Genomic DNA, 57,671 nt, shown 5'->3' with positions numbered 1-57,671 from the left:
CCAATCGGCCGCGGCCAGCGTGAGCTGATCATCGGTGACCGTCAGGTCGGTAAAACAGCGGTTGCTATTGACGCCATTATCAACCAGAAAGGTAAAGGCGTTAAGTGTATCTACGTCGCAATCGGACAGAAGCAGTCCTCTATTGCTAACGTCGTAAGCAAGCTGGAAGAGCACGGCGCGATGGAATACACCATTGTTGTTGCGGCATCTGCATCAGACCCCGCCTCAATGCAGTACCTGGCGCCTTACTCAGGCTGCTCCATGGGTGAGTACTACCGTGACCGCGGTGAAGACGCCCTGATTATTTACGATGACCTGACCAAGCAGGCTTGGGCCTATCGTCAAATCTCCCTGTTGCTGCGTCGTCCGCCGGGTCGTGAAGCATATCCTGGTGACGTATTCTACTTGCACTCACGTCTGCTGGAGCGCGCATCTCGCGTCAATGCAGAGTACGTTGAGCAGATGACCAACGGCGAAGTAAAAGGCCAAACCGGTTCATTGACCGCATTGCCAATCATTGAGACGCAGGCTGGCGACGTATCGGCGTTCGTACCAACTAACGTAATCTCTATTACAGACGGTCAGATCTTCCTGGAAACCGACCTGTTCAACGCCGGTATCCGTCCTGCGATCAACGCCGGTCTGTCGGTGTCGCGTGTAGGTGGTTCAGCCCAAACCAAGATCATCAAAAAGCTCGGCGGTGGTATCCGTATCGCTCTGGCACAGTATCGTGAGCTGGCGGCCTTTGCCCAGTTTGCATCAGATCTGGACGAAGCAACACGTGCCCAGTTGGAGCATGGTCAGCGCGTTACCGAGCTGATGAAGCAGAGCCAGTACGCGCCGCAGTCTGTTGCCGAAATGGGTCTGGTTCTGTTTGCAGCTAACGAAGGCTACCTGAAAGACGTTGAACTGCAGAAAGTAGTGGCATTCGAAAAGTCTCTGCTCTCTTATGCCAACAGCCAGCACGCTGATCTGCTTAAGAGCATCAACGACAACCCTGACTACAATGACGAGATTGCTGCTAAATTGAAATCTTTGATTGAGCAGTTCAAATCAACTCAGACCTGGTAATCAAAGGTAGGCGGTGAATTATGGCTGGTGGTAAAGAGATTCGGGGCAAGATCTCCAGCATCAACAACACGCAGAAAATTACCAGTGCCATGGAAATGGTAGCTGCATCTAAAATGCGTAAGGCACAGGATCGCATGGCATTGGGCAAGCCCTATGCCACGCATATCCGCAAGGTGATCGGACATATTGCCAACGCTAATCCAGAGTACCGTCACGTCTATTTCACCGAGCGTGAAGTTAAACGTGTCGCTTACATTGTGATATCGACAGACCGTGGACTGTGTGGTGGCCTCAACATCAACGCGTTTAAGGCAACAGTGAAAGAAGTTGCTGAATGGCGAAAGCAGGATGTTGAGGTTGAGTTCTGCGCAGTGGGTGCCAAGGCGGCGGCGTTTTTTAACAGCTATGGCGGCAAAGTAGTAGCGTCAATCCGTGGTTTGGGCGATGCGCCGGAACTTAATCAGGTGATTGGTGCGGTCAAGGTCATGCTGGACAAGTTTGAGAACGGTGAGATCGATCGCCTGTATCTGGTCAGCAACCAGTTCGTCAACACAATGACACAGAAGCCCGAAGTTGCGCAGTTACTGCCACTGCAGGCCTCTGAAGACAAAGAGCTGAAGCATCACTGGGACTATATCTATGAGCCTCAGGCGGAGGCACTGTTGAACGGCCTGCTGACACGTTACATGGAGACTCAGGTCTACCAGGCGGTCGTGGAAAACATTGCTTGCGAGCAGGCAGCCCGCATGATTGCAATGAAAAATGCCACAGACAACGCCGGAGATCTGATCGAGCAACTGGGTCTTATCTATAACAAGGCCCGTCAGGCATCGATTACACAAGAGTTGTCGGAAATCGTTGGCGGAGCTGCAGCGGTCTAAAAGCTCACGACAGATTCAGACATTAACAGAATTGAAGATCAGGAAATTTTAAGAGGAACCGGACATGAGTAGCGGTCGTATCGTACAAATTATCGGTGCAGTTATCGACGTACAATTCCCGCGGGAAGATGTACCTCGTATCTATGATGCACTGTCCGTCGAAGGCGGCAAAATTACACTGGAAGTGCAGCAGCAACTGGGCGACGGCATTGTGCGTACCATCGCAATGGGTAGTACTGAAGGTCTGCGTCGTGGACTGGAAGTCACCAACACAAACGCCCCAGTGTCTGTTCCGGTTGGTAAAGAAACCCTGGGTCGCATCATGGATGTACTGGGTAACCCGATTGATGAGCGCGGCGACATTGGTGAGCAGGAGCGCATGCCCATTCACCGCAAAGCCCCGGCTTACGATGAGCTGTCAGCCTCCAATGAGCTCCTGGAAACCGGCATCAAAGTTATCGACCTGATCTGTCCGTTTGCCAAAGGTGGTAAGGTTGGTCTGTTCGGTGGTGCCGGTGTTGGTAAGACCGTTAACATGATGGAGCTGATCAACAACATCGCCAAGGCTCACTCTGGTCTGTCAGTATTTGCTGGTGTGGGTGAGCGGACTCGTGAAGGTAACGACTTCTATCACGAAATGCAGGAATCCAAGGTTATCGACATGGATGACCTGACCAATTCCAAAGTGGCGATGGTTTACGGCCAGATGAATGAGCCGCCCGGTAACCGTCTGCGCGTGGCCCTGACGGGTCTGACCATGGCCGAAAAATTCCGTGATGAAGGGCGTGACGTACTGTTCTTCGTCGACAACATCTACCGTTACACACTGGCCGGTACCGAGGTATCTGCACTGTTGGGCCGTATGCCTTCAGCGGTAGGTTATCAGCCGACTCTGGCTGAAGAAATGGGTGTACTGCAGGAGCGTATTACCTCCACCAAGACTGGCTCCATCACATCCATCCAGGCGGTATACGTACCGGCGGACGACTTGACTGACCCGTCACCGGCAACAACCTTCGCTCACTTGGACGCGACCGTTGTACTGTCACGATCCATCGCCGAGCTGGGTATTTACCCGGCGATCGACCCGCTGGATTCCACCTCACGTCAGCTGGATCCACTGGTAATTGGTAACGAGCACTATGAAGTAGCTCGCGGCGTTCAGTCAGTACTGCAGCGCTACAAGGAACTGAAAGACATTATTGCCATTCTGGGTATGGATGAACTGTCAGAAGAAGACAAGCAGATCGTGGCTCGTGCGCGTAAGATCCAGCGCTTCCTGTCACAGCCCTTCTTCGTGGCAGAAGTATTTACCAACACACCCGGAAAATATGTCCCGCTGAAAGACACTATTGCGGGCTTTAAAGGCATTCTGGCCGGTGACTACGATCACATTCCGGAGCAGGCCTTTAACATGGTTGGTACCATCGAAGAAGCGGTAGAAAAAGCTGCCAAGCTGAAAGGCTGAACAGTCTGAAAGTCAGGCGGCCCGTCCGGTTGCCTGACCGTTCTGCCCCGATAGTGAAGCGACTTAAAGAGATAAAAGATTATGGCGATGACAATACATTGTGACATCGTAAGCGCAGAAAAGCAGATCTTCTCTGGTCTGGTAGAGATGGTGGTTGCCACCGGCACTCTGGGCGATTTGGGTGTTGCGCCGGGCCACGCGCCGCTTTTGACCGAGTTGATCCCTGGCCCGATCCGTTGCGTAACACGTGATGGTGGCGAGGAGATCTATTACGTTTCCGGTGGTTATCTGGAAGTGTCCAACAATATCGTCACGGTGCTTGCAGACACGGCCATTCGCGCCGCTGATGTTGATGAAGCCGCCGCGCAGCAGGCTATTGAGGACGTTCAGAAAGCCATCGCTAACAAGGAAGCTGAGTTCGAATATTCGCGCGCAGCAACGCAATTGGCTGAAGCCGTTGCTCAGTTGCGTGCATTGAAGCAGCTTCGTAAGTAAAGTACAGCTTTCCCACCTTGTAAGCAGGGTTTGAAAGCGGTAAAAAGGGTAGCCATAGAGCTACCCTTTTTTATGGATCAATAATATGGATATAGACGTTATCGTGTTGGCGGCGGGTAAGGGCACCCGCATGTACTCCGACCTGCCCAAGGTGCTTCATCCACTGGCAGGTGTCCCAATGTTGACGCACGTGCTGCGTGCGGCCAATCAATTGGAGCCACGCAATATCTATGTTGTCACCGGCTATCAGGCCGAGCAGGTGGGTGCACACTATCAGGATACCGTGGAATTCGGGTCTCTTAAGTGGGTCAAGCAGAGCGAGCAGCTTGGCACGGGCCATGCCGTAATGCAGGCCATGCCGCAAATAGACGACCACGGCCTGGTATTGGTCCTCTATGGTGATGTCCCTTTGATAAAACCGACAACACTGCAGCTATTGACGAGACTTGCCAGCGGACAGGGAATCGCAGTTCTGACACTTGATACACCGCAACCGCATGGTCTGGGACGTATCATCCGCGACGAACAAGGACATGTGTCTGCCATCGTTGAAGAAAAAGATGCCAGCACTGAACAACGTCACATCACCGAGATAAATTCCGGCATCATGGCTTTTCAGGCTTCAGCACTCCGCAACTGGCTCAGTCGGCTAACCACGCAAAACGCCCAGGGCGAGTATTATCTGACGGATACGGTTGAGCTCGCCAATCAGGATGGCTTTCAGGTGGCGGCGCTAACCACAGAAGACTCATCAGAAGTGCAGGGTGTGAATAATCGGCTGCAACTGGCAGAGCTGGAGCGAAACGTCCAGCTCGCGCAGGCCAGAGAAATCGCAATGCGTGGAACCACGGTAATGGATCCAGCCAGACTGGATATCAGAGGCACTCTCGCACTTGGGCGCGACGTGTCTATTGATATCAATACGGTGTTTGATGGTCACAACGAGATTGGCCATGGTGTCTCGATTGGCCCCAATGTCTATATCAAAAACTGCATTATAGGTGAGCACACTCAGATTCAGGCCAACAGTCACCTGGAAGGTGTAGTGATCGCTGACAATTGTCAGATAGGGCCATTCGCAAGACTGCGACCGGGCACCGAGTTACGCTCGGAAAGTAAAATAGGTAATTTTGTCGAGACCAAAAAATCCGTTATCGGAACTGGCAGCAAGGTGAATCATCTTAGCTATATCGGTGATGCTGAACTGGGCGACAACGTAAATGTGGGAGCTGGCACTATTACCTGTAACTATGATGGCGTCAATAAATTCCGGACCATCATTAAAGACGGCGTTTTTGTTGGATCCAATACCTCACTGGTAGCACCGGTAACTGTGGGCAAAAATGCAACTATTGGCGCCGGATCGGTTATCACTACCCAAGTGCCGGACGAACAACTGGCTGTAGCGCGTGGCCGACAAAAGAATATCAGCGGATGGAAACGGCCCATCAAAAAATAAAGGACTGGTTAGCGGAGTATTTTATGTGTGGAATCGTAGGCGCTATTGCACAACGGGATGTGATCGGCATATTGCTGGAAGGCCTGAAACGGCTTGAATATAGAGGTTACGACTCAGCGGGTCTGGCAGTCATTGATTCAGAATCCGGTGATCTGCAAACCCTTAAGGCCGTTGGCAAAGTCAAAAAACTGGTCGATAAAGTTGCGGCTCATCCGGTCAAAGGTCAACTCGGCATTGCCCATACGCGATGGGCGACCCATGGCGTTCCGAGCGAATCAAACGCCCACCCACATTTGTCGGACACCGAGTTTGCGCTGGTTCACAATGGCATTATCGAAAACCACAATGAGCTGCGCAATGAACTGATCGGTAAAGGGTATCGCTTTGCGTCAGAAACCGATACTGAAGTCGTCGTTCATTTGTTACATGAGGTCTGCAAACAGCAAGACATCGATTTGCTGCAGGCCGTTCAATTGGCCATCCCTCGCTTACATGGAGCTTACGGCCTGTGTGTTATTCGCGCCAATGAACCTGATCGCATGGTTGTCGCCCGCAGTGGCAGCCCGCTGGTGATCGGTGTAGGCATCGGTGAAAATTTTGTGGCATCTGACCCGCTTGCTCTTGGACAAGTCACCGACCGCTTTATTTATCTGGAAGAGGGTGATATCGCTGAAGTCACCCGTGACAGCATTCGAATCTTTGCCGGTACTGAGGAAATCAAACGCCCTATTACCCGCATCAAAAGTGAAATCGACGAAATAGAAAAAGGCGAATTCGGCCACTTTATGCTCAAGGAAATTTACGAGCAGCCACGCGTCATCAAGAACACCCTGAGCGGCCGTATCAGCGACCGGCATGTGCTGGAAGAAGCCTTCGGCGTTAAATCAAAAGCCATTTTTGATCAGGTCGACAATGTTCAGATTGTTGCCTGTGGCACCAGCTTTCACGCGGGATTGATTACCAAATACTGGTTGGAAAATATCGCCAAAATGCCGTGCCAGGTGGATATCGCCAGTGATTATCGCTATCGAAATATTATCGTCAGACCCGGCACGCTGTTTGTGACTATATCCCAGTCAGGAGAAACAGCCGATACCCTGGCGGCATTACGCTATGCTCAGGAGCTGCCTTATGTCGGTCGACTGGCGATCTGCAACGTGGCGACCAGCTCCCTGGTACGCGAATCAGATTTCTCATTGCTGACCATGGCTGGTCGAGAAATTGGTGTGGCCTCAACCAAAGCGTTTACGACTCAGCTGGTCGCATTGCTGCTGATGTCACTGGTTCTGGGACGCCGCAATGGGCTGGATGAGGAAAGCGAAGCCGCTTACATCCGGGATCTGCATCAGTTGCCAGACATTGTGGATAAAGCTTTGGCTCAGGATCAGGCCATTCAGCGTCTGTCGATACAGTTTGCTGACAAGCACCACGCCCTGTTCCTGGGCCGCGGCCCGCAATATCCGGTTGCCAAAGAAGGCGCGCTGAAACTGAAAGAGATCTCCTATATTCACGCCGAGGCCTATCCGGCTGGTGAGCTCAAGCATGGTCCGCTTGCGCTGGTCGACGACAAAATGCCCGTTATCGCCGTGGCGCCTAACGACGAGTTGCTGGGCAAACTCAAAGGTAATCTGGCGGAAGTCAGCGCCAGGGGTGGCAAGTTGTTTGTTATTGCCGATGAATCGGCAGGGTTTGACGATGAAGTTGATTATCAACTGGTCAGGTTACCCCCAGTGCCGGAGGTTCTGGCTCCGATTGTTTACACCATTCCTTTGCAGTTGCTTTCCTATCATGTCGCTATTTTAAAGGGCACGGATGTGGATCATCCCAGGAATCTGGCTAAGTCCGTGACGGTTGAGTGACACAACGCTCTTTCCGTTAACAAACCATTAACGTTTGTTAACTGTTATAAAACAGTTGCTTGCGTGACCTGCCCGACGCGGGTGGTCATACTCGACGTTTCATGGATTAGATGAAACATCGAGGTTGATTAATGCAGTTCTTCCAAAGAAAACCCGTCTGGGTACTCTCTTCCCTCATTGCCGCCGGTTTTTCCGGTGGCGTGGCGGCGCAATCTGGCACCGGCCCTTCTGCCGCTCAGGCTATCGACGAAATACGTGTCCTGGGACGCCAGATCAATCTGGTCGGTCAGGCCTCTACGGCATCTGAAGGCATCGTCACCCAGGATGAGTTGGCTATTCGCCCCTTGTTACGAACCGGCGAGGTGCTGGAGACCGTTCCCGGATTGGTGGCCAGTCAGCACAGTGGTCCGGGCAAGGCCAATCAGTACTACCTGCGGGGCTTTAATCTGGATCATGGTACTGACTTTGCCACCTACGTGGATGCCATGCCGGTAAATATGCGCACGCACGGTCACGGCTCGGGTTACACGGATCTGAACTTTATTATCCCGGAGCTGATTGGTGAGATCGTCTATCAAAAGGGCTCTTACTACCCGGCAACCGGCGACTTTTCAGGCACCGGTACGGCTCGAATGTCAGTGGCCAACAGCCTGCGCGACAATACCATTGTGGCCGGCAGCGACTTTGGACAGGAAAACTGGAATCGGCTGCTGGCCACGGGGCAGCTTGCAACGGGCGACAACAGATCATTGGTGTACGGCCTGGAGCTGGAAACCACTGACGGACACTGGGATGACATCAACACCGATCAGAAACGCAAGAATCTGTGGCTCAAGCAGATGTGGGAGCAAGGCGACAACCGCTTTAACCTGACTTTTATGGGGTACGACAATAGCTGGAACTCTGCTGACCAGATTCCGCAGCGTGCTGTGGATATGGGCTTGATTACGGAGTTTGGTTCTATTGATTTAACGACAGGTGGCGATACCCATCGCTATAGTCTTTCTGGCACCTGGCAGCGCCCGCTGGCCGGTGGTGAGTTGACAGCCAGTGCTTACGCCATTGATTACAACATGAATCTGTGGGGCAACTTCACTTATTTTGTGGAGCCTGAAGGCGACCAGCACCATCAGGTAGATGATCGCATGATTTACGGTTGGGATGTCGCCTGGTCACAGACGCATAACTGGGGCTCAGTGCCCGCTACCGATACCTTTGGCTCGCAGATGCGTTATGACGATATCGATGAGGTTGGCATTTTTATGAGCCAGGCTCGCCAGGATATCGGTGTGTTTCGCACAGATGCCGTGGAGCAATGGAGCCATGGCCTGTACTGGGATAATGAGTTGCGCTGGACCGATCAGTTCCGCACCACCATGGGCCTGCGTTATGACTACTATGACTTCGCGGTCGACACCCTGCAGGCTGGTTTCCTGCCTTCGCTGGATGTGAATGGCGGCACGGACAGCGACAGCATTAGCACATTTTCTGTCGGTGCCAGCTACGCCTTTTCAGATCAGCTAGAGGCTTATGTGAACGCCGGTCAGGGTTTCCACAGCAATGATGCGCGTGGCACGACTATTGTACTAGATCCGGTCAGTGGCGATCCGGTCGACCGGGTTGATCCCTTGGTAGACACGACAGGTTATGAATTCGGTCTCCGTACCTTTATTGATGATCGGCTGAATGCGTCCATCGCATTGTGGTCTTTAGACATAGACTCTGAGCTGCTGTTTGTGGGTGATTCAGGCTCTACTGAGGATACGGGTGTCGGCAGCCAGCGTCATGGTGTTGAGTTGACCGCGTATTACTACGCCAATGATGTCTGGACATTCGACATGGAATACGCCTGGTCCAAGGCGCGTTTTGATGAACCACTGGACGGCTCGCGAGACATTCCGGGTGCTTTGGAGCATGTGTTGAGTGCCGGCGCCAATGCGCAGCTTTCAGACAATTTATTTATAAACATGCGTCTTCGTCACTTTGAGGATTACCCATTGGATGGCGGACTGCGGGCAGATGCCAGTACGCTGGCGAATCTGCGCGTTGGTTATCGTATTAACACACAATTTGATGTGTATCTGGATGTGCTGAATTTGTTTGATTCATCTGACCGGGATATAGAATACGCCTATGAATCCAGACTGCAGCAGGAATTACTGGCTGGGCAGGATCCGGTGCTCGACCGACATTTCCACATCTTTGAGCCGCGTACGCTGAAATTGAATCTGCGATACCGCTTCTGAGATTATTCACCCGTCTGACCCGGTTTCTGCGTGCGCAATGTGCGCAGACTCCGGTTAATGCGTTTCAGGTAGTCTTTAAGCTGGTCTTTGCGCAGGCGGGCCACGCCCATGGCCAGCACATCGATGACCAGCAAGTGAGCAATGCGGGAGGAGACTGGCGTGAAAATCTGCAGGTCTTCTTCCATGTTCACATAGATGGGGATGCTGCTCAGGCGACTTAATGGTGTGTCCTGCGGCGCCAGTCCGACCACTGTGGCGCCGGCATCCAGGGCCAGTTCCACACTCTGAATCAGTGCCTTGGTACGGCCGGACTGGGAGATCGCGACCACCACGTCTTTGGGGCTCAGGGATATCGCCGACATGTGCTGAATATGCGGATCGGTGTAGGCGGCACTGGACAGTTGTAACCTGAAGAACTTGTGCTGGGCGTCTGAGGCCACCGAACCAGACGCGCCAAAACCGTAAAACTCAACCCGATTGGCTTGATTGATAGCGGCTATAGCCAGTTCCAGGGCTTGCGGGTCCAGTTCATCACGTACGGTAATCAATGAACCGATGGTCGAATCAAACACCTTGTGTGAAACATCAGCAACGGTGTCTGTGTCATCGACGGAAAACTGCGAATAGCTACTGCTGGCTCCCAGATGTTGTGCCAGTTGCAACTTGAAGGACTGAAAGCCGTCAAAATCCAGTGCGCGGCAAAAGCGAACCACTGTCGGTTCACTGACCTGCGCTTGGGCGGCTACATCCATAATGCGCATACTTAGTACAGCCGCCGCATTATCGATCACAAAATCAGCGACTTTGCGTTCGGACTTTCGCAAAGACTCTCGTCTATCCTTGATCTTGCTGATCAGATTCTGGGCTTCCACCGTATGCTTCCTGTTACACTTCGTTTTGAAACTATAGCAGGAAGCATGTAATGACTGCCATCCCCGTAAACGTTCGCCTGGGCTTGAGCATGGCCCAGATTAACGCCAGTGACTGGAATGGTCTAATGATCGGCGGGGTGCCGTTCTTACGTCACGAATTTCTGGCCGCGCTCGAAGACAGCGGCTCCGTCAGTCAGCAAAGCGGCTGGCAGCCGGCACATCTGACGGTTACACAGGGTGAGCGATTGATCGCGGCCATGCCGTTGTATATCAAGAACAACTCGTATGGTGAATATGTCTTCGACTGGAGCTGGGCTGATGCCTATCATAGATACGGCCGTCACTACTACCCGAAGCTGCTGACAGCCATTCCGTTTACACCCAGTCAGTCACCCAGAATCTTGCTGAGCGAGCAGACAGCCATGGAGCGAATAATCCCTCCAATGGTCAACGCCATAAAAGACTATCTGGATGAGCAGGGTATGAGCTCATGGCATATGCTGTTTCCTGAGCAACCCGGCCTGACAGATCTGCTGTCTCTGGGTCTGGCCAGGCGCGTGGGGGTACAGTACCACTGGCTCAATCATGGCTATCAGAGCTTTGATGACTTTCTGGCAACACTCAGCTCCCGAAAGCGCAAGAACATGAAAAAAGAGCGGCAGTCGGTTGTTGCGCAGGGTGTAAATTTTCAGCACATCAATGCGGCCGATGCAACAGAAAAAGACTGGCAGACGTTTTATCGGTTCTACCAGAGTACTTATGAAGTTCGTGGTCAACGCGGGTACTTAAGCAAATCCTTTTTTGAACAGATTGCCAGAACGATGCCAGATAACCTGTTCTTGATCATGGCCAGACAGCACTCTGACTATGTGGCGGGCGCTCTGTTTCTGAAAGACACAAATACTCTGTATGGTCGCTACTGGGGCTGTGATCAGGAATTCTATAATTTGCACTTTGAGACCTGTTACTACCAGGGAATTGACTATTGCATCAAGCATGGCTTGAAGAAATTTGATGCGGGTGCACAGGGCGAGCACAAACTACGTCGTGGTTTTGAACCGTTGATAACACAATCTTTTCACTGGATTGCCGATGCTGGTTTTCGGCAAGCAATAATGAATTTTTGTCAGGAAGAGGCTGCGCACATTGAGCAATACAAGGATCATGCAGAAGAATATCTTCCGTTCAAAAAATCATGGCATATCGACAATAAACTCGCTGAGTAGTTTGCGCTGTTCCTCGTCCGGTCCGGAAAATCGAACCAGAACATTAACGAAATCTGAGTCCGGGCGCTTTTCCACAGCCGAGGTGCTGTGCACATAGGCCTGTAACCCATTAATGGTTTTCGTGGCACTGTTGCCAGATGACAAGGTCAGTTCAACCTGCTCGAACACCCCGGGATGGCGCGGTGCCCGTTTACTGACCATCAAGACCTCGTCAATACTGATGGACTTGATCATACAGCGCAGCTCGACATCGCCCCAGCGGATCAGGCCAGTGCCTTTCAGTTTGGGCTTGTCGTCTGTTTTACCGCTACCGGTCAGCGCCGCTGCACTGCCACCGACAACCGGATCAGCCTTACCGCTGAAGACTTCAAGTGAGCTGAACGGTCCACCCTTTGCTGAGGTGCTGCCTGCCGAAATTTTTTCCAACTTGCCACTTTTGACCAGGGCTTTTCTGACTTTATGCATCAGCTCTTCTGGTGTGAAAGGCTTGCCCAGATAATCACTGACGCCGGCCTGAACTGCGCGCATGATGTGTTCTTTGCCACCCAGGCTGGTAATCATGATAAATGGCACCTTGGCGAACTTTTCTTCACCACGCACCCACTGCAATAATTCTTCGCCGCTCATGCCGGGCATTTCCCAGTCGCTCAGAATCAGATCGATCGGCTGACGGTTGAGGATCGATTGTGCTTTGCGTCCGTCTGAGGCTTCGAATACTTCGCACTGCGGAAGAAAACGGCGTACAGTACGCTTGATCAGATCTCTGATGAACGTAGCATCATCGCATAACAATATCCGGATCTTCATGTTAGACCTGTCTGCGCAGGAAGACGGGTTTGTCTTCAGTGGAGTCAGATGCGCTGTATTGATAGCCGGCCACATCAAAGCCGTTAAGTTGTTGCACGTCTTCGATCCGGTTGCGAATGACCCAGGCAGCCATCATGCCGCGAGCTTTCTTGGCAAAGAAGCTGATAATTTTGTACTGGCCGTTTTTATAATCTTTAAAGACCGGGCTGATGATGCGGGCTTTAAGTTTCTTTTTATTGATAGCCTTAAAGTACTCGTTAGATGCCAGGTTGATCAGCACAGGGTCCTGTGAGCCGGCCAGGCGCTCATTGAGTTTCTCCGCCAGGCTGCTACCCCAATATTCGTACAGGGAATTGTTGTTTTTATGTTTCAGGGACGTGCCCATCTCCAGTCGATAGGCCTGCATGAGATCCAGTGGGCGCAGTAAACCATACAGGCCGGATAATATGCACAGATGATCCTGAGCGTATTGAATATCGGCATCATTCAGAGATTGCACATCCAGGCCGGTATACACATCGCCTGTAAAAGCGTAGATCGCCGGGCGTGCATTGTCCGGTGTAAATGGCGTCTGCCAGTTCAGGTTGCGCTCAAAATTCAGTTCGGCCAATTTGGGACTGATATGCATCAGCTCCGACAGATCCTCAGGCGACAGTTGTCGCAGGGTTTTGATCAGTTGTTCGGAACGGTTCAAAAAATCTGGCTGCGTAAAAGCCTGCTCGGGCACCGGCGACTCAAAGTCCAGTGACTTTGCGGGGGACAACACCAACAACATAGGAACCTCAATTCAGATTTTGCCACCAGTTCAGTGGCGTTTGACCATCATCCGGATCATACACATTGCCATAGTACCAGATGCTGTCAGGAAAGCGCTTCAACACCGAGCTGATAAGTTCTTCGATGCGTTTGAAACCAATGGAGACATGAATCGAATAAATCAGCAGGCCGGGGCTGCAGACGTCACACTTGCCGTCAATCAGCTCCATCTCTGGTGTCAGGGCCTGATCCAGTTCTGAAATATCGTGTTTGCTGAACACACGCACACTCAGGTTGCCGCTGTGCTCCAGCAGTTCATAACCTGCCTTGTTGTCGGCCGGATAGCGTATCAGATCGTCGGCGGCCAGGCCTTTAACAAAGGCCGGAGATTTTGCCAGGCGAAACTGATCGGTGTTTCCGCTGACCGGATTCACCTCGACTTGTTCGACAATGGCATCGCCGTTATCGTTATAACCCGCTATGATGGGAACTTGCTGGGACTGAGACATGCGATTTCCTGGGAGCTGTGCACTTACGACTGCCATTGTAACCTGAGGAGGCACATGCTGGTACTGTTTGAAAATCTGGTGAGACGCACGCGCTGGTTGAAGATTCCGCTGTTGCTGGCGTTTCTGGGCATGCTGGGTGTGAGTACCTGGATGATTCTGATGGCGCCGGTGCGTGTTCAGGACCAGTGGCTGATTCCGACGATAGTGGGAACGTTGTGGTTATTACTGAGTGGCTCAGCCATGCTGGCCTTTCAGGATATTCCACAGGCGAACTATGAAAATCTTGGGTGGGCTGGCAAAATACGCCGCAAACTGGCGCGGCTGCTGTTTCATATGCTGGCATGGTTTATTTTGATTGTCAGTCTGGCGCTGATTGTAGTGAGTTTTCAGCTGATGATGGCCTGGTATCGCAGTACCTGAATAAGAACATAACAATAGGAGAAGAGCATGGCCCTGATTGACGACGACATGGATAGAGACCCTACTCCGGCAGGCGAGCTGGCGCTGCAGACACTCGCCATGCCGAAAGATACCAATGCCAACGGTGATATTTTTGGTGGCTGGCTGGTATCGCAGATGGATCTGGCGGCCGGCATTGCGGCCAAGCAGGTAACACATGGGCGATCAGCGACTGTCGCAATCAAAAATGTGGAATTCCTGGCGCCGGTCAGCGTAGGCTCTGTTGTCAGTTGCTACGCGGAAATTCTGGAGATTGGTCGTAGCTCCATGCATATCAATATAGAGGTATGGATTTCCAACTCGCTGACGCAGGAAGCACAGCGCAAGGTAGCTGAGGGACTGTTTATCTTTGTGGCGATTGACGAAAATGGCCGCACCCGCCGTATCACCCCACCGGACAAAGACTAGCAGAAGGGTCGCTGTTCAGGCGACCCGGTTCTGCATGCACTTCCAGCCAGGCTGTTAAACACCGTCCTTGATAAAGGTACTGGTGATTTTGCCGCTGGTCATGGCACCGCTGACATTCAATGCTGTGCGTCCCATATCGATCAAGGGCTCAATTGAGATCAGCAGTGCTGCCAATTCGACCGGCAGACCCATGGCGGGAAGCACGATCAAGGCCGCAAACGTCGCACCGCCGCCCACACCCGCTACACCAAATGAGCTGATGGTAATGATGCCAATAAGCGACAGGATAAAGCCGATGTCCATGGGATTGATGCCAACGGTCGGCGCCGCCATGACGGCCAGCATGGCAGGATAAATACCGGCACAGCCGTTCTGACCAATCGTTGCACCGAATGACGCCGACAGGCTGGCGATGGAGGGTGGGACCTTCAGCTCATCCACCTGGGTGCGGATATTCAGCGGGATAGTAGCGGCAGAGCTGCGGGTGGCAAAAGCAAAGGTCAGAACCGGCCAGATTTTGCGATAGAACTCCGCCGGGTTATTGCCGGTGACGCTGAGCAGCAGACCATGCACGCCGAACATGATGGCCAGCGCCACGTAAGATGCCACTACAAAGCCAATCAGGTTAAGGATATCCGAGCCATTGGAGCCCGCTACCACATAGGTCACAAGAGAAAGAATGCCGTAGGGAGTCAGGCTCATGACCAGTTTCACCAGTCGCATAACGATGGCCTGAATGGTATCCGTGCCGCCTTTGATGCGCTCGCCCATCTCCGGGTTTTCACGGCTGACCAGCAAGGCGGCCAGACCAAACAACATGCCAAAAACAACCACGGCAATGATCGAGGTGCTGCGGGCATCGGTCAGATCACGGAAGATATTGGTGGGGATAAAGCTGACCAGGACCTGTGCCAGGTTAAGATCAGCAACGGTTGACTGGCGCGTTTCCAATACCGCGGCCCGTGCCATTTCGCGCTCGCCGCCCACCATGCCTTCAGCCGTCAGGCCAAACACGTTTGTCACCACGATACCGACGATGGCAGCAATCATGGTGGTGAACACCAGAATGCCGATGACCGAACCGCCTATTTTACCCAGGGCGGCAACCTCATGCAGACGCACAACCGCGGCGATCATGGTCACCAGTACCAGCGGCATGATAATCATGCGCAGCAGGCCAACATATACATCGCCTGGCAGGTCGGTCCAGAGCAGAGTCGGGCGGATAGCATCCAGGTCGCCGCCGTGAATGATCTGCAGGAACAGGCCAAACACAGCGCCCATCAACAGGGCGATAAACACCTGTTTGGCGAGGCTGGTATCAGGTTTACGGAATTTATACAGCGAGAAAAGCAGGCCGATGAAAATGACAACACCGACGATATTCAGGACGGACATAGGAACTTCCCCTTATTGTTGTTAACACCCTTATAGCTTTTTAAGGGTTTGTAAAGCAAATACTTTTTTAGCATTAGACTATTGATGCCAGACTCAGGCGGGCTCCAGTCTGGCATAGGAAAGCACCAGCCATTTACTGCCCACGTCGTCAAAATTTACCTGCACGCGGGCGTGATTGCCGCTGCCCTCATAATTCAGCACCACACCCTCGCCGAATTTGCCGTGTCGCACACGCTGTCCCAGGCTGATACTGGTCTGCGGCACTTCGGCGCCACGATGCATTTGCTGGGGTCGCGAGCCATGCCAGGCGGGGCGCTGAATGGTGGTTTTCAGGCGCACGGGTTCTATCAGTTCCTGCGGGAGTTCACGAATGAAGCGGGATGGTCGACAGGTCGTCACATCGCCATGCAGGCGGCGCGACTCAGCGCTTGTCAGGTAGAGCTTTTCCATGGCGCGGGTAATGCCCACATAACACAGCCGGCGCTCTTCCTCGATGCCACTGAGATTTTCCATGGACATTTTGTGCGGGAACAACCCTTCTTCCATGCCGGCCAGAAACACCAGCGGGAACTCCAGACCCTTGGCGCTGTGCAGGGTCATCAGTTGCACGGCATCATCCGATTCCGAAGCCTGCGCTTCGCCGGCATCCAGCGCCGCCTGATCCAGAAAGGCGGCCAGCACATCGGTATTCACCGGCTCATCGGACTCGTCTGTCAGGCTGGCATCCTGTTCATGCCACTCTTCGGCAAAGCTTTGTGCGGCCGTGATCAGTTCATCCAGGTTTTCCAATCGTGCCTGAGCTTTGTCGCCGCCTTCTTTCTGATGATGTTCTATCAGGCCGCTGTGTTTAATGACGTGGGCCACTTTCTCGCCGAGATCAAGCTCTCTGCTGTGCTCGTCCATTTCGTCGATCAGGCGCATAAAGGCCTGCACGGCGGCGGCCGCTCGGGGCGGCAATAGTTTGTGATCCAGACAACGCTGACAGGCCTGCCACATTGAGCTGCCCTCGCTGCGCGCCAGGTCGCGCAGACTGTCCAGCGTTTTGGCACCAATGCCGCGGGTTGGCACATTCATGACCCGCTCCATGGCCGTGTCGTCAGTGCGGTTGGTTAGCAGGCGTAAATAAGCCAGCGCATTACGGATTTCCAGCCGGTCATAGAAGCGCTGACCCCCATAAATCCGATAAGGCATGGCCACACGCAGCAGGGCCTCTTCCATTTCCCGCGATTGGGCATTGGAGCGATAAAGAATGGCCGCATCGCTGAGTCGGTGGCCGGTGTTCAGCCAGTCCTGCAGGCGGTCCACGATAAAACGGGCCTCATCCTGTTCATTAAAGGCTTCGTACAGGGAGATGGCTTCGCCTTCGCGATCCTCGGTCCACAGTTCCTTGCCGAGTCGGCCCTGATTATTGGCAATCAGGTGGTTGGCGGCTTTCAGAATGGTGGAGGTGGAGCGGTAATTCTGCTCCAGGCGGATGATGTCGGCACCGTCGAAGTCTTTGTTGAACTGCTGGATGTTTTCGATGCGGGCGCCACGCCAGCCGTAAATCGACTGATCATCGTCACCCACCACCATCAGATGATTGGTGCCGCCGGCCAGCACCCGCAGCCAGGCGTACTGTACGGCGTTGGTGTCCTGAAACTCGTCGACCAGAATATGGGAGAAGCGGCGCTGATAGTGTTCCAGCAGGGCGGGGTTTTTTAGCCACAGTTCATGGGCGCGCAGCAGGATCTCGGCGAAATCCACCATACCGCCACGTTGACAGGCGTCTTCATAGGCGGTGTATACAGTGAGCATGGTGCGCGTGTACTCATCGCCATAATGTTCGATGCTGGCAGCGCGCAGTCCTTCGTCCTTCTGTGAGTTGATGTACCACTGGATCTGCTTGGGCGGCCATTTCTCTTCATTGATACTCAAGGCTTTGCACAGCCTTTTAACCAGGCGTAGTTGGTCATCACTATCCAGAATGTGGAAATTCTCCGGCAGATCGGCCTCGCGCCAGTGCATGCGCAGCAGGCGGTGCGCCAGACCGTGGAAGGTGCCCACCCACATGCCACCGATGGGGCGCTCCAGCAGTTCTTCGATGCGGCTGCGCATTTCGCGCGCGGCCTTGTTGGTGAAGGTCACGGCCAGGATGCTGAAAGGCGAAACACCCTCCACCTGCATCAGCCAGGCAATACGGTGTACCAGCACCCGGGTTTTGCCACTGCCGGCCCCGGCCAGCACCAGCATGCTGCCGGGCGGGGCGGATACCGCGCGGCGTTGTTCGTCATTCAGAGAGTCAAGCAGATAAGATACGTCCATAACCGTCAATTGTAGCAGCCCGTGCAGAATCTGACTGCGATATTTATCCTTTTGCCTGCATCGCCTTGCTGATAAAATACCGATCCTTTGCTCGGTCAACTGAATCGGCCGTCATTACATTTCAAGACACCTTAGCCAGGAGTAGATTATGTCTGCAAAATCAGACAACGCACCGTTTGACTGGAAAGACCCCTTTTTGATGGAAGAAATGCTGACGGAAGAAGAGCGCATGATCCGTGATGCAGCCCGCCAGTATTGTCAGGAAAAGCTGCTGCCGCGTGTTCGCGATGCCTATCGCAACGAGCAGACTGATCCGGAAATTTTCCGCGAAATGGGTGCTCTGGGCCTGCTGGGCCCGGCGCTGGACGGTTACGGCTGCACCGGCACCAACTACGTGTCTTACGGCCTGGTGGCGCGCGAAGTGGAGCGCGTTGACTCAGGTTATCGCTCAATGTTCAGCGTGCAGTCCTCACTGGTCATGCACCCGATTCACGCCTTCGGCAGCGAAGAGCAGAAGCAGAAGTACCTGCCCAAGCTGGCCAGCGGTGAGTTCATCGGCTGTTTCGGTCTGACCGAGCCGGATCACGGTTCTGACCCGGGCGGCATGGTCACGCGCGCGCGCTCTGTGGAAGGTGGTTATAGCCTGAGCGGCGCCAAGAACTGGATTTCCAACTCTCCGATTGCTGATGTATTTATCGTTTGGGCCAAGGATGACGAGGGCATTATCCGCGGCTTCATCCTGGACAAGGGTATGAAGGGCCTGTCTGCTCCCAAGATTGAGGGCAAGCTGGCGCTGCGCGCTTCCATCACCGGTGAGATCGTGATGGACGAAGTCTTTGTGCCGGAAGAAAACATGCTGCCGCACGTGCAAGGTCTGAAGGGACCGTTCAGCTGTTTGAACTCTGCACGTCTGGGTATCGCCTGGGGCGCGCTGGGCGCCGCCGAAACATGCTGGCATGCGGCGCACCAATATGTGATGGACCGCAAACAGTTCGGCCGACCGCTGGCAGCCAATCAGCTGATCCAGAAAAAACTGGCCGTCATGCAGACAGAAATCAGTCTGGCGCTGCTGGGATGTCTGCAGGCCACCCGCCTGAAAGACGAAGGCAAGCTGGGCATTCCGTTGATTTCCCTGCTGAAGCGTAACTCATGCCTGAAGGCGCTGGATGTGGCGCGCGAAGCCCGCGACATGCTGGGCGGCAACGGTATCTCTGATGAGTATCCGGTGATGCGTCACATGCAGAACCTGGAAGTGGTTAACACTTACGAAGGCACGCAGGATATCCACGCACTGATCCTGGGTCGCGCGCAGACCGGCATCCAGGCGTTCTTCTGACGCTGGGGACGGAGGCGGTCTACGTCCCCCGGGTGTTCGCTTGGTTCAAGAACGGGCTGGGTGATGGCGGCAGCGCGGGGGACGTAGACCGCCTCCGTCCCCGGCGCCTCAGCCTTTGACCTGGGCAATCCACTGGTTCACGCGTCGCTCCAGAAGATGCAGCGGCATCGCCCCACCCAGCAGGATCGTATCGTGGAACGCGCGGATGTCGAACGCATCACCCAGTTGCTCACGCGCATGCTCACGAAGCTCCAGAATCTTGATCATGCCGATCTTGTAGGAAGTCGCCTGACCCGGCATCACGATGTAGCGCTGCACCTCTGAGGTGATCGCCGTCAGCGGCACCGAAGAGTTGGCGGCAAAGTAGTCGATCGCTTCCTGCTCGGTCCAGCCCTTGGCGTGCAGGCCGGTATCCACCACCAGGCGGATGGCGCGCCACATTTCTGAGGTCAGTTGGCCGAATTTGGAGTAGGGATCCTGATAGGTGCCGGGCATCTCGCTGGCCAGGTATTCGGAGTACAGACCCCAGCCTTCAGAGTAAACGGTGAAGCCGGCCTGAGTGCGGAACCGCGGCATGTTTTCCAGCTCCTGGGCGATGGAGATCTGCATGTGATGGCCGGGCAGACCTTCGTGGTAGGCAATCACTTCCAACTCTGACTTGGGCATGGCGGTCATGTCTGACAGGTGCGCATAGTAGATGCCGGGGCGTGAACCGTCCGGGGTGCCGGAGTAATAATGCTGGGCACCGCCGTCGCGCTCGCGGAAGGCTTCAACGCGGCGCACGACCAGGTCAGCCTTGGGCAGTGTGGCGAAATAGTCCGGCAGCAAGGATTTGATGTTTTCAATGGCGGCAGTGGCGTCATCAATATAACCCTGTCGGCCTTCATCGGTATTGGGGTAGTAGAAACGCTCGTCATCGCGAGATTCGCGCAGCATGACAAAAAAGTCCTGCAGATCGCCTTCGAATCCGGTGCTGTCTTTTACCGCTTCCATTTCTGCACGCAGACGGGCCACTTCGGCCAGGCCGATGTCATGGATTTCATCGGCAGTCAGGTTAGTTGTGGTCTGATTGGCCAGGCGATACTCATAATAAGCGGCGCCATCGGGCTGTGAAACCAGGCCGGTAGACACTTCCGGCACCTTGTCCATTTCTGACTCGGCCCAGTCAATCAGGCGTTGGAAAGCAGGTGCAAAATCCTGCACCAGCGCGGTCTGTGTTGCCTGCAGTAGCTGCTCGGCGCCGGGCCGCTCAAGCTGGGCGCTGTCGACCAGCGCCTCGATCTGAGACTTGGCATGAGACCAGATGGCTGTATCGTCGCCATCAGTGAAAGGCGCGCCATCGATCACGCTCTGAGACTGTTCAATCACACCTTCCAGCGCAAAACCCGGCAGCACCACGCCATATTCTGCCGAAGCAACAGCACGCTCAATCAATTGGTTCAGTGCGCGACCGGCTTCCGCAATCCTGGAGTTAAACGCCTCGTAGTCATTCACGTCTTCAATATTGTGAAAGCTGATCAGAAAGGTAGGCAGAAAGCCCTGCGAGCCGTTCATCTGATCGAAAACGAATCCATTGAGGCGGAACTCGGCAGCGCGGGCTGCCTGCTCATACTGATATTTCCAGATATCCCATGAGGTCTGTGCCTCCTGAGTCAACTGGTCGTAGTCAAACAGACTTTCCATCTCTTCAACACTGGCGCGCATCCAGGCCAACTGGGCATCCTGTGCCTCCAGTGAGTAGTCGTCCAGCTCGTCATAACGATCTTTGCGACCCTGGAAGGTCATGGAAATCGGACTGAATTGCAGACGTTCTTCGTATTTTTCATCAAACCAGGCATTGATGCGATCAGTTTCACTTGCGGCTGGCACCGACGCGGCTGGTGTGTCGGGCGCCGAAGGAGCCGCAGGCGTTGCAGGCTCCCCGCAGGAAGCCAGCATCAGCAGTAAAAAAGAAAAACTCAGATATCTGAACATTATGGATTGCCCCCCCGGCAAGTTTGATCTCAGAACGAAGTACTCAACACCACGCCAACAAAGACGGCCAGGCCGACCCAGTGGTTGTTGAGGAATGCTTTGAAGCAGGCATCAGCCTGACGATGACGTATCAGTCGCTGCTGATAAACCAACAGTGCCGCCGCGACCAGCAGCCCCAGATAATACGGTAACGAAAGACCAAACTGGCCGCCCGCCAGCAGCAGTGCCAGCAGGAACATGGCCTGCAACATGCCGATCATCACCTTGTCGGCCTCGCCGAACAGGATGGCCGTTGATTTGACGCCTATCTTCAGGTCGTACTCACGATCCACCATCGCGTATTGCGTATCGTAAGCGACCGTCCACAGACTGTTTGCAACATACAGCAACCAGGCTTCCGGTGGTGGCAGAACTCCGGTCTGGGCGGTGAAGGCCATCAGAATGCCCCAGGAAAAGGCCATGCCCAGGACGACCTGTGGCAAATGAGTGTAACGCTTCATGAACGGGTACACAGCCGTTAATAACAAGGCGCCCAGCGACATGATAAGGGTCAGCGTGTTAAGGAACAGCAACAATACAAAAGCCAGCAGACACAGACCAATAAAGCAGACCATGGCCTCTTTGCGGGTGACCTGCCCCGTCACAATGGCGCGCTGTTGAGTACGTGCCACGTCGCCGTCAATATGGGCATCGGCAAAATCATTGATGCAGCATCCGGCTGAACGCATCAGCCAGGTACCCAGCGCAAAAATCAATATCAGATGCCAGTCTGGCCAGCCATCTGCTGCAATCCACAGAGCGCCGAGCGTAGGCCATAACAACAGGTAGGTACCGATAGGCTTGTTAAGGCGGGTCAGCAACACAAAAGCCGGCCAGCGGGCATGCAGGCGTGGAAAATAACGCTGGCATAACAGTCCGGATTTGGTCAGCAGGCTGTTCATGATTTATACGGCCATTTGATCGGCGATCAAGGCGATGTCATCAGAATTGACAATGTTCTCTATGATAGCTTCACAGCGCTCCGCCGTCAGCCCGAGCCGGGCATACAATTCATCGGGAATAGACTCCGGAGGCGCGTCACCGATGCCATGGCGGCGCAACAGACGCATGGCAATAAAGATCAGGTTGGCATAGGTACTGTGATCGCCCGTGTAGCTGGCGTCCTGCTGATAACGCAGTGCGGCACTGATTTCCTCTGGCATATTCCAGGCCTGCATCAGCCAGGCGCTGATCTGTTCGCGGCTGATACCGATCAGGTGATTCTCAACGGCCACATGGCTTATTTCCGGATTGGCTTCGATATAGCGGCAGATCAGTGTGAAATGCGGCGGAAAAGTATGTGCCAGGATCAGATAGCCGAAATTGTGTAACAAACCGGCAAGGTAGATCAGTCCTTGCTGGGGGCGTTCGCTGACAGGTATGGCGCGGGCCAGAGACTCAACGGCTGTTGAACAGTAGACGGCTTGCAGCCAGTAAGGGGTGAAGCCATAAGACTGATCCTTGGGCAGATCCACTGACCGGCCCAATACCAGGCCCACCGCCAGATTACTCACCAGATCAAACCCCAGCACTCTGACAATAGCATCCTGCACGGAGCGGATTTTTCCGGGCGCCGCATAATAGGGCGATGAGGCCCAGCTTACCACTTGTGCCGCCAGGCTGGGATCCGCTTCTACGATGCTGGTCAGCTCGCTGACCGACGCATTCGGATTGGCGCGCAGTTGCATGATGCGTTCGGCTGTTGGCGATAGCGGCGGAATCTCCAGTGTCTCATCAAGCCGTTGCCGAATACGCAGCGAGGTGAACTGTTTGATGGAGTCCGCAATGCGCTGCGAATCCTGCGAAGTTTCCGGCAGATCGCTGACTAATTGTTCTTCAGGGACAGCGATGGCCAGATGCCGGATGTGCATACCTTGTTGGTGCAGCGTGTCGCGCAGCTCTCCCAGCGTCAGGCCCTCATCTTCCACCATCAGCTCGGCGCTGCCACTCAGCTTGCTGTCTACATAAGTTGGCAGGGTAAAAAACTGCATGGATTGGCCAACGGCGGTCAGTTTTTTCATGCGACTGGCGCGCATGATTTCGTTGTCAGGCATCGGCATCAGCACGCGACCGCTGAGTGTGTGCAGCGACTTCAGGTCAAGCAGTGAGGTTCTTGGCAGGATGCATTGCGCAATTCCCTGCTCATCGTGCAGCAGCACGTTGCGCAGTTGTGTTGGTGTCTCAGACATTGCCGTAAAGTTCCCGATCGCCCAGCCAGCGATCTACCAGCGGCGCTATATGTGAAGGGTATGCATTCTCGATCTGATCTGCCGCCGATTTTACAGGATCTAGCAGGCCGGCGTCACGCGACAAATCGGCAATGCGGAAACTCATCAGACCAGTTTGTTGTGTTCCGAGCACCTGACCCGGGCCGCGTAATGCCAGATCCTGTTCGGCAATGTAAAAACCGTCCGTACTGTCGCGCATGATGCCCAGACGTTTTTTGCCCTGCATTGACAGCGGCGTCTGGTAGAGCAGCAGGCAATGGCTGGCCTTGGCTCCGCGGCCCACGCGACCCCGTAACTGGTGAAGCTGCGCCAGGCCCAGGCGCTCCGGGTTCTCGATGATCATCAGACTGGCGTTGGGTACATCCACCCCGACCTCGATGACCGTGGTTGCTACCAGAAGCTGCAGTGCGCCGGACTTGAAGTTATCCATAACGGCTGATTTTTCTGCCGGTTTCATGCGGCCATGGACCAGACCCACCGCCAGATCGGGCAGTGCCGTTTGCAATGCCTGCCAGGTGGCCTCGGCCGCCTGACACTGCAGGGCTTCGGATTCTTCGATCAGGGTGCAGACCCAGTAGGCCTGACTGCCGGACCGGCAAGCCTCGTGGATGCGGGCAATCACATCGTCGCGGCGGCTGTTGGCAATCACGACGGTGTTGACCGGTGTGCGACCGGGCGGCAGCTCGTCGATGATACTGCAATCCAGATCGGCATAGGCACTCATGGCAAGGGTGCGGGGAATCGGCGTGGCGGTCATCACTAATTGGTGTGGCAAGGTACGACCATCATTACCTTTTTCGCGCAGCGCCAGGCGTTGGTGAACACCAAAGCGGTGCTGTTCATCAATGATAATCAGGCCCAGCCTGTTAAAACGCACCTCTTCCTGAAACAGGGCGTGAGTGCCAACGGCGATGGTGATTGAGCCATCGGCCAGACCACTCATGACTCCTTGTCGCTGGCGACCCTTGACCTTGCCACTCAGCCAGCCAACCGAAATACCAAGCGGTTCCAGCCACTGACTGAAGTTCAGGAAATGCTGCTCGGCCAGAATTTCAGTCGGTGCCATAATCGCCGCCTGATAGCCGCTGTCTACTGCCTGCAACGCCGCCAGCGCGGCTACGATGGTTTTTCCAGAACCCACATCGCCCTGCAGCAGACGCAGCATGGGCTCGGACAGAGTCAGATCCTGCTGAATTTCTGCGGCGACCCGTTGCTGGGCGCCGGTCAGGCTGAAGGGCAGGCGAGCAAGAAATTTTTCGCGCAGACCCTGAGTGCGACTCAGCACCGGTGCTCGCTGGTGAGCACTTTGCTGGCGCAGCCGCCGCAGGCACAAGCGGTGACCCAGCAGCTCTTCAAACGCCAGTCGGCGCTGACAGATGTGTTCGCCATTGAGCAATTCATGCACCGCCGCATTGGCTGGTGGATGATGCAGATAGTTCAGTGCCTGTGGCAGGGACGGGAATCTGAAGCTGCGTAGAATGTCAGCCGGAAGCCAGTCGATCAGCGCGTCCGGCCTTTGCATCAGTTGCAGAGCCTGGTCGATCAGTGAACGCAAACGCACCTGCTGCAGGCCTTCGGTGGCGGGGTAGATCGGTGTCAGCGTGTCGGCGACAGCAGGCTCCTCTCCGTCGCGCAGGACCTGATATTCGGGGTGATACAATTCCAGCCCGTTTTTGCCGGACCGCACCTCGCCATAACAGCGAATTCGCCGCCCTGCTGCCAGCATGTTTTTCTGGGCCGCACTGAAGTGGAAAAAACGCAGAGAGATCAGACCGCTGCTGTCTTTGATCCGGCACACAAGGCTGCGCCGTCGACCGAACTCAATGTCGCACTGGACAATTTCGGCCTCCAACATCACATCCTGACCCAGCCGCACCCGAGCGATCGGGGCGATGCGGGTGCGATCCTGATAGCGTAGCGGCAGATGGAATAGCAGGTCCTGGACCGTGTGGATATGCAGCGCCGCCAGCCTTTCTACCAGTCTGGGTCCCACGCCCTTCAGCGTGGAGACGGGCAGATCGCTGAGGGCTGAGGTCTCTGGCATGATCGGACAGTCCGCTGGCCGGGGTGTTTAATCAAGCTGCATGATGGCTTCGATTTCAACTTTCACATTGCGGGGCAGGGCAGACACTTCAATCGTCGCACGGGCCGGGTAGGGTTGCTGAAAGTAGTCCTGCATTACCGAGTTAACAACCGCGAAATTACCCAGGTCGGTCATGTAGATGGTCAGTTTTACGCAGTCATCCAGCGTACCACCGGCCTCAGCGGCCACCGCTGCCAGGTTGTCCATGACCCGACGTGCCTGTGCCTCGATATCGTCAGATACAACTTCCATCGTGGCCGGATCCAGCGGAATCTGTCCGGACATAAAGACCAGGTTACCCGCTTTAACCGCCTGTGAATAAGGACCAATGGCGGCCGGTGCCCGCGGGGACGAAATGATTTCTTTTTCAGCCATGAACATCACCTGAGTTTGGAGATTGGCGCAGCAATGAATCCGGCGCAATGCTGCTCTTGATGGGTTTGACCAGCTTTTTACTCTTCACGCGCGCCACCCGGGTGACCGGTTTGATCAGGCGGATATGCTTCATCACTCGTGCCAGATGGACGCGGTTTTTCACGGTCAGCAGCAGGTTCACAATACTGAAGCGGGCATCGCGCTCGACGGTACTGATGCGCTCGATATTCGCCTCTTTACTGGTGATGGCAGTGGCCAGCTTGGCGATGATGCCGCGTTCGTTCTCCAGCTCGACCCGGATCTCCACGGCAAACTCGCCTTTGACATCAGGATCCCAGCGTACCGGTACCACCTTGTCGGGTTGATGGCGGATTTCAGCAATGTTGTTGCAGCTTTCGGTGTGAATCACCATGCCGCGGCCAGAGCTGATGTGGCCAACAATCGGGTCGCCGGGAATCGGGTAGCAGCACTTGGCAAAACTCATCACCATGCCTTCCGAACCGCGAATGGCCAGTGACGATTGGCGTGCTTCTTTTTTGGATTTGGGTGTCGCCACCACCGGTTCATCGGGCAGCAGTTTCTGTGCCACCAGATGGGCCATGCGATTGCCCAGGCCGATATCGCTGAGCACGTCGTCCAGCGACTCGATGTTGAACTCAGTCAGCATGGGCTGTATCTGTTCGGAGCTGAGCTTGTCGATTTGAGTGCCATGGCCGGCCAGAATCTTGTTCAGCAGACGTCGGCCCAGGGCAATGGATTCGGACTGGCGCTGATGCTTGAGGAAATGACGGATGTTGCTGCGTGCCTTGCCGGTGACCACAAAACTCAGCCAGGCTGGATTGGGCTGGGCGCCCGGCGTTGTAATGATTTCCACAGTCTGGCCGCTTTCCAATGGTTCGCTTAGCGGGGCCAGACGGCGACTGATGCGGCAGGCTACGCAGGAGTTGCCGACATCGGTGTGCACCGCATAGGCAAAATCTACGGCGGTAGACCCGGCGGGCAGCTCCATAATGCGTCCCTTGGGCGTAAATACATAGATTTCGTCCGGGAACAGATCGATCTTCACATTTTCGATAAATTCCAGCGAGTTACCGGCGTTTTTCTGCATCTCCAGCAGGCCATTGATCCACTGACGTGCCCGGATATGAGCGTTGCTGGGCGTGTCATCAGAGGACTTGTAGAGCCAATGGGCGGCAATGCCGTTGTTGGCCATGGCCTCCATTTCTTCCGTGCGAATCTGGATTTCGATGGGTACGCCATGCATGCCGAACAGCGTGGTATGCAGTGACTGGTAACCATTGGCCTTGGGGATGGCAATATAGTCTTTGAAACGACCGGGAACAGGCTTGAACAGGTTGTGAACAGCGCCTAACACCCGGTAACAGGTGTCCACTGAGTCGACCACAATGCGGAAGGCGTAAACATCCATGATTTCCGAGAAGGATTTGCGCTTGCTGCGCATTTTTTCGTAAATACTGTATAGATGTTTTTCGCGGCCGAACACCCGTGCCGGCATACCTTCGCGCTCAAGACAGGCTTCAATGGCACTTTGAATCTGTTTGACTATTTCACGGCGATTGCCGCGCACCGCCTTGACCGCGGCGTCGATTCGACGGGCCCGCATGGGGTACAAGGCCTGGAAACCCAGCTCTTCGAATTCCACGCGCACGGCGTGCATGCCCAGACGGTTGGCGATGGGGGCATAGATATCCAGGGTTTCCTTGGCAATGCGGCGGCGCTTGTCCGGCGAGAGCACGTCCAGCGTGCGCATATTGTGAAGGCGGTCAGCCAGTTTCACCAGGATGACACGCAGGTCGCGCGCCATGGCCAGCGCCATTTTCTGGAAGTTCTCGGCCTGCGCCTCCGCGTGACTGCTGAAATGAATCTTATTCAGCTTGCTCACGCCATCAACCATTTCTGCTACGGTTTCGCCAAACTGTGATTTAACGGCGGTTTTACTGATGCCGGTATCTTCAATCACGTCATGCAGCATGGCCGCCATCAGACTCTGATGATCCATGTGCATGTCGCTGAGAATGCCGGCAACGGCCAGGGGGTGCGTTACATAAGGTTCGCCGCTGCGGCGGAACTGACCGTCGTGCGCCTGCTCTGCGTAAAAGTAGGCGCGGCGCACATGGTTAACCTGATCAGGGGCCAGATAGCCAGAGAGGCTGCTGGCAAGAGAGTCGATTGTAGTTAATGACACAAGCCGACTCCTGAGTGATTTACTCGTCGTCGTTCATGGGTTCATCGGCAACGCCTTCGGCGTCTGGATCAGCAATGATGGCACCCATCATGGCGGCCGTGGCATCCAGCTCTGCAGCGGGAATTTCCCGGGACGGCGCGGCGCGGGCCAGCAGGATGCTGCGATCGACGTGGCCTTCAGCAATCTCGCGCAGGGCAATGACCGTGGGTTTGTCGTTGTCTTCCGGCACCATTGGGTCTTTACCGCCGGTCTGCAGCTGGCGAGCACGTTTGCTGGAAATCATTACCAGTTGGAAGCGATTGTCGACCTTGTCCAGGCAATCTTCGACAGTAATTCGAGCCATAATCATCAACCTGCAATTACAAAATTGGGGGAACTTACTCAGAAAGACCGGGTATGATACTGAATTCATACACAGTTTGCATGCAAAATCCGTTAAAAGTCCGCTAAAAATCTGTTAAAGAGGCGCCTGATTGTCTTGCAGCAGACTGCCCAGCAGGTCGCTGTTGTTCTGCTGTTGCTGTGCCTGCAGCAATCGCACGGAGCGGAAAATGGCGCGCAGGTCGTCCAGCGCCCGATCAAATTCATCATTGATGATCAGATAATCGGCTTCATGGTAGTGGGAGATTTCGTCCCGCGCCTGCTGCATGCGGCGGGCAATGACTTCCGCATCGTCCTGACCCCGCCCGGTCAGGCGCTGCTGCAGGGTGTCAAGCGAGGGCGGCAGTATAAAAATACTTTTTACCGGAGACAGTTTTTGACGCACCTGAGCAGCACCCTGCCAGTCGATCTCCAGAATCACATCCTTGCCGGCATCCAGTTGCTGCTTTACCCAGTCGCCCGATGTGCCATACAGATTGCCAAACACCTCGGCAGATTCCAGAAACACACCCTTATCACGCATGTCGACAAAGGTATCCCGGTCAACAAAGTGATAATTCACCCCATCCTGCTCGCCGGGCCGCATGGTGCGGGTGGTGTGCGACACAGACACACAGGTACGCGGGTCATTGTCGGCCAGCAGTGCGTTCACCAGGCTGGTTTTGCCGGCGCCGGAGGGAGCGGAAATTGTAAACAGGGTGCCTTGGGCCATAAAGATAGAGTCTGCCTGAGTGGTCTGTACTGCCGTCGGAAGAGACTGCGGACTGAACTATAGTCAAAGCGTCCTCGGGTGTCCACTCTGCTACAAGCGCTACGGAGATGACCGAAGACTTGCATATTCATATTAGTTATTTTCAATCATAACGTGAAAAATAATCAATTATACATATCGCCCGATATCTACCTAAGATGAGGTGTTGTATGAAGAGAACCGCTTTAGCGATTCAAAATCAAAGAGAGTAATCCATTATAGGGGTGAACAATGTTCAGAAAAAAAACACTTTCGTTGGTCGTTGCGGCCGCACTGGCGTCTTCCGCCGCCATGATGCCTGCCAGCGCCCAGAACGACGGCATGACAATCCACAACTGGTGGCCGGATATGCTGGATCTGCGTCCTCTGCGTCAGCATGCACCACAATCCAATCCACTGGGTGAAGATTTCGACTACGCCGAAGCCTTCTCTCAGATCGATCTCGATCAACTGAAATCCGAAATCGCCGACATAATGACCAGCTCCCAGGACTGGTGGCCGGCAGACTATGGTCACTATGGTCCCTTCTTCATCCGTATGGCCTGGCACAGTGCCGGTACTTACCGTGAAGCTGATGGCCGTGGTGGTGCAGGCGGCGGTCAGCAACGTTTTGAGCCGCTCAACAGCTGGCCGGATAATGCTAACCTGGATAAGGCCCGTCGCCTGTTGTGGCCAATCAAACAGAAATACGGCGCCAGCCTGTCCTGGGCCGACCTGATGGTGCTGACTGGTAACGTGGCACTGGAGGACATGGGTTTCCAGACTTTCGGCTTTGCCGGTGGTCGTGAAGATGACTGGGAACCCGATATGGTTTACTGGGGTCCGGAAAGCGAGTGGCTGGCCGATGAGCGCTACTCTGGTGAGCGTCAACTGGACAACCCTCTGGCAGCGGTGCAGATGGGTCTGATTTATGTAAACCCGGAAGGCCCCAACGGAGTACCTGATCCGCAACTGGCGGCTCACGATATCCGTGAAACCTTTGGCCGTATGGCCATGAATGACGAAGAAACAGTTGCCCTGATTGCCGGTGGTCATACCTTTGGTAAGACACACGGCGCCGTTTCTGCTGACTGCATCGGCGCAGAGCCGGCCGCAGCAGGTGTTGAAGAGCAGGGTTTTGGCTGGACCAGTGAGTGTGGCACCGGCAATGCCGGCGACACGATCACTAGTGGTCTGGAAGGTGCGTGGACAGTCACGCCTGCCCAATGGTCGCAAAACTTCTTCCAGAACCTGTTTGGCTATGAGTGGGAGCAGACCCGCAGCCCGGCCGGCGCCATTCAGTGGCAGCCTGCAGGTGGCGCTGGCGCTAATCTGGTGCCGGATGCACACGACCCTAACAAGCGCCACGCGCCAATGATGCTGACCACGGACCTGTCGCTGAAGGAAGATCCGATCTACCGCGAAATCTCCATGCGCTTTATGGAAAATCCGGCTGAGTTCGAAGATGCCTTCGCCCGTGCCTGGTTCAAATTGACGCACCGTGACATGGGTCCGCGCGCTCGCTACGTGGGCAACGATGTGCCGGAAGAAGTATTGTCCTGGCAGGATCCGATTCCTGAAGTCGATTATCAGACAATCAATGCCCGTGACATCCGCGCGCTGAAGTCTGACATCCTTGACTCAGGTCTGACTGTCCCGGAACTGGTGCGGACTGCCTGGGCGGCAGCGGCCAGCTACCGTGGTTCCGATATGCGTGGCGGTGCCAATGGCGGCCGTCTGCGCCTGGCTCCGCAGAACGAGTGGGAAGTCAACAACCCGCAAGAGCTGAATAAGGTGCTGACTGCACTGGAAGGTATCCAGAACGACTTCAACAGCTCAAACCGTCGTCGTCAGGTCTCCATGGCTGACCTGATTGTACTGGGCGGCGCGGCTGCGATTGAAAAAGCAGCGGCGGATGCCGGCTACAACGTAGAAGTACCGTTCACGCCTGGCCGTGCCGATGCTACTCAGGAAATGACAGACGTTGCTTCGTTCTCGGTGCTGGAGCCGCGTGCTGACGGTTTCCGTAACTACTTTGGACCGCGCGCCTACATGTCACCGGCTGAGATGCTGGTCGACAAGGCTAACCTGTTGACCCTGACTGTGCCGGAAATGACTGTGCTGGTTGGTGGTATGCGAGCGCTTGACGCAAACACTGGTGGTGCGAAGCACGGTGTGTTCACTGACCGCCCCGGACAACTGAGCAACGACTTCTTTGTCAATCTGCTGGATATGTCCACGGCCTGGGAGAAGTCTTCCACTGAAGGTCTGTACAATGGCGTTGATCGCGCCAGCGGCCAGCTCAAGTGGACAGCGACACCGGTTGATCTGGCCTTCGGCTCCAACACTGAGCTGCGTGCAGTTGCGGAGTTCTATGCAGCAGCTGATGGTGAAGAGCGCTTTGTTAATGACTTTGTGGCCGCCTGGTCCAAGGTCATGAAGCTGGATCGTTTTGATCTGATGTAAGCTCTATTGACCAGCATTTATGCTGGTTGTGTAAAAACAAACCCCGGGTCTGAGAAGATCCGGGGTTTTTTATTTCTGATCAACGAACTGCAGGGCCTGTTATTCTCAAGCTCGCTGTTATAATGCGCACACACACGCTAATCGAGGTGAACTATGACCGACACGCCCGTCCGCCTGACCGCCTATAGCCATGGCGCTGGTTGCGGCTGCAAAATAGCGCCGGCAGTACTCGATCGTATTCTGGCAACACAGCGTCAGTTTGCAGCCGATCCTGCTTTACTGGTTGGCAACAGCAGCAAAGACGATGCGGCTGCCTATGACATTGGCAATGGTCAGGTCATTCTCAGCACCACCGATTTTTTCATGCCCATCGCGGATGATCCGTTTGATTTCGGACGCATCGCTGCCACCAATGCCATCAGTGATATATATGCGATGGGCGGGCGGCCCCTGATGGCCATCGCCATTTTGGGCTGGCCCATCAATGTCCTGAGTGCGGAGGTGGCCGGGCAGGTGGTAGACGGCGGGCGTCAGGCCTGTTCGGATGCGGGCATTGTGCTGGCCGGCGGGCACAGTATCGACTGCCCAGAGCCGGTCTTTGGTCTGGCCGTCACCGGTCTGGTCGATAAAGCCAAACTGAAGCAGAACAACACCGCGCAGACAGGGGATCTGCTGTATCTGAGTAAACCGCTGGGTGTGGGTGTGCTCACCACGGCGCAAAAGCAGGGCAAATTAAAGCCCGAACACAGTACGTTGGCACGGGATGTCATGTGCCAGCTTAATCGCGCCGGCATGGCACTTGCTGATGTGCCAGGTGTCACAGCCATTACCGATGTGACAGGTTTTGGATTGATGGGGCATCTGGTAGAGATGTGTGAAGGCAGCGGCGTGGATGCAGAGCTGGACATTGACGCCGTACCCGCGCTGGCACCAATCGCCGACTATATAGCGCTGGGCTGCATTCCTGGTGGTACCGGGCGCAATTTTGACAGCTATGGCAGCAAGCTGGCATCAATAACAGATGCACAAAAAGCCTTGCTCTGTGACCCGCAAACCAGCGGTGGGTTGCTGATTGCCGTGCGGCCGGATGCGGCGGCTGCAGTAGAACAGCTGCTGGCTGCGCATGGAGTGGCGCCAGCCCTTATTCATCCGATTGGTGAACTGTCCGCAACCCGCAAAGAGGCTGTACGTGTCCGATTCCGATAAAAATCGTCCTGACACGGACAACTATTTACAACTATTTTTGAACGAAAAACCATTAATAGATACGCGTGCCCCTGTTGAGTTTGGCCGCGGTGCTTTCCCCAGTGCGGTAAATCTGCCATTGATGACCGACGATGAACGGACAGCCGTGGGTACTTGTTACAAAGAGCAGGGTCAACAGGCGGCAATCGACTTGGGCCATCAGTTAGTTTATGGCGATACAAAAGCGCAGCGGGTTGCCGCCTGGTCAGAATTTGCCCGCCAGCATCCGCAGGGCTATCTGTATTGTTTTCGTGGCGGACTTCGCTCACAGATTTGCCAGCAGTGGCTGCGTGAAGCAGGTGTCGACTACCCGCGAGTGATTGGCGGCTATAAGGCGATGCGCCAGTTCCTGCTGACCGAGCTGAATAAATTGTGTCAGCAGGCACCTTTTATAATACTGGCCGGACACACCGGCGCGGCAAAAACCGAATTGCTGACACATGTTGCGCAAGCCGTCGACCTGGAAGGTCATGCCAATCATCGTGGCAGTGCATTTGGCAAGCGACCGGATGGCCAGCCCTCGCAAATAGATTTTGAGAATGCAGTCATTATTGACATGATCAGAAAGCACCACAGTCTGCCGGACAAGTCGATTGTCCTGGAGGATGAAAGCCGCCTGATCGGTCGTTGCTCCCTGCCACCGGAATTGCGCGCAGCCATGGCAAAGGCGCCCGTGATTCTTCTGGAAAGCTCTCTTGAAGAGCGTGTTGAGCATTCATGGGAAAATTACATTGTTCGCAAGTCGGACGAATGGCGGGCTCACCTGCACATCACCGATGCAAAGTCCGGAACAGAGTTAAACACAACGGATCAGGCATTTGCCTGTTTCGTGGACGATTTACAGGATTCCCTGTGGCGTATTCGCAAACGCCTGGGCGGTGAACGTTATGCGCAGATCCGAGCCATGATGGATGAGGCCATAGACGCGCACCGGCGCGGCGATCCGGGGCAGCACCGCGGCTGGATTCGCAGCCTGCTGCAGGATTACTACGACCCGATGTACCACTGGCAGTGGCAGCAACATGATGCCCGGGTGATGTTTCGGGGCAATCGACAGGCTGTGTTAGACTTCCTGAGTCAATAAATCCTGCAAGCCAGTGGGCCTGAGTTTATGCCAGATACACCCGCGCAGCCGACACCCTCAACTTTCAGCATCTTTCGCATATTTCTGGCGCTGGGGCTGACCAGTTTCGGTGGCCCGGTGGCACACCTCGGTTATTTCCGAAATGAGTTCGTGACGCGCCGTCAGTGGCTGAGCGAGCGAAGTTACGCGGACCTGGTGGCGCTGTGTCAGTTTCTGCCCGGCCCGGCCAGCAGTCAGGTGGGACTGGCGCTGGGTATGTCGCAAGCCGGTTATCGCGGTGCTGCCGCCGCGTGGTTGGGGTTCACCTTACCGTCGGCGCTGGTTTTAATGGCTTTGGCCGTTGGCATTGCCGGCTTTGGCCAGCAACTGAATGCGGGTCTACTAAGTGGTTTGAAAATTGCTGCCGTGGCCGTCGTGGCCCAGGCGGTCTGGGGCATGGCGCGCAATCTTTGTCCGGATACTCCACGTGTCACACTCATGACGATTGCTACCTGCCTGGTGCTCGCCAGCCCTTCGGCCTGGGGGCAGGTGGTGGTGATCCTGGTTGCGGGTCTGACAGGTCTGTGGCTGTTCAAGCCAGCAGCAGACAATGAAAACCATGATGTTATACCGGTCACAATCAGTCGCCGGGTTGGCGTGTTCTGGTTGCTGATGTTTTTTGCTCTGCTTATTGCTTTACCACTGCTGGCAACGGTCTGGCCTTCACAGGGTATGGCCATGGTGGATGCGTTTTATCGGGCCGGTTCGTTGGTATTTGGTGGCGGCCATGTGGTGCTGCCATTGCTGCAGGCAGAAGTGGTGCCGACGGGCTGGGTTGATAATGACATGTTTCTGGCCGGTTATGGTGCGGCCCAGGCTGTTCCGGGTCCATTGTTCACCTTTGCGGCTTTTCTGGGCTCCGCCATGAATCAGGCACCCACAGCCTGGCTGGGGGGGCTGATCTGCTTGCTGGCGATCTTTGCGCCGTCTTTTTTGTTGATTGCCGGCGCATTGCCATTCTGGGAGCAGTTGCGTCGCAATTCACGCATGCAGGCAGCACTGATGGGCGTTAATGCCGCTGTGGTGGGGTTGCTGCTGGCTGCGCTTTACGATCCGGTCTGGACCAGCGCCATCACGGATTCCCTGGACTTTGCCCTGGCTGTGCTGGCGCTTGTCGCCCTGACGTTCTGGCGCCTGCCATCCTGGCTGGTGGTGCTTTTGTGTGCCGTGGCGGGATGGGTGTCGGGTCTGCTTTTCTGACAAGACCCGGGTCACCCATTTTATCCCGATTAATCCAGCGGCAGAAATCCCAGTGCATTGTTGTTGTTCATGGGAATGACAATCTGGTTCTGTACCGAGTCGTAGCAAATGGATGCGGCGCTGGGGATGCCTACCGCGATCACTTCCGCATCCTGACCAGGACGGATGCGGGAAATGCTGCCGAAGCGCACACTGCTGACATACTTGGTACCGTCTTCGGTAATGACGACGCCGTCATTGCCGCTTTCTGCCGCATATTCGGTGCGCAGCAGATTGCCATTCGGGTCAAAGGTCATCACGTGATTATTGCCCACGTTAACCACAACGACATTGCCATCATTGTCTACTGCCACGCCGTTCGGGGCCATCAACGGGGCGCCTTCTGCAATCACAGAGATATCACCATCGGCAGTCACTTTATAAAGCCGTTGTGGCTCACGAGTATTGGAGGCATAGACGGTGCCGTCATCCGCGACGCCAATCCCGTTTAGCAGGCTGGCACCGGCATCGGCCAGAGAATGTGCGCGTAAAGGTTGACCACTGGCCAGATCAAACAGGCGAATATGGTCCATGTCGACCACATACAGCACGCCATTTTTAATGGCACTGCCCAGCGGATGATTGAGCTCCAGGCCGTTGCGATCATTGCCGATCCATTTGGCCGTATGCACGCTGCCATCAGGGTTGATCAGTGATACGTAACCATCGTTTGGCTCCATGTTTTGCGCGACGCCGGCATTCATGGCCAAAATCAGGTTGCGTTCAGGATCGAAAGTGCAGCTTTCTGCAAAGCGGAAGCTGCCAAAGACTTTCACGTTATCAGACATGGGCGTGGCTACACCGGACTCGTTCACAGTACCCAAGGGTTCGCCGGCCCGAAAAGACCCGGTCTGTGCGGCGGCTGCGGTGCAGCCTGCCAGCGTGATGGCGGCGATCAAATAACGGATGGTCATAAGCAATTCTCCTGAATCCGGACAGCCTGTATACTGCGTCCAATCGTTGAAAGACGGGACAGTTTACCCGATTGAAGTCTCCCTGACACAGGTGTCACCGCCATTAGCACGCAATTCATCGTTTCCGTTTTTATCTTTGCTCTGACGGCCGCTATTACACCCGGACCCAACAATGTGATGCTCATGAGTTCCGGCGTCAATTTTGGGTTCCGGCGCAGTGTGCCCTTGTTGCTGGGGGTGTGTATTGGCTTTCCGGCCATGTTCCTCGCGGTGGGTTTTGGGCTGGGCACGGTGTTTCAGCAGTCGCCGCGCCTGCACGAAATCATCAGTGTTGTGGGCATAAGCTACCTGCTGTACCTGGCCTGGCGCATTGCACGTTCCGGTGAGCCGGAAAAAGCCCGCAACATCAAGCCACTGACCTTTCTGCAGTCGGCAGCATTTCAGTGGGTGAACCCCAAAGCCTGGGTGATGGCCACCGGAGCGATTGCCGCTTTTACCACCAGTGATGGGGATATTTATGCGCAGGTCATTAATATCGCGATGATCTTTGTCACGGCGTCTATTCCCAGTGCGCTGACCTGGCTGTTTTTTGGTCTGGGGCTTCAGAATCTGCTGTCTGACCCGGTGCGCTTGAGGCAGTTTAATTATCTGATGGCAGCGTTGCTGGTCTTATCCATGCTGCCGGTCATTCTGGATTTGCTGCAATAAAAAACGGCGCATCCGGTAAAGGATGCGCCGTCTCTGAATGCCCAGTACCGTTCGCGATGGATCGGTGCCGCTTATGGCAGATTCGATCGCTGCTGCACTAAATTGTGCGGCAGTATCAGTGCTGCGGGAAGTTATCCGGCAACAGGCGCGGGATAAACTTGGTCATGCCCTGCACCGGGCCCACTTCACCCGCGTAGATATTGCCGTTGCGATCAACGGTCACACCTTCACCCATTGCACCGATGCCGCCCATGCCAGTGGGCCGCTCAGACATGTGCTCCGGAATGTAGTACCACACATCGCCGGTTTTGGCGCTGCCGATACGCATCCCTTTGCGCCAGCCCGGGTTGTAGTTGCTGTCTGATTCGGAGTCGATGGCGTACAGCACATCATTCTCGTCAATAAACAGTCCGCTAATGCGGCTGAACTGATACCAGGTGTCCAGATGGTTGCCGTCCTGGTCAAAAATCTGGATACGACGGTTGCCCCGGTCGGCGGCAAATATACGGCCTTGTGAGTCCATGGCCAGTGCGTGCGGGGATCGCATTTCGCCTTCGCCATATCCCCAGGTGCCCCAGCTCTTCACGAATGTGCCATCTGGCGCAAACTTGGAGATACGGCTCATGGCGGCCGGGCCTTGCTCGTCCATAAACTGGGCGCTGTGGGTTTCAGACACAAAAATGTGTCCATCCGGAGCAACCAGCACGTCATTCGGCTCGGTAAAATGGGTGGGCGGGTTGCCGGCTTCACCGGGTGTTCCCAGGACCATCAGCACTTCGCCTTCCGGACTGAATTTAACGACCTGATTGCCGCCGCTGATATTCGGGTTCTGTGCCAGTTCCTGGGCGTTGGGCAGGCGGGCATCGGCAATCCAGATATTGCCTTCGTGGTCGACTTCAATGCCATGTGGCCAGACTATGACGCCGGCACCAAAGCTCTGTACCACGTTGCCGTCCGGATCCAGCTTGACGATAGGATCGACGTCGGACAGTGCACAGGAGTTGGTGCCACAGCGGTCACCGGCCCAGACATGGATGCCGTCAATATCAACGTGCACAGCGCTCACCGAACCCCAATTGCGGTTATCCGGCAGTGTGCCCCAATCGCGAACGGTTTCGTAAGGATTCGGCAGGTTGTTGATGGGTGTGACATCGGCATGTTCTGCCGGCCCTGTGGCGCCGCGCTGGGCCAGCGCGCCGGTGGATGCGACAGACAGCACAGCCGCCGTCAGCAGGCCGGTAAACAGGCGGGTTCTTTTCATTCCTCAGTCTCCTTGTTGTGAATTACAGCTGGAATTCTGCGCCGAGTATGCGGCAATCAAAAACACAGAAAATGTACTTTACGTGAAGTCTTGTCAAGATAAACCGGAGGTACAGACGGGGCTTGTAATGCAGGCGAGAGCCCATACATTATCAAGCAATCACTACTGTGGGGGAATCCCGTATGTCACAGAACCCTGTCACGCTTGCCTGCCCGTCCTGTCATCGCAAGAACCGCCTGCCTGCAGAGCGCTTGACCGATGTCAGTCGCTGCGGGGCCTGTAAATCGCCACTCTTCACCGGCCATCCGCTGTCTCTGGATCAAACTGCCTTCAGCGCGCACAGCCAGGTGGATCTGCCTTTGGTGGTTGATTTCTGGGCATCCTGGTGCGGACCCTGCCGACAGTTTGCGCCGGTGTTTGAGCAGACGGCGGTCGCCATGGAGCCACATGTCCGTTTCGGCAAAATCAATACTGAAGAGCAACAACAACTGGCCGCCCGGTTTGCTATTCGCAGCATACCGACGCTGATGATTTTCAGGGCAGGCAAGGAGGTGGCGCGATTGTCAGGTGCGTTGCCAGCGCAGCAGTTCAGGCAGTGGGTCAGCCAGCATATGTAAGTACTGACTGACCCAGTAAGATTTGCAATTAGAGAGCTGTCTCGAATATGGCCAGCATTCGGCCCCAGGCGCGCTCGGCCTGTTCTTCATGATAGACCGCTGAGTCAATCACACACCAGCCGTGCATGGCACCTTCATAGACTTCAACTTCGGCAGGCACATTGGCGGCGGCAAAGGCGGCACGCAAAATCTCTTTGGATTCGGGGTCGCGTTCGTCATCATTGGCTGCCACAGCAATCAGCATATGGGCATCCATTTGCGGAATGCCCAGGTGCGGGCTATCCGGATTGTCAGTCGTCAGGCCACCGCCGTGGAAAGATCCGCCAGCGCCTATTCGCTCGGGCAGCGCGGCTGCAGTGCGCATCACAATCGGACCGCCCATGCAGTAACCCATGGTGCCGATTTTGCGGTTGGTATCCACCGGCCCCTGCTGATCCAGCCAGCTCACGAAGGCCTGCGCATCGCTGACATGGGTGCGCGCATTCAGTTGACCGGCCATGGGCATGACGATGCTGCGGATATCCGGATCCTGGAAGCTAGCTCCTTCAGGAACGACAGGCGACGGCGCGCTGCGGTAGAAGGGGTTGACCACCAGCACGGCATAACCGGACTGTGCCAGGCGCTTGCCCATTTCGCGGAAGGCCGGGCGCAGACCCAGAATGTCAGGCCACATCAGCACGGCCGGTGCGCGGCGACCCATGGGATGGACAAAATAACAGTCGGCCACGCCATCGGGGGTGGTAATGGTGACATCCATCTCCATGACGTCCTGCGCGTTGGCAACCGGCGGCAATATGGCCATAGCGGCTGCGCCGGCGGTCAGCTTGCCGAACTGACGACGTGAGAGTTGTCCACTCTTTTTCAGAAATTCAATATCATCTTCCAGGGTATGCTGGTCACACATTGTTATTCTCCTGATTGGCGGGATCGAACATCGTAATGCAAAGCCAGTGACAGCGCAAAGTTGTTGCGGGCTTGACGTCAACAGGCATCGTGCGCATAGTTTACGCGAGCATGCTGAAATTCTACGAAAAACGGGAGACCCCAGATGAAAAAATTGTTAGGCGTGGTGCTTGTGCTGGTTCTCCTGGTCGGCGCCGGCATGATTTTTCTGGTAAATAATCTGGATGGTCTGGTAAAGCGCGCCATCGAAACGGCGGGCACGGACGCATTGGGCACACCGGTTACCGTGCAATCTGTCAGTGTTGATCTGGGTGGCGGTTCGGCCAGTCTCTACGGCTTTGCGATTGCTAACCCTGCCGGATTCAGTAATCAGGACATGATGCGCTTCGATGAGCTGAGTGTGGGTATCGATATCCGCAGCCTTGCTTCCGATGTTATCCGCATCACCAACATCCGCTCAGTGAATCCGTATGTGCTTTATGAAATGCAGGGTATGAGCTCCAATATCAATGCCATTATGGCTCGTTTCCCTGCCCAGGAGCCGCCACCGGAAGCCGAGCCCGCCGGTCCACAACCAGTGATCGCGATTGATGCACTCACAGTCGATGGCATCCAGGGTTCCTTGCAGTCCGATCGGCTGCCGCGCGCCGTCAATGTCAATCTAGGCAATGTGGCCATCCCGGCAGTGCAGGGTACTCCCGAAGAACTGGCCCGGCAGATTGCCCGGCCGCTGCTGACGCAACTGGCGCGCAATGCCGGAAACGCCATGACCTCGGCCCTGGAGGGCGAATTGCGCGGTCGGGTGGATGAGGCCACCGAACAGTTACGTTCAGAAGCTGAACAGCGTGCTCAGGAGCTTGAGCAACAGGCTGAAGAAGAAGTACAGAATGCGGTGCAGGGATTAAGGGACCGGATCGGCATCTGATCGTTTCAGGGCGGCCTTGGTCCGGGCAGTTGCCTGCGCCTGCAGGGGATTGTCGGGCCAGGGGTGTTTCGGGTATCGGCCACGCAGGTCCTTGCGCACGGCGAAATAGCTGTTAGCCCAGAATCCAGCCAGGTCGCGGGTGATCTGCACGGGTCTTCGGGCCGGGGACAGCAGGTGAATCAGCAGGGGGACTTTGCCGTCCACTATTCGCGGCGTCTCGGATTGACCGAACATTTCCTGTAGTTTGACCGCCAGCACCGGCTCGTCGCCACTGTAGTCAATGCGGATATAGGAGCCGCTGGGGACTTTTATATGAGCAGGCGCCAGTTGCTCAATGCGCTGTTGGCATTGCCAGTCCAGGCTTTGCAGCAGGCATTGCGCCAGTGGCAGCCTGGCGACCTGATCCAGGCGGTGAAGCCCCTTCAGGTGTGGCGCCAGCCAGGTTTCCAGCGAATCCAGCAGATCCTGGTCCTCGACCGACGGCCACGGGGCTCCCAGTACTTTATTCAGCAGCCGCAGGCGGCCCAGTAATTGTTGATCCTGGTCCGGCCAGGGAAGGGTGCCGCGCTTGCGCAGGGCTTCAATCAAGGCTTGCTGCAACTGACTTTCGGGCAGATCCCTGGGGCTTAGTTGGCTGGTCCGCCGGGCCAGCGTGAGTTGCCGGGTTCCAATGGTGAGCAAACGTTGCACTTCTACCATCATTTTCTGAGTGGCGTCATCCCAGAAGGTTTGCGGCTGCCATTTGTCGGTGTCGGGGTATTGTTTTGCCAGCACAGAGTCCGGTAGCTCGACGGCTGAGAACACCCGTGCCGCTGCTGCCTGCCCGTCCAGTTCAACAACAATGATCAAGGCGGCTTTGGCCAGGCGATTGTCGGCCGGCACTCTGGCCTGGCCGCCGCTTAGCAGCTTGAACTGTCCATCGCTCTGCTGGCAGGCGACCCGGTCTGGATAGGCGGCCAGTAATAATGCGGCCAGTTGCGCATGATCAGCTTTCAGGGTGATGCTCAGGTCGATGTGCGCGTCACTGCGGTTTTCTTCCAGCCAGTTCACCAGCTTTGCGGCCAGTTCTGGCAGCGCCGGATTGCCGGATTCGGCGGCCAATTGTTGCATGCGAGCCAGACGTGGATGAGAGGGCCAGCGGGCGCTGCGCCGTCCCAGCGGGCTGAGTTGCCCGTCGCTCTGCAGCAGGTTCAGGTCGATTAATAACTGACGAGCGGTCTGCCAGGCGGGTGCGGGAGGCGGGGTGATCCAGCTCAGGGCTTCAGGTTCATGCACGCCCCAGCGGGCCAGTTCGTAGACCAGACCCGCCAGGTCGGCCTGCTGGATTTCTGCTTGCCGATGAGCGTTCAGCACGGTGTCTTCCGGCCATAATCGATAACAGAAACCGGCCGCTTCCCGTCCGGCTCGTCCGCGGCGCTGATCGGCACTGGCCTGATTGACACGCCGGGTCTCCAGTCTGGTCAGCCCGGTGCGCGGCTGATAAACCGCGACACGCTCGCGACCGCCGTCAATGACAATTCTGACGCCGGGCACCGTGACGCTGGATTCGGCCAGCGCCGTGGTCAGAATGATGCGCCGTCGACTGTCATCATCGCGGCGCAGCACCGCCTGTTGCTGAGCCAGCGGCATCTGGCCATGCAGTGGCAGAACGTCAACATCACTGCGCAGTGACTGCGCCAGGGATTGTTGCAGGCGGCGGATTTCACCCTGGCCGGGCAGAAATACCAGCAGGTCACCCGAGTGGGCGTTCAGTGCTTCCAGCACCACACGGCTTTGCTGCGCCTGATCCGTTTCCTGGCGGGCGGCGCTGCGATAAAAGGTAGTGACAGGCCAGCTCCGGCCAGGACATTCAATCAGCGGGGTCTCTGCGCCCAGCAGACTCAACAGTGCCTGAGTGTCCAGCGTCGCCGACATGACCAGTAACTTCAGATCTTCCCGTAATGCCTGCTGGGCGTCCAGGGCTAACGCCAGACCCAGGTCGGCATCCAGGGATCGCTCATGAAATTCATCAAAGATCAGGCCCGCGACGCCGGGCAGACTGGGATCATCCTGCAGCATGCGGGTCAAAATGCCCTGGGTCAGGACCTCCAGGCGGGTTTGGCTGCTTACCCGACTCTCGCCCCGCACCCGGTAGCCAACGGTTTGCCCGACCTGTTCACCAAGCTGGCTGGCCATGTAGGACGCGGCCAGGCGGGTGGCCACGCGGCGCGGTTCCAGCAGCAGCCAGCGCTGACCTGGCGCGGTGTCCTCAAGCAATGCCAGAGGAACACGAGTCGTTTTGCCGGCACCGGGCTGTGCAACCAGCAGGCAGCGATTATGATCGGCCAGGGACTGGCGCAGCGGGGCAATCACCTCATCGATCGGTAGCGCCGTCATGCTCTAAAACCCTAAACCGCTGCCAGCTCCCAACAGGGTGGCAACACCCAGAGTGGCAAAGATCGCCGCCGCAACGGCATGCACGACTTTTACGGGTAATTTGTGCGCAAAACGGTCACCCAGCAACACGGCTGGCACATTGGCAATCATCATGCCCAGCGTGGTGCCAATCACCACCATGGTCAGGGCCTGGTACTGGGCGGCCAGTGCCACGGTGGCAATCTGGGTTTTGTCGCCGATTTCGGCGATAAAAAAGGCCAGAAATGTAGTCGCAAAAACCCCATAACGAGACATGGGCGGTGCCGAGTCGTCAATTTTGTCGGGCACCAGAATCCACACGGCCATGGCAAGAAAAGACACACCCAGGACCCAGCGCAGTGCCTGTGGCTCCATGATGCTGGTCAGCCAGGCACCCAGCGCCCCGGCGGCCGCGTGATTGGCCAGGGTCGCGGCCAGAATAGCCAGGATGATCGGAACGGGGCGACGAAACCGCGCTGCCAGCAAGAAGGCCAGCAACTGGGTGCGGTCACCGATTTCGGCCAGTGCCACCAGACCGGTTGATACAAGCAGCGCATCCATGTTCAGGGCTGTCCTGTGGATTAAAGCGCGCTATTGTCGTTGCGTCCGGCCGCAAAGGCAACAAACCAGTCGATGGATTCCGGATTGATCATGGAATCGCGGTTCACGGCCTTGCTTAAATCATGTCCCAGCAGGATGCGTTTTACCGGAATCTCCAGCTTTTTGCCCGACAGGGTCCGCGGCACCGTGGGTATGGCAAAAATTCCATCCGGGATGTGGCGGGCTGACAACAGTGTCTTGATGGCATCCACCAGGGCGGCGCGCAGGGGTTCGGAAACGCCGGTTACCGCTTCTGACTTTTCGCCCTGTCGTGAGGCAACACCTGCCACCCGGCCATCCGGGGCAGGGCCACAGGGATTGGCGTCAAACTTGAACATCGGGTCGCGCAGCACGACAAACAGCGCCATATAAGAGTCTTTTTGCAGATATTCCAGGTCGACGACCAAGGCATCGAGCACCTCATCAAACTCTTCGACCACGCGATAAATCTCGCTGGTACCCATACGAATGCCGTGGCGGTTGATCGTCGAATCGGATCGGCCATAGATAATGCCTGTGATCGACTCCGGTCGTGGTATCAGCTTCAGCCAGTCGCCGTGACACCAGACGCCGGGGAAGTTTTCAAAATAGCTGCTGAAATAGCGAGAGCCGTCGGTATCGCCCCAAAAGAACAGCGGCATAGAGGGCATGGGCTGAGTGACCACTAACTCACCGACTTCATCAATGACTGACTGGCCTTCGTCATTAAAGGCGTGAGTGGCAATGCCCAGCTCCCGGCACTGCATTTCACCCGCGTACACGGGCAGAATGGAGCAGGTATTCAGAAAACAGGCACCCGGGTCTGTGCCGCCGGAAATGCAGCCCAGCCGTACGTCATCCTTCACATGGGAATAGACCCAGCGATAACCCTCCTCAGACAGCGGCGAGCCGGTGCAGCCGACTGAGCGCAACTCTGAGAGATCAAACTCATTTTTGGGTGTGATGCCGTCTTTCATGCACAGGGAAATAAAGGCCGGACTGGTGCCGAATGAGTTAAGACGTTCGCGTTCGGCAAAGCGCCACAGGGTGCTGATGTCGGGGAAACCGGGATTGCCGTCGAACAACAGTACGGTGACGCCATTGATCAGCCCGTTGATGCTGGAGTTCCACATGATCCAGTTGGTGGATGAGTACCAGAAGGCTCGGTCGCCGGGCTTGGCATCAGCATGCAGCAAGCCGGCCTTGAAGGTCTGTATCACCACGCCACCGTGGCCGTGCACAATGGGTTTGGGCATGCCTGTCGTGCCGGAGGAATAGACAATCCACAAGGGTGTGGAGAAAGGGACCGGCGTAAACTGCGGTTCCTGCAGCTCGGCAGTTGCCGATGCAAACGGGATGACGTGCAGCTCGCGTCCAACTGCCGTCACATCAGGTGCCGCTTCGGCATTCAGATAAGGCAGAAAGATGATGGTTTCTACCGAGGGCAGATCCTGAAGCAGCTTGCTGACAATGTCCCTGCGATCAAACTCACGTCCACCATAACGATAGCCGTCTATAGCAAACAGCACCTTCGGTTCAATCTGCCGGAAGCGATCCAGCACGCCGACCGCCCCCATATCCGGCGCCGCGCAGGACCAGATGCCGCCCAGGCTGGTGACGGCCAGCATGGCCGTGACGGTTTCCGGTATGTTGGGCAGATAGGCCACGGCCCGGTCACCTTGCTCAAGGCCGACAGAGCGCAGTGTGGCAGCCAGCGCACCGACCTGTTGACGCAGGCTGTGCCAGCTGATTTCTGTGCGGCCCCGAACCTCGGATTCGGCGATCAGGGCCGGCATGTCCCGGAACTCAGCCTGCAGGCCTCTGGCCAGCGCATGCTCGGCGTAATTCAGGGTGGCGCCTTCAAACCAGCGCGCGCCCGGCATTTTGCGCTCCACCAGGACCTGTTGATAATGCGCGTGGGATATGACACCACCAAACTGCCAGATACTCTCCCAGAACGCTTCGATTTCAGTCGTTGACCAGGTCCACAAGTCGTCATAACTGGCAAAGCTCAGGCCGCGGGTTTCTTTCAGCCATTCCTGGTAGCGGGTAATGCCGGCGTCACGGATGCGCTGCCCGGAGGGTTGCCAAAGCAGTTCAGGTGATTTCATGATTTTTCGTTAAACATGGCAATGCGGCCACCGTCCACAACGATGTCCTGACAGTTAATGTAGCTGCCCTCATCACTGGCCAGAAACAGTGCCGTGTAGGCAATGTCTTCCGGCAGCCCGGAGCGGGGAGTCGGTGTTGCATTGGCCAGATTGCCTTGCAGTTTGGCCATCTTGGCGGCGTTTTCCTGTTCGCTCAGAATTTGCGCCCGGGCTGAACCACCCCAGAATATCGGTGTGGCGATGGCCCCGGGGGAAATGGCGTTAACACGAATATTGTGCGGACCGAGTTCAACCCCGGCCAGGCGGGTCATGTGAGAAACGGCCGCCTTGGCGCCCGAATACAGATAGCCGCCCTGATTGATGCGATGCGCCGCTATGCTGGCGTTGTTGATAATGCTGCCGCCATGGCCGGCTTTCATGACACGGGCGGCGTGCTTCATGCCGAACACCACGCTGCCAACCAGCAGGCGCATAACCCGGTCAAAACTTTCTTCAGAGACCTCTTCGACGCTGCTGCGCTCGCCCGCGCCGGCATTGTTGAACAGGCAATCGAGTTTGCCAAAGTGATCTACGCAGGCATCCACCAGGTCGGCCATCTCCTGCTCGTGAATCACGTTGACCTGGTGGAACATGAAGTGGTCGCCGTATTTGGTTTTTAACTCCTGAACCAGCGCTTCGCCGCGTTCTGTACTGCGACCGGCGATCACCAACTGTGCACCCTGTGCCGCAAAAATCCGCGCTGTGGCTTCGCCGATGCCACTGGTGGCGCCGGTAATGATGGCCGTTTTCCCCGAAAGTCGAGCTGACATACTTGAGTCCCTGTTTTGTATTTCTTATAGATGATCTTCCAGCAGAGGGGCAATAATCTGATATTCGACCAGATCGTACAATCGTCCGAGATGACCGCGCCTGGTGTCGCCCGGTGTGCTGTCTGATGTGGCTACGATGACCATATCAAATTCCGGCAAAATAAACATGAGCTGTCCGCCATAACCCCAGGCCAATGGCACCTGCAGCCCGGCCATATCACGCAGCCACCAGCCATAGCCGTAAAAGCGTCCTTCGCCACGAGGGGATTCCGCCCGTGCCATCAGCGAGTCGGCCACCCAGCGTCGGGAAATGATCTGCTCGCCTTCATGTTGTCCGCCATTGATAAACAGTCTGCCAATCGCCAGCATGTCGCGGGGACGCATTTCCATATCATTGCCGCCAAAGTAGATGCCTTGCGGATCCTGACTCCAGTAAGCCATGCGAAAGTCCAGCGGGTCGGCCAGGTAGCGTTGTGCAAAGGTTTTGCTGTTCATGCCACTGGCACGTTCCAGCAAAGCCGACAGAAGATGCGTACTCCCGGTACTGTAAATCATGTCTGTGCCCGGCTCGGCCACCATGGGCATCTCCAGCGCACCTTCAACCCAGTCCTGCTTGACTACCCAGCGCCCGTAGTTGCGCCCGCTGGTGCTGGCCAGACCGGACTGCATGGTCAGCAGGTTCTCCACGGTGATGTCAGTGACCACCGCCTGCAGTTCGCTATCCAGGTACTCCGGGAAAAAGTCAGAAAGAGGTTGATCGACGCTGTTGATATAGCCCTTGTCGATAGCAATACCGATCAGAGCAGACATGATACTTTTGGATGCAGACTTCAGGTTGGCGGGCTGATTGGCTGAGCGGCCCTGATAGTAGCGCTCAAATATCATCTCGCCGTTCTGGCTGATGAGCAGACTGTGTAGCCGGGGCAGTTGGCGCGCCTGCTGATCAAGTACAGCAAAATTCAGCGGAGTTTCTGCCTTTGCCGTCAGGGCAAAAAGTAAAAGGGCTGCCAATACGGCAAATCGAATTGTCATATCCTTGTCCGGGTAGTTTGAGAAACGTACCACTAATTACGCGATCAACAATGATCAGATCATAACGCGCTGCAGGCATTTTAACTACAAATGCTGCGCCTTTAGCGGAGATCGTCTATTATTCAGACGATGAATGGACAATCGGACAATAATTACCAAATCTCAGCCTGGCGGGCGGAATTTATTGATCCGGCCATGGAGCAGGCGTATCTGAAATCCGTGGAACCGCACACGGTCAGGTTTCTGAGAATTGCCTTGTGTATCTGGGCTGCCTTATTGATGCTATTTCTGCCGCTCGATTGGCTGGCACTGGGCAGTTCTTCCGGTTTTGCCATCCTGAGTGGGCTGCGGCTGGCGCATGCCCTGATGTTGTTATGGCTGGCTTACATTGTTGGAAAAAAGTCACACTGGGCGACCTGGGGCTGGCCGACAACCTGGGTTGCCATTGCCGGATACCCCCTTTACTTCATCTATCCGTTTCTCATCCCGGATGCCGGCACTTTCGGCCTGGCTGTGATGTTGATCATGCTACTCAGTATTTATGTTTTTCTTCCCAACAGGCTGCCATTGAACAATCTTATTGCCGCGGTCGGCATTACAGGTATTGTCACAGTCATTGCCATTCAGGGCGCTGACTTGGCCGCCGTGGTGCTTGCCATGCTGGTATTGTTGTGGCCGGCGTTGCTGGGTTATGCCGCTGCATTACGTATCAATACAGGCAACCGTCGAGCGTTTATTACCCTGAAAGAGCTAGAGGAGGAAATCGAGCGGCGCAAGACTCTAGAATCGGAGCTGAAGCAGCAGGCCCTGACTGACCCGCTTACTGGTCTCAGTAATCGCCGTCAATACGAGATGCTGTTCCGCCGGGAGCTGGATCGCCACCTGCGCCACGGCAATCCACTGGTGCTTGGGCTGATCGACCTGGATCACTTCAAAGACATTAATGATCAATACGGCCATGATGTAGGGGATCAGGTCCTGTGTCATGTGGCCGAACTACTGCAGGCACCGCTGCGTCAATCAGATATTCTGGGTCGTTTCGGGGGGGAAGAATTTATCTTTATCCTGCCGGATTCTGACCTTGACCAGGCCAGGCTGGTTGCTGAGCGTATGCGGCAGTCTCTGGAAACGACAAGACTGGTGCTTGAAGGAAAAAGTATTCGGGTAACGGCAACATTCGCTGTCACTCAGGTGTGCGCGACCGACACAGAACTCAACAACATCATCCGTCGGGTTGACTCAGCGCTCTATCAGGGCAAGCACCAGGGTCGCAACTGTGTCATGTGCGCAGCAGCGGCATGACCACGTCCAGACTAGACAAGTATGTCAGCCAGTGTACAGGATTGACCCGCAGCGACGCGAAGAAGATCATTCGACAAAAACGCATCTCGGTTAATGGTAAGGTCTGTCAAAAGGCAGATCATGCTGTCGACAAGGCAACCCTGGTTGAGCTGGACGCCATGCCCCTGGTAATGCCCAGCCAGCGCTACTACATGCTCAACAAACCTTCCGGTTACCTCTGTGCAAACACGGACAGCCAGGCGCCCGTTGTCATGGATCTGCTGACAGAGAATACCGATAAACTCTCCGTGGCAGGTCGCCTGGACAAGGACACCACAGGACTGGTGCTGATCAGTGACGATGGAGCCTGGGTTCATGCGGTTATTTCACCGCGTAGGCAGTGTACAAAAGTTTATCAGGCAATTCTGGATTCTCCGGTTGATAATAATATCATTGAGCAGTTTAAAAATGGCATTCAACTGAAAAATGAAACCAAACTGACATTGCCTGCCCAATTAAGTGTGATAGATGGCACGCATGTTAATATTGAACTACAGGAAGGCCGTTATCACCAGATCAAACGTATGTTTGCAGCCTGTGGCAGACATGTTGTCAGCCTGCACAGAAGTCGTATAGGTGACATCGAACTCGATAAAAATCTAAAACCTGGCGAATACCGTGAACTGACCAGCCAGGAAATAAATGGAATAAAATTGTGAAAGACCAGACCCAATCCCTGCTGATCAACATCCTGTCTGAAACGCCTGAGTCCTGTGGCAGACGGCTGTGGATAGTTGACGAAAACTTCAGATCAGACATGTTGATAGAGCCTGTCCCAAAAACGAATCTTGAAATCGTCAGCAATCGGTATGACACATGGCTGACATTAAAAGATCATGGTTACTCCGTTATCCTGAATGATTACGCGCTAACAGATTTGGGATTGTTCGACGAAATTGTCTATCGGGTATGCAAAGAAAAATTACAGGCACATCATTGCATCAACCAGGCTCTGCGCAGTCTGACTCAGAGCGGTCGTCTTGTGCTGGTGGGTGGCAAGCAGGATGGCATCAAGTCAATTGCCAAAAACATCGAAAAAACCTGGCAATGTTCTGCCCGTGCCAAAAAACACGGCACGGCTTACTCGGTTGAGGTTCACAGGCCAGACGAAAAGCTTCTGAGTACACAGGCGCTGGACGATGCAGACTATCCACAGTTAAGAGAAGTGACTGACAACGGTATTCAGTTCTGGAGCAAGCCGGGTGTTTTCGGCTGGGAAAAGGTTGATGAAGGCAGCCGCATGCTGGTCGAAACTCTGCCAACGGTATGCAAATACATCAAGTCGGTTGACAGCATTATTGATCTGGGCTGTGGCTGGGGCTATCTGATGATGTCGACAGTATTTCTGGGTGAAGCCAGACGGGTTGCAACTGACAATAATGTAACAGCGCTGCTGGCTGCCGAAAAAAACTTTACGCAGCAGAACCTGGCTGTGCAGTGCGTAGCAGACGATTGCGCAGCTTCAATTCGAGAGCGTTTTGACCTGATCCTATGCAATCCGCCATTCCATCAGGGTTTCAGTCGGGGCGAAGGCATGACGCAGAAGTTCCTGAGTGCAGCGGCGAGGCTCAGTCGCCGCAGCACCCGAGCCGTGTTTGTGGTGAATCAATTCATTCCTCTGGAGACACTGGCGGCCGAACACTTCTCCCAGATCAGGTTGCTGAGCTGGGAGAATGGCTTCAAGGTCTTCGAACTGCGTCCGTAATCGGCACGGCAATCCTTATAAAATGACTGAACATTTCAGAGCGATCGCTGTAGCCGGCATCCACAGTCAGATCCGGTTCGGGATTAAATGGATTGGATGCCGAGTTGTCGTAAATGGTCTCAGCGCTCAACACGGTACCGGCGGGCAATAATTTTTCCTCTGACGGCCGATAGGCGAGCTGCCAGTTGTAATTGAAGTTGGCGACGTTGATCAGTAACTCTTCATCGCCCTGAGGACTAATGGCGGAGACCGACATGCTTTTGCCGCGACTGTGAGCGTGAGGTGAATAACTCTCCAGCCAGGCGTCAACAGTCAAGGGTGCCGAATCCAGCGACTCGGTATGCTCAAGCACATTGGGCGGGATCTGCAGATCTGGTTTTTCCAGTGCAATCGTTTGCAGTTGTCGTGTCGGTGTCTCTTCATGAAAATAGAGGCCGATTCGAGTGCGGTCCACGGTGGGCCGACCTGATGTCAGGTAGCGTAGTTTGATAGCCAGGTCATGATCGGCGCCAAGGCGAAAGCCGGTATCACTGGCAAAAGAATCGCTCAGTTCGCCGGGCACATACACACTGATGTAGTCAGCATTGCTGTCTGAGATCAGGGCATCCGGATCGCTGCTGTCGGTCTGCTTGTCCAGGGCATAAACCAGCAGGCTGTGCAGAACACTTTTGTCGCCAATCTGATAGGAAATGGCACGCAGCCATCGATCTTCCGTCAAATTCAGCGGCACCCGCTCAACAATAAAATCGACATTACCGGTGGCCGGTAACCGTTGCTCGGGTAGCTCCACTATGAGATCAGGTTCGCCCAGTGGCCAGGGCTCGGCTTCCGGCCTCGGCCCTGCCAGAGGATCACCATCGCCTTCGCGAGGCGCGCCGCGATCAATCCACTCCACCAGCAGCGCCAACTCGTCATCGCTCAGATTGTGAGTGTTTTGCCAGTCTCCCACGGCATCATCAATCTGACCCGGCGGCATGCGTCGGGTAATCAGGGTCTCGCGCATCATCGGGCTCCAGCCCATCACCATCAGGTAACGGTTCATGGCCCAGGGCGCCAGGCCGTTTTCCACATGACAGTAAGCGCAGCGCTGTTGCAGCAGAGGCGCGATTTCTTCCTGATAGGAGATAGTCCGGTCGGCCAGCGCCTCAATAAATCGATACTGCACGGCAGAGGTCTGCGTCAGCTCGGCAAACTCTGGCACAAAAGGATCAATCGGATCATGAGAGGCCGGATCCAGCGTTACCACCTGACCATGATGGGTGATGTCCAGGGTGCGTGAGACTATCTGGGCGCTGTCGATCAGCACCGGCAGACCTCCCGGAGGAGCATGGCGGCGAATGGCATCCGGCTCGTCACTGGCGTTGATTAAAAAACACAGCAATTGTTCGCCGACCGCCTGGCAGCTCTCGGCAAAACGCCCGGCGGCCGCACGGGTCGCATCATCATGCGCTGTGTAACTCATCATGGCCACCGCATCCAGATGTCGATAGCGACTCAGTTGATGAAACTTGCCGGTGTTGTCCAGCAGGCCAAAATCGCTATTGGCCAGGCTGATATTTGCCAGGGCCGACACCAGCAGCATGCCGGACATCATCAGACCTTTTATTCTCATTTTTGCATTGCCTGTCTAGGGATATGAGCAATATTTAAGCACATATGCCGGTAAAAATCTGACGGGAAATGCCAACAATTCTGACGAATTTTGAAGCCCTCCCGCCATTGCGCGATTAGCCGAAGCGATCTCATTCGTGTATGGTAAAAAAGCTAAATTCGCCAAAAACCGGAGAAATTGCATGCAGAAGGATCCTCAAAAGGGATATATCGCGCTGCTGGGATGGTCATTAAATGCGGTAGAAGCCGCCGAAACGTTTGATCGTCGCTACGTGGTTGTGGCCCCCGAGTGGGCTGAAGACTATTGCCAGAAACACAATATTCCCTACCTGTCCTGGAACTTCGAGCGCCTGAACGATCGCTCAATGGAAATCTCCCAGACCCTGAAGGACATGGGGGTCGATGTGGCCATTCCCCTGTTCGAAGAAACGGTGGAGTGGGCCGGGGCTATCAATTCTGTACTGCTGGATAATCCGAGATTGTTTGGCCAGTCCATGCTGATGCGCGACAAGTCGCTGATGAAGCGCCGTGCTCAGCTTGGTGGTATTCGTGTGGGTATTTTTGAAGAAGCACATGACCGCGAAGATGTGATGCGCTTTCTGAAACGTGTGAACCAGACACTGCTCAAATTGGATGGCGACCCCAACGATCCCATTCATTTCAAGGCATTCGACAAGGCGGGGTGTCTGGGGCATCGGGTCATCCGCACACCCGATGACGTGGACGCCATTCCCGATGATGAGTTTCCCTCCCTGATGGAGTCGCATCTGGATGGTTGGGAATTCGCAGTGGAGGCCTGGGTGCACAACGGCAAAGTGTGCTTTATGAACATTTCCGAGTACGTCAGTCTGGGCTATTCCGTGTTTGTGCCGGCCTCACCGGAGCTGGAAAAATACCGACCCAAAATTGAAGCCGAGATCAACAAGCTGATCAAGGCCTTCGACATAGAGTTTGGCATGATCCATCCGGAATACTTTGTGACCAGCGATGGCGAAATGTACTTTGGCGAGGTTGCCTACAGACCGCCAGGCTTTAAAGTGTTTGAACTGCTGGAGCGGGTTTATCCGGGTTTTAACGCCTACAAAGCGACCATGATGGTTTTCGACCCCAAAACAACCGAAGAAGAAATTAATGAATACTTCCCGACACCGGTGCAAGACGCCACAGCTTATGCCGGCTGTTTTGGTGTCTACCCGCGCCGCCGGGTTGTCAGCCGACTGGAGATACCGGCAGAGACAGAAGACGATCCTTACTTTGAGTCGCACGAACTGACGCCGCCGGTTGAAGAAATTGTCACCAAACGAACAGCCTTCGGCACCCATTGGGGGCTGGTCTATTTTGTTGGTGATGATGCCGGACGCATGCACTCACTGCTCAAAAAGCAGGAAGATCAGGACTTCTACGTGTGAAGGCAGGATGAGAGAAGCAAACGTGATTGTAGACCATGACCTGCTTGAAAAACGTCTGCAGGATGCCATCCAGATCTTGCAGGATACGCCGGACTTTGCCAAAGCAGGCAAACTGAATCGGGTGTTTGATGTCATCAGGAAGGTCCTGATGCTGGATGATGGATGTCAGCGCTTGCAAACCCAGGCCATGGCATTGGAGAAAGCCGGTCTGTTTGTCGGAACCGACTGGGAATCGCCACAAACACTGGTGCCGGCATTGACGGTGCATTCTCTGGGTAGTCCGGAAATCAATACGGTGCTGATTGAAGCGGTGAGCCTGATGCGACTGCTTGCGATTGCGCAGGACCAGGCTCATCATCCCTCGGTAAGCCCGGAGCAGGCACAGCACTTTCTGACCCAGGCGCTGGCCGCCAATCTGACCCGGCTGTTCAATCCGCCGAGCGAAGCAGAGCGCGAGGTGCAGGGCAGGCATGCGGAAATTCCCGGTCGGTTGCTCAAACATATTGCAGATAACATCGGTTATGAAGGCATCATCGATGAGTTGATCACCGAGATATGGCGCATTCTCCAGCAGCGGCCCATTCAGGTGTCGGGCGTCAAACGCATGGTTACCCAGATTGCTGTTTGCCAGCACAATCCGGATATCGAACTGGGTGGCAGCGGGCAGGGGGCCGATCGACTGGTCAGCAGCCTGTTTGGTCCAACCCAGGCCAGTCGCGAAGATCCCGGTATTGCCGAGTATCAGCAGCGACTGACACATATGGACAGCCAGAGTCTTCAGAACGAAGCAACGGGCTGTGCCAGAGCCATGCACGACACCGGGCTGGTGTCGGCCTACCATGTGATACTGGTCCGTCATCTGGCCGAGCATGCTGAGCATTTGCTGAGTGATGTCCTGGGCCTGTCAGCAACCGGTAGAGACTGCCTGCTGTGTTATCGAGAGTTAGTGTTGACCCTGATAGACCGCGCCGTGCATGTGGCGACATCGCAGGCCATCTACGGACTGGCATTGATGCTGGAACGGGGAATTTTATATCAACATCCAATGGCCCCGGCTTTATGGCGCCAGTTATCACTTGAATTGTCAGAAACTTCCCGCACGACATTGCTGACTGTATTTGGTGACGAAGTGCAACCGGAAACACGTCTGCTTGAGGGAGTGTTATGTATGCTGGGTCTGCCCCTGGGTATCGGCCAGGGCAACAATCCCACATGCCAGTCGGCACGAGCCTTGTCCATGTGGGCCTACAATGATCCGGACTACCTGCTGCAGATGGTCACCTGGGCGGCGCGTGATGACGAAATCATCATGCATTTTGAAGGCCAGCCCGTATCGTCAGTAGAATCAGACGGCGGTGTTGCCCAGGCATTTTCACTGGATCTTGATCCGGTCTCAGTGCTGGTCGTGCCACACCTGGATCGCATTTATGCGGAGATGGGTCGGCGATGTGTTGGTCGTGACGGCGATCCTCATCGCTGGGTGAACCCGGAATTTCATGGCTGGTGGACAGGGCGCGGTTTTCAACTGAACGTGGATGTGCCGACCGGCAAGCTCAGCAATCTGCAAGAGTTCATTCGCTACTTTTATGCGGCCTACCATCCCTTTTATAACGGGAACCAGCCCCTGATACATCCACAACCAGCAGGTGTTGCGGTGACAGACAGTGCAGCACGTTTTATCGGTTGGCATGCCATCACCATTTTAAGAGTGACACTCGACCCTAATAAGGAGATGCGCGTGTACTTCTACAATCCCAATAACGATAGCGGACAAAACTGGGGCGATGGTGTGCTGGTCAGTACATCCGGAAACGGTGAGCGCTACGGTGAGGCATCCCTGCCATTCGAGCAATTCTTATCGCGTCTGTATATCTTTCACTACGATCCACTGGAATGTAAATTCCTCGCCGACGTACCAGGTGACACCCTGAATGACATTATTGGTTATATCCGGCGCAGTTGGGGCGCTGACCGTTAAGCATCGCCCGCTGTCTGAAAATTAAACTGCCGCAGCCGCAGCGCATTGCCTATCACAAACACACTGGACATGGCCATGGCGCCAGCCGCCAGCATGGGTGATAGCAGGACGCCAAAGACCGGATACAGGATGCCGGCTGCCACCGGAATCAAACTCACGTTGTACGCAAACGCCCAGAACAGATTCTGTTTGATATTGCGCATGGTCGCCTGACTGACCGCCAGCGCATTCACCACGCCGTTCAGATCGCCGCTCATCAGCACTACATCTGCCGCTTCGATAGCGACATCGGTGCCGGTGCCGACCGCAATACCGACATCGGCGCTGGCCAGCGCCGGGGCGTCATTGATACCGTCGCCGACAAAGGCCAGCGTGCCGTATTTATCCTGCAAGGCCTTGATGGCATCAACCTTGCCTTTGGGCAGTACCTCAGCAACCACTTCGTCAATGCCCAGTTGTCTGGCAATGGCATCGGCCGTGGCGCGGTTATCTCCGGTGATCATCGCCACTTTCAATCCGAGTTGGTGCAGACCTTTGATTGCCTCAGCCGTAGTGTCTTTCAGGGTATCGGCCACCGCGATGGTGGCGACCGGCTCGCCGTCAATCACCGCATACAGAGGCGTTTTACCCTCTTCAGCCAAGCGCTGACCTTGCTTGATCATTTCTATCAGTTCTGGATATTTTTCTTTCAGGAATCGATCGGCGCCAACTTCGATGATCTTACCATTCACTGTCGCGGTGACACCCATGCCGGCCGTGGCGCGGAATCGCTCAGGTTTCTGCAGGCTTAGTCCCTGTTCTTTGGCAGCCTCGACAATGGCCTGGGCGATGGGGTGTTCGGACACAAATTCAGCAGACGCGACCAGCGTCAGAATCTCATCGTGCAGCAGGTCACCCTTGAGAATGAAATCGGTCAGTGTGGCTTCACCCCTGGTCAGGGTGCCGGTCTTGTCCAGTGCGATCACCTGACAGTCGCGTAGTGTCTGCAGCGCCTGGCCTTTGCGGAACAGCACGCCCAGATCGGCAGCGCGGCCAGTGCCCACCATAATGGATGTGGGCGTAGCCAGTCCCATGGCGCAGGGGCAGGCAATGATCAAGACTGCTACGCCATTCACCAGCGCAAAGGTCAGGGCCGGCTGCGGGCCAAATATCAACCATACCAGGCAGGTCAGCACGGCAACCGTCATGACAACCGGCACAAAAATGCCCGTGACTTTATCCACCAGTGCCTGAATGGGCAGCTTGGTGCTCTGCGCGTCTTCCACCATCTTGATGATGCGTGACAGCACGGTGTCTTTGCCGATTCGCGTTGCCTTGAAAACCAATGACCCATTTTTGTTAATCGTGCCACCTGTCACCTCGCTGCCGGGCGATTTGGCGACTGGCACAGGCTCGCCGCTCAGCATGGATTCATCCACAAAGGATTCGCCCGAAGTAACAACACCGTCAACGGCAATGCTTTCACCTGGCCGCACATGAATCAGATCGTCAAGCTGCAATTTCTCTATCGGCACATCCTGCACCTGTCCGTCTTTTTCAACACGGGCAGATTTGACCTGCAGGCTAAGTAGTTTGCGGATGGCGTCACCGGTTTTGCCTTTGGCACGCGCTTCCAGAAAGCGCCCCAATAAAATCAAGGTGACAATCACGGCGGCCGCCTCAAAATAGACATTGCGTGTGCCTGCCGGCAGCAGGCCGCCCATAAAGGTGGCAATGACGGAATAACTCCAT

General features: G+C 55.4%; 45 protein-coding genes and 2 pseudogenes (2 of these 47 cut by a window edge). 23 read left to right on the top strand and 24 right to left on the bottom strand.

Annotated features, from left to right (window positions below):
* The 7 genes from atpA to PS2015_RS15270 all read left to right on the top strand — a co-directional run.
* Window positions 1-1,071, top strand: partial view of a F0F1 ATP synthase subunit alpha gene (gene atpA / locus PS2015_RS15300; protein ID WP_058023044.1) — the 3' portion only. It extends 474 nt beyond the left edge of the window; the window shows 1,071 of its 1,545 coding nt (coding positions 475-1,545); its start codon lies off the left edge, out of view; its stop codon occupies window positions 1,069-1,071.
* A 20-nt stretch (window positions 1,072-1,091) separates the two neighbouring features.
* Window positions 1,092-1,952 (top strand): F0F1 ATP synthase subunit gamma, encoded by an 861-nt coding sequence (gene atpG / locus PS2015_RS15295; RefSeq protein WP_058023043.1) that lies wholly within the window; start codon window positions 1,092-1,094, stop codon window positions 1,950-1,952.
* 64 nt (window positions 1,953-2,016) lie between these two features.
* Window positions 2,017-3,420, top strand: a complete 1,404-nt coding sequence (gene atpD, locus PS2015_RS15290; protein ID WP_058023042.1) for a F0F1 ATP synthase subunit beta — start codon at window positions 2,017-2,019, stop codon at window positions 3,418-3,420.
* 81 nt (window positions 3,421-3,501) lie between these two features.
* The gene (locus PS2015_RS15285) at window positions 3,502-3,915 is read left to right on the top strand and encodes a F0F1 ATP synthase subunit epsilon (RefSeq protein ID WP_058023041.1); all 414 of its coding nucleotides are present in this window, start codon (window positions 3,502-3,504) and stop codon (window positions 3,913-3,915) included.
* An 85-nt stretch (window positions 3,916-4,000) separates the two neighbouring features.
* On the top strand, window positions 4,001-5,374 hold the full coding sequence (gene glmU, locus PS2015_RS15280; protein ID WP_058023040.1) for a bifunctional UDP-N-acetylglucosamine diphosphorylase/glucosamine-1-phosphate N-acetyltransferase GlmU: 1,374 nt from the start codon (window positions 4,001-4,003) through the stop codon (window positions 5,372-5,374).
* A 23-nt stretch (window positions 5,375-5,397) separates the two neighbouring features.
* A complete protein-coding gene (gene glmS / locus PS2015_RS15275; RefSeq protein ID WP_058023039.1) occupies window positions 5,398-7,233 on the top strand; it encodes a glutamine--fructose-6-phosphate transaminase (isomerizing) in 1,836 nt (611 codons plus the stop codon).
* A gap of 131 nt (window positions 7,234-7,364) precedes the next feature.
* Window positions 7,365-9,479 carry a TonB-dependent receptor gene (locus PS2015_RS15270; RefSeq protein WP_058023038.1) on the top strand — a complete coding sequence of 705 codons (2,115 nt, stop codon included), beginning with the start codon at window positions 7,365-7,367 and terminating at the stop codon, window positions 9,477-9,479.
* 2 nt (window positions 9,480-9,481) lie between these two features.
* On the opposite strand, the gene PS2015_RS15265 is transcribed toward PS2015_RS15270, so the two are convergent.
* Complete coding sequence (locus tag PS2015_RS15265) at window positions 9,482-10,351, bottom strand: SIS domain-containing protein (RefSeq protein WP_058023037.1); 870 nt, start codon at window positions 10,349-10,351, stop codon at window positions 9,482-9,484.
* 50 nt (window positions 10,352-10,401) lie between these two features.
* Here PS2015_RS15265 and PS2015_RS15260 point away from each other — a divergent pair, with 50 nt between their 5' ends.
* Window positions 10,402-11,577: a GNAT family N-acetyltransferase gene (locus PS2015_RS15260; protein WP_058023036.1), complete on the top strand. Its 1,176-nt coding sequence runs from the start codon at window positions 10,402-10,404 to the stop codon at window positions 11,575-11,577.
* Here PS2015_RS15260 and PS2015_RS15255 read toward each other — a convergent pair.
* Genes PS2015_RS15255 through PS2015_RS15245 form a run of 3 tightly spaced genes read right to left on the bottom strand, consistent with a single transcriptional unit; the run spans window position 11,545 to window position 13,649 of the window.
* Entirely contained in the window at window positions 11,545-12,384 is an 840-nt protein-coding gene (locus PS2015_RS15255; RefSeq protein WP_058023035.1) for a response regulator, read from the bottom strand. The two genes, PS2015_RS15260 and PS2015_RS15255, sit on opposite strands and share 33 nt — an antisense overlap.
* A 1-nt stretch (window position 12,385) precedes the next feature.
* Complete coding sequence (gene yaaA, locus PS2015_RS15250; RefSeq protein ID WP_058023034.1) at window positions 12,386-13,159, bottom strand: peroxide stress protein YaaA; 774 nt, start codon at window positions 13,157-13,159, stop codon at window positions 12,386-12,388.
* A gap of 7 nt (window positions 13,160-13,166) precedes the next feature.
* Window positions 13,167-13,649 (bottom strand): DUF4265 domain-containing protein, encoded by a 483-nt coding sequence (locus tag PS2015_RS15245; protein WP_058023033.1) that lies wholly within the window; start codon window positions 13,647-13,649, stop codon window positions 13,167-13,169.
* Between the two features lie 54 nt (window positions 13,650-13,703).
* Between PS2015_RS15245 and PS2015_RS15240 the strand changes: the two genes are divergently transcribed.
* Both PS2015_RS15240 and PS2015_RS15235 read left to right on the top strand, forming a co-directional pair.
* On the top strand, window positions 13,704-14,069 hold the full coding sequence (locus tag PS2015_RS15240) for a hypothetical protein (RefSeq protein ID WP_058023032.1): 366 nt from the start codon (window positions 13,704-13,706) through the stop codon (window positions 14,067-14,069).
* 27 nt (window positions 14,070-14,096) lie between these two features.
* Window positions 14,097-14,516, top strand: coding sequence for an acyl-CoA thioesterase (locus tag PS2015_RS15235; protein ID WP_058023031.1), 420 nt, complete (start codon window positions 14,097-14,099; stop codon window positions 14,514-14,516).
* 54 nt (window positions 14,517-14,570) lie between these two features.
* On the opposite strand, the gene PS2015_RS15230 is transcribed toward PS2015_RS15235, so the two are convergent.
* Window positions 14,571-15,914 carry an L-cystine transporter gene (locus tag PS2015_RS15230; RefSeq protein WP_058023030.1) on the bottom strand — a complete coding sequence of 448 codons (1,344 nt, stop codon included), beginning with the start codon at window positions 15,912-15,914 and terminating at the stop codon, window positions 14,571-14,573.
* Window positions 15,915-16,007: 93 nt separating this feature from the next.
* Window positions 16,008-18,218: a DNA helicase II gene (gene uvrD / locus PS2015_RS15225; RefSeq protein WP_058023029.1), complete on the bottom strand. Its 2,211-nt coding sequence runs from the start codon at window positions 18,216-18,218 to the stop codon at window positions 16,008-16,010.
* A gap of 148 nt (window positions 18,219-18,366) precedes the next feature.
* Between uvrD and PS2015_RS15220 the strand changes: the two genes are divergently transcribed.
* On the top strand, window positions 18,367-19,554 hold the full coding sequence (locus PS2015_RS15220) for an acyl-CoA dehydrogenase (RefSeq protein WP_058023028.1): 1,188 nt from the start codon (window positions 18,367-18,369) through the stop codon (window positions 19,552-19,554).
* A 108-nt stretch (window positions 19,555-19,662) separates the two neighbouring features.
* Here PS2015_RS15220 and PS2015_RS15215 read toward each other — a convergent pair whose 3' ends face one another.
* From PS2015_RS15215 to gmk, 8 genes and pseudogenes are all read right to left on the bottom strand, one after another.
* A complete protein-coding gene (locus PS2015_RS15215; RefSeq protein WP_058023027.1) occupies window positions 19,663-21,528 on the bottom strand; it encodes a DUF885 domain-containing protein in 1,866 nt (621 codons plus the stop codon).
* A gap of 29 nt (window positions 21,529-21,557) precedes the next feature.
* Window positions 21,558-22,469 (bottom strand): 4-hydroxybenzoate octaprenyltransferase, encoded by a 912-nt coding sequence (gene ubiA / locus PS2015_RS15210; RefSeq protein WP_082628180.1) that lies wholly within the window; start codon window positions 22,467-22,469, stop codon window positions 21,558-21,560.
* Between the two features lie 3 nt (window positions 22,470-22,472).
* The gene (locus PS2015_RS15205; RefSeq protein ID WP_058023026.1) at window positions 22,473-23,756 is read right to left on the bottom strand and encodes an HDOD domain-containing protein; all 1,284 of its coding nucleotides are present in this window, start codon (window positions 23,754-23,756) and stop codon (window positions 22,473-22,475) included.
* Complete coding sequence (recG, locus tag PS2015_RS15200) at window positions 23,749-25,839, bottom strand: ATP-dependent DNA helicase RecG (protein WP_058023025.1); 2,091 nt, start codon at window positions 25,837-25,839, stop codon at window positions 23,749-23,751. The genes PS2015_RS15205 and recG overlap by 8 nt, the downstream gene beginning before the upstream one ends.
* 27 nt (window positions 25,840-25,866) lie before the next feature.
* Window positions 25,867-26,253: a RidA family protein gene (locus PS2015_RS15195; protein ID WP_058023024.1), complete on the bottom strand. Its 387-nt coding sequence runs from the start codon at window positions 26,251-26,253 to the stop codon at window positions 25,867-25,869.
* A 79-nt stretch (window positions 26,254-26,332) separates the two neighbouring features.
* Window positions 26,333-28,459 (bottom strand): annotated as a pseudogene (spoT, locus tag PS2015_RS15190) (bifunctional GTP diphosphokinase/guanosine-3',5'-bis pyrophosphate 3'-pyrophosphohydrolase); the annotation flags it as partial.
* Window positions 28,460-28,610: 151 nt separating this feature from the next.
* Window positions 28,611-28,802 (bottom strand): annotated as a pseudogene (rpoZ, locus tag PS2015_RS16060) (DNA-directed RNA polymerase subunit omega); the annotation flags it as partial.
* Window positions 28,803-28,916: 114 nt separating this feature from the next.
* Window positions 28,917-29,552, bottom strand: coding sequence for a guanylate kinase (gene gmk / locus PS2015_RS15180; protein ID WP_058023023.1), 636 nt, complete (start codon window positions 29,550-29,552; stop codon window positions 28,917-28,919).
* Window positions 29,553-29,882: 330 nt separating this feature from the next.
* Here gmk and katG point away from each other — a divergent pair, with 330 nt between their 5' ends.
* The 4 genes from katG (at window position 29,883) to chrA (ending at window position 35,604) form a co-directional block, all read left to right on the top strand.
* Entirely contained in the window at window positions 29,883-32,036 is a 2,154-nt protein-coding gene (gene katG / locus PS2015_RS15175) for a catalase/peroxidase HPI (protein WP_335338280.1), read from the top strand.
* Window positions 32,037-32,189: 153 nt separating this feature from the next.
* Window positions 32,190-33,242: a selenide, water dikinase SelD gene (selD, locus tag PS2015_RS15170; RefSeq protein WP_058023021.1), complete on the top strand. Its 1,053-nt coding sequence runs from the start codon at window positions 32,190-32,192 to the stop codon at window positions 33,240-33,242.
* Complete coding sequence (gene mnmH / locus PS2015_RS15165; RefSeq protein WP_058023020.1) at window positions 33,226-34,365, top strand: tRNA 2-selenouridine(34) synthase MnmH; 1,140 nt, start codon at window positions 33,226-33,228, stop codon at window positions 34,363-34,365. Before selD ends, mnmH begins: the two co-directional genes overlap by 17 nt.
* A gap of 27 nt (window positions 34,366-34,392) precedes the next feature.
* Window positions 34,393-35,604 (top strand): chromate efflux transporter, encoded by a 1,212-nt coding sequence (chrA, locus tag PS2015_RS15160; RefSeq protein ID WP_058023019.1) that lies wholly within the window; start codon window positions 34,393-34,395, stop codon window positions 35,602-35,604.
* Window positions 35,605-35,633: 29 nt separating this feature from the next.
* Here chrA and PS2015_RS15155 read toward each other — a convergent pair whose 3' ends face one another.
* Window positions 35,634-36,557: an SMP-30/gluconolactonase/LRE family protein gene (locus tag PS2015_RS15155; protein WP_058023018.1), complete on the bottom strand. Its 924-nt coding sequence runs from the start codon at window positions 36,555-36,557 to the stop codon at window positions 35,634-35,636.
* Window positions 36,558-36,659: 102 nt separating this feature from the next.
* On the opposite strand from PS2015_RS15155, the gene PS2015_RS15150 reads away from it, so the two are divergent.
* Window positions 36,660-37,265: a LysE family translocator gene (locus PS2015_RS15150; protein WP_058023017.1), complete on the top strand. Its 606-nt coding sequence runs from the start codon at window positions 36,660-36,662 to the stop codon at window positions 37,263-37,265.
* 115 nt (window positions 37,266-37,380) lie between these two features.
* On the opposite strand, the gene PS2015_RS15145 is transcribed toward PS2015_RS15150, so the two are convergent.
* A complete protein-coding gene (locus tag PS2015_RS15145) occupies window positions 37,381-38,526 on the bottom strand; it encodes a peptidyl-alpha-hydroxyglycine alpha-amidating lyase family protein (protein WP_058023016.1) in 1,146 nt (381 codons plus the stop codon).
* Between the two features lie 182 nt (window positions 38,527-38,708).
* Here PS2015_RS15145 and trxC point away from each other — a divergent pair, with 182 nt between their 5' ends.
* Window positions 38,709-39,143: a thioredoxin TrxC gene (gene trxC, locus PS2015_RS15140; RefSeq protein WP_058023015.1), complete on the top strand. Its 435-nt coding sequence runs from the start codon at window positions 38,709-38,711 to the stop codon at window positions 39,141-39,143.
* A gap of 28 nt (window positions 39,144-39,171) precedes the next feature.
* On the opposite strand, the gene PS2015_RS15135 is transcribed toward trxC, so the two are convergent.
* Entirely contained in the window at window positions 39,172-40,047 is an 876-nt protein-coding gene (locus PS2015_RS15135) for a dienelactone hydrolase family protein (protein ID WP_058023014.1), read from the bottom strand.
* Between the two features lie 144 nt (window positions 40,048-40,191).
* On the opposite strand from PS2015_RS15135, the gene PS2015_RS15130 reads away from it, so the two are divergent.
* Window positions 40,192-40,971 (top strand): hypothetical protein, encoded by a 780-nt coding sequence (locus tag PS2015_RS15130; RefSeq protein WP_058023013.1) that lies wholly within the window; start codon window positions 40,192-40,194, stop codon window positions 40,969-40,971.
* Here PS2015_RS15130 and hrpB read toward each other — a convergent pair.
* The 5 genes from hrpB to PS2015_RS15105 are packed head-to-tail and all read right to left on the bottom strand — an operon-like array spanning window position 40,948 to window position 47,896.
* The gene (gene hrpB / locus PS2015_RS15125) at window positions 40,948-43,347 is read right to left on the bottom strand and encodes an ATP-dependent helicase HrpB (protein WP_058023012.1); all 2,400 of its coding nucleotides are present in this window, start codon (window positions 43,345-43,347) and stop codon (window positions 40,948-40,950) included. The genes PS2015_RS15130 and hrpB overlap by 24 nt on opposite strands.
* 3 nt (window positions 43,348-43,350) lie before the next feature.
* Window positions 43,351-43,926, bottom strand: coding sequence for a TMEM165/GDT1 family protein (locus PS2015_RS15120; protein WP_058023011.1), 576 nt, complete (start codon window positions 43,924-43,926; stop codon window positions 43,351-43,353).
* Between the two features lie 20 nt (window positions 43,927-43,946).
* Entirely contained in the window at window positions 43,947-46,055 is a 2,109-nt protein-coding gene (locus PS2015_RS15115; RefSeq protein ID WP_058023010.1) for an acetoacetate--CoA ligase, read from the bottom strand.
* On the bottom strand, window positions 46,052-46,864 hold the full coding sequence (locus PS2015_RS15110; RefSeq protein ID WP_058023009.1) for an SDR family NAD(P)-dependent oxidoreductase: 813 nt from the start codon (window positions 46,862-46,864) through the stop codon (window positions 46,052-46,054). The genes PS2015_RS15115 and PS2015_RS15110 overlap by 4 nt, the downstream gene beginning before the upstream one ends.
* A gap of 24 nt (window positions 46,865-46,888) precedes the next feature.
* Window positions 46,889-47,896: a serine hydrolase domain-containing protein gene (locus tag PS2015_RS15105; protein ID WP_058023008.1), complete on the bottom strand. Its 1,008-nt coding sequence runs from the start codon at window positions 47,894-47,896 to the stop codon at window positions 46,889-46,891.
* 129 nt (window positions 47,897-48,025) lie between these two features.
* Between PS2015_RS15105 and PS2015_RS15100 the strand changes: the two genes are divergently transcribed.
* From PS2015_RS15100 to PS2015_RS15090, 3 genes are read left to right on the top strand one after another with little or no spacing between them, the layout of a single operon-like run.
* Window positions 48,026-49,198, top strand: a complete 1,173-nt coding sequence (locus PS2015_RS15100; protein ID WP_058023007.1) for a GGDEF domain-containing protein — start codon at window positions 48,026-48,028, stop codon at window positions 49,196-49,198.
* Complete coding sequence (locus tag PS2015_RS15095; RefSeq protein WP_058023006.1) at window positions 49,195-49,896, top strand: pseudouridine synthase; 702 nt, start codon at window positions 49,195-49,197, stop codon at window positions 49,894-49,896. The genes PS2015_RS15100 and PS2015_RS15095 overlap by 4 nt, the downstream gene beginning before the upstream one ends.
* Window positions 49,893-50,942, top strand: coding sequence for a class I SAM-dependent methyltransferase (locus tag PS2015_RS15090; RefSeq protein ID WP_058023005.1), 1,050 nt, complete (start codon window positions 49,893-49,895; stop codon window positions 50,940-50,942). Before PS2015_RS15095 ends, PS2015_RS15090 begins: the two co-directional genes overlap by 4 nt.
* Here the strand turns inward: PS2015_RS15090 and PS2015_RS15085 are convergent.
* Entirely contained in the window at window positions 50,917-52,554 is a 1,638-nt protein-coding gene (locus tag PS2015_RS15085; protein ID WP_058023004.1) for a thioredoxin domain-containing protein, read from the bottom strand. The two genes, PS2015_RS15090 and PS2015_RS15085, sit on opposite strands and share 26 nt — an antisense overlap.
* Window positions 52,555-52,735: 181 nt before the next feature.
* Here PS2015_RS15085 and PS2015_RS15080 point away from each other — a divergent pair, with 181 nt between their 5' ends.
* Window positions 52,736-53,962, top strand: a complete 1,227-nt coding sequence (locus PS2015_RS15080) for an ATP-grasp domain-containing protein (RefSeq protein WP_058023003.1) — start codon at window positions 52,736-52,738, stop codon at window positions 53,960-53,962.
* A 7-nt stretch (window positions 53,963-53,969) separates the two neighbouring features.
* The gene (locus PS2015_RS15075) at window positions 53,970-55,940 is read left to right on the top strand and encodes a hypothetical protein (RefSeq protein WP_058023002.1); all 1,971 of its coding nucleotides are present in this window, start codon (window positions 53,970-53,972) and stop codon (window positions 55,938-55,940) included.
* Here the strand turns inward: PS2015_RS15075 and PS2015_RS15070 are convergent.
* Window positions 55,937-57,671: the 3' portion of a heavy metal translocating P-type ATPase gene (locus PS2015_RS15070; RefSeq protein WP_058023001.1), read on the bottom strand. The gene runs 725 nt beyond the window's last position; only the last 1,735 of its 2,460 coding nucleotides appear in the window; its start codon lies beyond the right edge, outside the window; the stop codon is at window positions 55,937-55,939. The two genes, PS2015_RS15075 and PS2015_RS15070, sit on opposite strands and share 4 nt — an antisense overlap.

This window comes from Pseudohongiella spirulinae (genome assembly GCF_001444425.1).
Classification (GTDB): Bacteria; Pseudomonadota; Gammaproteobacteria; order Pseudomonadales; family Pseudohongiellaceae; genus Pseudohongiella; species Pseudohongiella spirulinae.
The sequence above is the reverse complement of the archived record's forward strand: the minus strand, read 5'-3'. Positions and strand labels throughout refer to the sequence as shown.

Excerpts from the sequence above, each read along its gene's own strand:
- PS2015_RS15105 (WP_058023008.1), bottom strand. The coding sequence starts at position 47,896 with ATGACAATTCGATTTGCCGTATTGGCAGCCCTTTTACTTTTTGCCCTG.
- PS2015_RS15220 (WP_058023028.1), top strand. The coding sequence starts at position 18,367 with ATGTCTGCAAAATCAGACAACGCACCGTTTGACTGGAAAGACCCCTTT.
- atpD (WP_058023042.1), top strand. The coding sequence starts at position 2,017 with ATGAGTAGCGGTCGTATCGTACAAATTATCGGTGCAGTTATCGACGTA.
- PS2015_RS15215 (WP_058023027.1), bottom strand. The coding sequence starts at position 21,528 with ATGTTCAGATATCTGAGTTTTTCTTTTTTACTGCTGATGCTGGCTTCC.
- ubiA (WP_082628180.1), bottom strand. The coding sequence starts at position 22,469 with ATGAACAGCCTGCTGACCAAATCCGGACTGTTATGCCAGCGTTATTTT.
- glmU (WP_058023040.1), top strand. The coding sequence starts at position 4,001 with ATGGATATAGACGTTATCGTGTTGGCGGCGGGTAAGGGCACCCGCATG.
- PS2015_RS15245 (WP_058023033.1), bottom strand. The coding sequence starts at position 13,649 with ATGTCTCAGTCCCAGCAAGTTCCCATCATAGCGGGTTATAACGATAAC.
- PS2015_RS15285 (WP_058023041.1), top strand. The coding sequence starts at position 3,502 with ATGGCGATGACAATACATTGTGACATCGTAAGCGCAGAAAAGCAGATC.
- selD (WP_058023021.1), top strand. The coding sequence starts at position 32,190 with ATGACCGACACGCCCGTCCGCCTGACCGCCTATAGCCATGGCGCTGGT.
- glmS (WP_058023039.1), top strand. The coding sequence starts at position 5,398 with ATGTGTGGAATCGTAGGCGCTATTGCACAACGGGATGTGATCGGCATA.
- PS2015_RS15240 (WP_058023032.1), top strand. The coding sequence starts at position 13,704 with ATGCTGGTACTGTTTGAAAATCTGGTGAGACGCACGCGCTGGTTGAAG.
- gmk (WP_058023023.1), bottom strand. The coding sequence starts at position 29,552 with ATGGCCCAAGGCACCCTGTTTACAATTTCCGCTCCCTCCGGCGCCGGC.
- PS2015_RS15130 (WP_058023013.1), top strand. The coding sequence starts at position 40,192 with ATGAAAAAATTGTTAGGCGTGGTGCTTGTGCTGGTTCTCCTGGTCGGC.
- PS2015_RS15080 (WP_058023003.1), top strand. The coding sequence starts at position 52,736 with ATGCAGAAGGATCCTCAAAAGGGATATATCGCGCTGCTGGGATGGTCA.
- uvrD (WP_058023029.1), bottom strand. The coding sequence starts at position 18,218 with ATGGACGTATCTTATCTGCTTGACTCTCTGAATGACGAACAACGCCGC.
- PS2015_RS15255 (WP_058023035.1), bottom strand. The coding sequence starts at position 12,384 with ATGAAGATCCGGATATTGTTATGCGATGATGCTACGTTCATCAGAGAT.
- PS2015_RS15205 (WP_058023026.1), bottom strand. The coding sequence starts at position 23,756 with ATGTCTGAGACACCAACACAACTGCGCAACGTGCTGCTGCACGATGAG.
- PS2015_RS15095 (WP_058023006.1), top strand. The coding sequence starts at position 49,195 with ATGACCACGTCCAGACTAGACAAGTATGTCAGCCAGTGTACAGGATTG.
- PS2015_RS15075 (WP_058023002.1), top strand. The coding sequence starts at position 53,970 with ATGAGAGAAGCAAACGTGATTGTAGACCATGACCTGCTTGAAAAACGT.
- PS2015_RS15155 (WP_058023018.1), bottom strand. The coding sequence starts at position 36,557 with ATGACCATCCGTTATTTGATCGCCGCCATCACGCTGGCAGGCTGCACC.
- PS2015_RS15230 (WP_058023030.1), bottom strand. The coding sequence starts at position 15,914 with ATGTCCGTCCTGAATATCGTCGGTGTTGTCATTTTCATCGGCCTGCTT.
- PS2015_RS15085 (WP_058023004.1), bottom strand. The coding sequence starts at position 52,554 with ATGAGAATAAAAGGTCTGATGATGTCCGGCATGCTGCTGGTGTCGGCC.
- atpG (WP_058023043.1), top strand. The coding sequence starts at position 1,092 with ATGGCTGGTGGTAAAGAGATTCGGGGCAAGATCTCCAGCATCAACAAC.
- PS2015_RS15100 (WP_058023007.1), top strand. The coding sequence starts at position 48,026 with ATGAATGGACAATCGGACAATAATTACCAAATCTCAGCCTGGCGGGCG.
- PS2015_RS15110 (WP_058023009.1), bottom strand. The coding sequence starts at position 46,864 with ATGTCAGCTCGACTTTCGGGGAAAACGGCCATCATTACCGGCGCCACC.
- yaaA (WP_058023034.1), bottom strand. The coding sequence starts at position 13,159 with ATGTTGTTGGTGTTGTCCCCCGCAAAGTCACTGGACTTTGAGTCGCCG.
- PS2015_RS15135 (WP_058023014.1), bottom strand. The coding sequence starts at position 40,047 with ATGTGTGACCAGCATACCCTGGAAGATGATATTGAATTTCTGAAAAAG.
- PS2015_RS15115 (WP_058023010.1), bottom strand. The coding sequence starts at position 46,055 with ATGAAATCACCTGAACTGCTTTGGCAACCCTCCGGGCAGCGCATCCGT.
- trxC (WP_058023015.1), top strand. The coding sequence starts at position 38,709 with ATGTCACAGAACCCTGTCACGCTTGCCTGCCCGTCCTGTCATCGCAAG.
- PS2015_RS15260 (WP_058023036.1), top strand. The coding sequence starts at position 10,402 with ATGACTGCCATCCCCGTAAACGTTCGCCTGGGCTTGAGCATGGCCCAG.
- PS2015_RS15195 (WP_058023024.1), bottom strand. The coding sequence starts at position 26,253 with ATGGCTGAAAAAGAAATCATTTCGTCCCCGCGGGCACCGGCCGCCATT.
- PS2015_RS15145 (WP_058023016.1), bottom strand. The coding sequence starts at position 38,526 with ATGAAAAGAACCCGCCTGTTTACCGGCCTGCTGACGGCGGCTGTGCTG.
- chrA (WP_058023019.1), top strand. The coding sequence starts at position 34,393 with ATGCCAGATACACCCGCGCAGCCGACACCCTCAACTTTCAGCATCTTT.
- PS2015_RS15270 (WP_058023038.1), top strand. The coding sequence starts at position 7,365 with ATGCAGTTCTTCCAAAGAAAACCCGTCTGGGTACTCTCTTCCCTCATT.
- recG (WP_058023025.1), bottom strand. The coding sequence starts at position 25,839 with ATGCCAGAGACCTCAGCCCTCAGCGATCTGCCCGTCTCCACGCTGAAG.
- katG (WP_335338280.1), top strand. The coding sequence starts at position 29,883 with ATGATGCCTGCCAGCGCCCAGAACGACGGCATGACAATCCACAACTGG.
- hrpB (WP_058023012.1), bottom strand. The coding sequence starts at position 43,347 with ATGACGGCGCTACCGATCGATGAGGTGATTGCCCCGCTGCGCCAGTCC.
- PS2015_RS15120 (WP_058023011.1), bottom strand. The coding sequence starts at position 43,926 with ATGGATGCGCTGCTTGTATCAACCGGTCTGGTGGCACTGGCCGAAATC.
- PS2015_RS15235 (WP_058023031.1), top strand. The coding sequence starts at position 14,097 with ATGGCCCTGATTGACGACGACATGGATAGAGACCCTACTCCGGCAGGC.